The organism is Aeromonas sp. Marseille-Q7275 (assembly GCF_965119515.1).
In genome coordinates this window covers 1-56230 of sequence record NZ_CBCPLW010000015.1, presented here as the reverse complement: position 1 = coordinate 56230, position 56230 = coordinate 1, and the positions used below count along the sequence as shown (strand labels likewise).

At 62.8% G+C, this 56230-nt stretch carries 54 protein-coding genes and 1 pseudogene (1 of these 55 cut by a window edge); 31 read left to right on the top strand and 24 right to left on the bottom strand.

Annotated elements, in window-relative coordinates:
- Positions 1–483, top strand: a pseudogene (pqiB, locus tag ACWPWQ_RS14720) (intermembrane transport protein PqiB) (it extends 1162 nt beyond the left edge of the window).
- Positions 483–1052 carry a PqiC family protein gene (locus tag ACWPWQ_RS14715; protein WP_202047281.1) on the top strand — a complete coding sequence of 190 codons (570 nt, stop codon included), beginning with the start codon at positions 483–485 and terminating at the stop codon, positions 1050–1052. The pseudogene pqiB and the gene ACWPWQ_RS14715 overlap by 1 nt, the downstream one beginning before the upstream one ends.
- 65 nt (positions 1053–1117) lie before the next feature.
- On the opposite strand, the gene ompA is transcribed toward ACWPWQ_RS14715, so the two are convergent.
- Together ompA and ACWPWQ_RS14705 are read right to left on the bottom strand one after the other, a co-directional pair.
- Positions 1118–2149, bottom strand: a complete 1032-nt coding sequence (ompA, locus tag ACWPWQ_RS14710; RefSeq protein WP_202047280.1) for a porin OmpA — start codon at positions 2147–2149, stop codon at positions 1118–1120.
- A 301-nt stretch (positions 2150–2450) separates the two neighbouring features.
- Complete coding sequence (locus tag ACWPWQ_RS14705) at positions 2451–3458, bottom strand: SGNH/GDSL hydrolase family protein (protein WP_202047279.1); 1008 nt, start codon at positions 3456–3458, stop codon at positions 2451–2453.
- A gap of 237 nt (positions 3459–3695) precedes the next feature.
- Between ACWPWQ_RS14705 and ACWPWQ_RS14700 the strand changes: the two genes are divergently transcribed.
- Entirely contained in the window at positions 3696–4076 is a 381-nt protein-coding gene (locus tag ACWPWQ_RS14700; protein ID WP_247625466.1) for a YgiW/YdeI family stress tolerance OB fold protein, read from the top strand.
- A 64-nt stretch (positions 4077–4140) separates the two neighbouring features.
- Here ACWPWQ_RS14700 and mltC read toward each other — a convergent pair whose 3' ends face one another.
- The 5 genes from mltC to ACWPWQ_RS14675 all read right to left on the bottom strand — a co-directional run bounded on the left by mltC (position 4141) and on the right by ACWPWQ_RS14675 (position 9186).
- The gene (gene mltC, locus ACWPWQ_RS14695) at positions 4141–5241 is read right to left on the bottom strand and encodes a membrane-bound lytic murein transglycosylase MltC (protein WP_139433929.1); all 1101 of its coding nucleotides are present in this window, start codon (positions 5239–5241) and stop codon (positions 4141–4143) included.
- A gap of 178 nt (positions 5242–5419) precedes the next feature.
- Complete coding sequence (locus ACWPWQ_RS14690) at positions 5420–5692, bottom strand: oxidative damage protection protein (RefSeq protein WP_139433930.1); 273 nt, start codon at positions 5690–5692, stop codon at positions 5420–5422.
- A complete protein-coding gene (gene mutY, locus ACWPWQ_RS14685; protein WP_139433931.1) occupies positions 5689–6762 on the bottom strand; it encodes an A/G-specific adenine glycosylase in 1074 nt (357 codons plus the stop codon). The genes ACWPWQ_RS14690 and mutY overlap by 4 nt, the downstream gene beginning before the upstream one ends.
- A 94-nt stretch (positions 6763–6856) precedes the next feature.
- Positions 6857–7543, bottom strand: a complete 687-nt coding sequence (gene exeB / locus ACWPWQ_RS14680) for a GspB family T2SS assembly factor variant ExeB (RefSeq protein WP_342059636.1) — start codon at positions 7541–7543, stop codon at positions 6857–6859.
- Positions 7543–9186 (bottom strand): ExeA family protein, encoded by a 1644-nt coding sequence (locus tag ACWPWQ_RS14675; RefSeq protein ID WP_342059635.1) that lies wholly within the window; start codon positions 9184–9186, stop codon positions 7543–7545. The genes exeB and ACWPWQ_RS14675 overlap by 1 nt, the downstream gene beginning before the upstream one ends.
- A gap of 219 nt (positions 9187–9405) precedes the next feature.
- Here ACWPWQ_RS14675 and ACWPWQ_RS14670 point away from each other — a divergent pair, with 219 nt between their 5' ends.
- The gene (locus tag ACWPWQ_RS14670; protein WP_454010119.1) at positions 9406–10644 is read left to right on the top strand and encodes a multifunctional CCA addition/repair protein; all 1239 of its coding nucleotides are present in this window, start codon (positions 9406–9408) and stop codon (positions 10642–10644) included.
- 115 nt (positions 10645–10759) lie between these two features.
- Here ACWPWQ_RS14670 and ACWPWQ_RS14665 read toward each other — a convergent pair whose 3' ends face one another.
- Positions 10760–12025: an inorganic phosphate transporter gene (locus tag ACWPWQ_RS14665; RefSeq protein ID WP_106885734.1), complete on the bottom strand. Its 1266-nt coding sequence runs from the start codon at positions 12023–12025 to the stop codon at positions 10760–10762.
- 25 nt (positions 12026–12050) lie between these two features.
- Positions 12051–12731: a TIGR00153 family protein gene (locus ACWPWQ_RS14660; RefSeq protein ID WP_025328355.1), complete on the bottom strand. Its 681-nt coding sequence runs from the start codon at positions 12729–12731 to the stop codon at positions 12051–12053.
- A gap of 169 nt (positions 12732–12900) precedes the next feature.
- Between ACWPWQ_RS14660 and ACWPWQ_RS14655 the strand changes: the two genes are divergently transcribed.
- Positions 12901–13845 (top strand): CYTH domain-containing protein, encoded by a 945-nt coding sequence (locus ACWPWQ_RS14655; protein WP_454010118.1) that lies wholly within the window; start codon positions 12901–12903, stop codon positions 13843–13845.
- A 79-nt stretch (positions 13846–13924) separates the two neighbouring features.
- Here the strand turns inward: ACWPWQ_RS14655 and ACWPWQ_RS14650 are convergent, their stop codons facing one another.
- From ACWPWQ_RS14650 to hslR, 7 genes are all read right to left on the bottom strand, one after another.
- Positions 13925–14395: an outer membrane lipoprotein gene (locus tag ACWPWQ_RS14650; protein ID WP_139433935.1), complete on the bottom strand. Its 471-nt coding sequence runs from the start codon at positions 14393–14395 to the stop codon at positions 13925–13927.
- Between the two features lie 131 nt (positions 14396–14526).
- Positions 14527–14979 (bottom strand): GNAT family N-acetyltransferase, encoded by a 453-nt coding sequence (locus tag ACWPWQ_RS14645; RefSeq protein ID WP_454010117.1) that lies wholly within the window; start codon positions 14977–14979, stop codon positions 14527–14529.
- 162 nt (positions 14980–15141) lie between these two features.
- Entirely contained in the window at positions 15142–16944 is a 1803-nt protein-coding gene (locus ACWPWQ_RS14640) for an aminopeptidase P family protein (RefSeq protein WP_454010116.1), read from the bottom strand.
- Positions 16945–16977: 33 nt separating this feature from the next.
- Positions 16978–17643, bottom strand: a complete 666-nt coding sequence (locus ACWPWQ_RS14635; protein WP_139433938.1) for a GntR family transcriptional regulator — start codon at positions 17641–17643, stop codon at positions 16978–16980.
- A 173-nt stretch (positions 17644–17816) separates the two neighbouring features.
- On the bottom strand, positions 17817–19442 hold the full coding sequence (gene pckA, locus ACWPWQ_RS14630) for a phosphoenolpyruvate carboxykinase (ATP) (protein ID WP_139433939.1): 1626 nt from the start codon (positions 19440–19442) through the stop codon (positions 17817–17819).
- 149 nt (positions 19443–19591) lie between these two features.
- Positions 19592–20476 carry an Hsp33 family molecular chaperone HslO gene (hslO, locus tag ACWPWQ_RS14625; RefSeq protein WP_202047270.1) on the bottom strand — a complete coding sequence of 295 codons (885 nt, stop codon included), beginning with the start codon at positions 20474–20476 and terminating at the stop codon, positions 19592–19594.
- A 105-nt stretch (positions 20477–20581) separates the two neighbouring features.
- Positions 20582–20980: a ribosome-associated heat shock protein Hsp15 gene (gene hslR, locus ACWPWQ_RS14620; protein WP_454010115.1), complete on the bottom strand. Its 399-nt coding sequence runs from the start codon at positions 20978–20980 to the stop codon at positions 20582–20584.
- A 217-nt stretch (positions 20981–21197) separates the two neighbouring features.
- Between hslR and exeC the strand changes: the two genes are divergently transcribed.
- From exeC to chbG, 19 genes are all read left to right on the top strand, one after another.
- Positions 21198–22049: a GspC family type II secretion system variant ExeC gene (exeC, locus tag ACWPWQ_RS14615; protein ID WP_330847517.1), complete on the top strand. Its 852-nt coding sequence runs from the start codon at positions 21198–21200 to the stop codon at positions 22047–22049.
- 21 nt (positions 22050–22070) lie between these two features.
- On the top strand, positions 22071–24125 hold the full coding sequence (gene exeD, locus ACWPWQ_RS14610) for a GspD family T2SS secretin variant ExeD (protein ID WP_202047267.1): 2055 nt from the start codon (positions 22071–22073) through the stop codon (positions 24123–24125).
- Entirely contained in the window at positions 24125–25630 is a 1506-nt protein-coding gene (exeE, locus tag ACWPWQ_RS14605; protein ID WP_202047266.1) for a GspE family T2SS ATPase variant ExeE, read from the top strand. Before exeD ends, exeE begins: the two co-directional genes overlap by 1 nt.
- A gap of 1 nt (position 25631) precedes the next feature.
- Positions 25632–26852, top strand: a complete 1221-nt coding sequence (gene exeF / locus ACWPWQ_RS14600) for a GspF family T2SS innner membrane protein variant ExeF (RefSeq protein ID WP_025328343.1) — start codon at positions 25632–25634, stop codon at positions 26850–26852.
- Positions 26853–27084: 232 nt separating this feature from the next.
- Positions 27085–27516: a GspG family T2SS major pseudopilin variant ExeG gene (exeG, locus tag ACWPWQ_RS14595; RefSeq protein WP_202047265.1), complete on the top strand. Its 432-nt coding sequence runs from the start codon at positions 27085–27087 to the stop codon at positions 27514–27516.
- A gap of 133 nt (positions 27517–27649) precedes the next feature.
- Complete coding sequence (exeH, locus tag ACWPWQ_RS14590) at positions 27650–28201, top strand: GspH family T2SS minor pseudopilin variant ExeH (RefSeq protein WP_454010114.1); 552 nt, start codon at positions 27650–27652, stop codon at positions 28199–28201.
- A complete protein-coding gene (gene gspI / locus ACWPWQ_RS14585) occupies positions 28198–28611 on the top strand; it encodes a type II secretion system minor pseudopilin GspI (RefSeq protein WP_429108488.1) in 414 nt (137 codons plus the stop codon). Before exeH ends, gspI begins: the two co-directional genes overlap by 4 nt.
- A 227-nt stretch (positions 28612–28838) precedes the next feature.
- A complete protein-coding gene (gene exeJ, locus ACWPWQ_RS14580; protein ID WP_454010113.1) occupies positions 28839–29483 on the top strand; it encodes a GspJ family T2SS minor pseudopilin variant ExeJ in 645 nt (214 codons plus the stop codon).
- A gap of 89 nt (positions 29484–29572) precedes the next feature.
- Positions 29573–30598 (top strand): GspK family T2SS minor pseudopilin variant ExeK, encoded by a 1026-nt coding sequence (gene exeK / locus ACWPWQ_RS14575; protein ID WP_404837198.1) that lies wholly within the window; start codon positions 29573–29575, stop codon positions 30596–30598.
- A 114-nt stretch (positions 30599–30712) separates the two neighbouring features.
- Positions 30713–31897, top strand: a complete 1185-nt coding sequence (gene exeL / locus ACWPWQ_RS14570; protein ID WP_202047261.1) for a GspL family type II secretion system protein ExeL — start codon at positions 30713–30715, stop codon at positions 31895–31897.
- Complete coding sequence (gene exeM / locus ACWPWQ_RS14565) at positions 31894–32385, top strand: GspM family type II secretion system protein ExeM (RefSeq protein WP_454010112.1); 492 nt, start codon at positions 31894–31896, stop codon at positions 32383–32385. Before exeL ends, exeM begins: the two co-directional genes overlap by 4 nt.
- Before the next feature lie 97 nt (positions 32386–32482).
- Positions 32483–33241, top strand: coding sequence for a GspN family type II secretion system protein ExeN (exeN, locus tag ACWPWQ_RS14560; protein WP_404837197.1), 759 nt, complete (start codon positions 32483–32485; stop codon positions 33239–33241).
- Positions 33242–33849: 608 nt separating this feature from the next.
- A complete protein-coding gene (locus ACWPWQ_RS14555; protein WP_202047259.1) occupies positions 33850–34170 on the top strand; it encodes a PTS sugar transporter subunit IIB in 321 nt (106 codons plus the stop codon).
- A gap of 10 nt (positions 34171–34180) precedes the next feature.
- The gene (gene chbC / locus ACWPWQ_RS14550) at positions 34181–35542 is read left to right on the top strand and encodes a PTS N,N'-diacetylchitobiose transporter subunit IIC (RefSeq protein WP_202047258.1); all 1362 of its coding nucleotides are present in this window, start codon (positions 34181–34183) and stop codon (positions 35540–35542) included.
- 54 nt (positions 35543–35596) lie between these two features.
- Entirely contained in the window at positions 35597–36979 is a 1383-nt protein-coding gene (locus tag ACWPWQ_RS14545; protein WP_454010111.1) for a glycoside hydrolase family 1 protein, read from the top strand.
- Positions 36980–37035: 56 nt separating this feature from the next.
- Positions 37036–37389 carry a PTS N,N'-diacetylchitobiose transporter subunit IIA gene (gene chbA, locus ACWPWQ_RS14540; protein ID WP_202047256.1) on the top strand — a complete coding sequence of 118 codons (354 nt, stop codon included), beginning with the start codon at positions 37036–37038 and terminating at the stop codon, positions 37387–37389.
- A gap of 32 nt (positions 37390–37421) precedes the next feature.
- The gene (gene chbR / locus ACWPWQ_RS14535; protein ID WP_247625488.1) at positions 37422–38249 is read left to right on the top strand and encodes a transcriptional regulator ChbR; all 828 of its coding nucleotides are present in this window, start codon (positions 37422–37424) and stop codon (positions 38247–38249) included.
- A 152-nt stretch (positions 38250–38401) separates the two neighbouring features.
- On the top strand, positions 38402–39748 hold the full coding sequence (locus ACWPWQ_RS14530) for a 6-phospho-beta-glucosidase (RefSeq protein WP_454010110.1): 1347 nt from the start codon (positions 38402–38404) through the stop codon (positions 39746–39748).
- A 48-nt stretch (positions 39749–39796) separates the two neighbouring features.
- On the top strand, positions 39797–40567 hold the full coding sequence (gene chbG, locus ACWPWQ_RS14525; protein ID WP_454010109.1) for a chitin disaccharide deacetylase: 771 nt from the start codon (positions 39797–39799) through the stop codon (positions 40565–40567).
- 53 nt (positions 40568–40620) lie between these two features.
- On the opposite strand, the gene ACWPWQ_RS14520 is transcribed toward chbG, so the two are convergent.
- Positions 40621–41502, bottom strand: a complete 882-nt coding sequence (locus tag ACWPWQ_RS14520; protein WP_454010108.1) for a helix-turn-helix transcriptional regulator — start codon at positions 41500–41502, stop codon at positions 40621–40623.
- A 144-nt stretch (positions 41503–41646) separates the two neighbouring features.
- Here ACWPWQ_RS14520 and tyrS point away from each other — a divergent pair, with 144 nt between their 5' ends.
- The gene (tyrS, locus tag ACWPWQ_RS14515) at positions 41647–42915 is read left to right on the top strand and encodes a tyrosine--tRNA ligase (protein ID WP_454010107.1); all 1269 of its coding nucleotides are present in this window, start codon (positions 41647–41649) and stop codon (positions 42913–42915) included.
- Positions 42916–43012: 97 nt separating this feature from the next.
- Here the strand turns inward: tyrS and yrfG are convergent, their stop codons facing one another.
- Positions 43013–43681: a GMP/IMP nucleotidase gene (gene yrfG, locus ACWPWQ_RS14510; protein WP_454010106.1), complete on the bottom strand. Its 669-nt coding sequence runs from the start codon at positions 43679–43681 to the stop codon at positions 43013–43015.
- 146 nt (positions 43682–43827) lie between these two features.
- Here yrfG and nudE point away from each other — a divergent pair, with 146 nt between their 5' ends.
- The 3 genes from nudE (at position 43828) to ACWPWQ_RS14495 (ending at position 46968) form a co-directional block, all read left to right on the top strand.
- Positions 43828–44436 carry an ADP compounds hydrolase NudE gene (gene nudE / locus ACWPWQ_RS14505; RefSeq protein ID WP_005327154.1) on the top strand — a complete coding sequence of 203 codons (609 nt, stop codon included), beginning with the start codon at positions 43828–43830 and terminating at the stop codon, positions 44434–44436.
- A 41-nt stretch (positions 44437–44477) separates the two neighbouring features.
- Positions 44478–45290 (top strand): 3'(2'),5'-bisphosphate nucleotidase CysQ, encoded by an 813-nt coding sequence (gene cysQ / locus ACWPWQ_RS14500; RefSeq protein WP_454010105.1) that lies wholly within the window; start codon positions 44478–44480, stop codon positions 45288–45290.
- Between the two features lie 412 nt (positions 45291–45702).
- Positions 45703–46968, top strand: a complete 1266-nt coding sequence (locus ACWPWQ_RS14495) for an aromatic amino acid transport family protein (protein WP_319917243.1) — start codon at positions 45703–45705, stop codon at positions 46966–46968.
- 72 nt (positions 46969–47040) lie between these two features.
- Here ACWPWQ_RS14495 and ACWPWQ_RS14490 read toward each other — a convergent pair whose 3' ends face one another.
- From ACWPWQ_RS14490 to metJ, 3 genes are all read right to left on the bottom strand, one after another.
- Positions 47041–47379, bottom strand: a complete 339-nt coding sequence (locus ACWPWQ_RS14490) for a tRNA-binding protein (RefSeq protein ID WP_005327160.1) — start codon at positions 47377–47379, stop codon at positions 47041–47043.
- An 84-nt stretch (positions 47380–47463) separates the two neighbouring features.
- Entirely contained in the window at positions 47464–48210 is a 747-nt protein-coding gene (locus ACWPWQ_RS14485) for a helix-turn-helix domain-containing protein (RefSeq protein ID WP_454010152.1), read from the bottom strand.
- Between the two features lie 35 nt (positions 48211–48245).
- The gene (gene metJ, locus ACWPWQ_RS14480) at positions 48246–48569 is read right to left on the bottom strand and encodes a met regulon transcriptional regulator MetJ (protein ID WP_005327165.1); all 324 of its coding nucleotides are present in this window, start codon (positions 48567–48569) and stop codon (positions 48246–48248) included.
- A 223-nt stretch (positions 48570–48792) separates the two neighbouring features.
- Between metJ and metB the strand changes: the two genes are divergently transcribed.
- Both metB and ACWPWQ_RS14470 read left to right on the top strand, forming a co-directional pair.
- The gene (metB, locus tag ACWPWQ_RS14475) at positions 48793–49971 is read left to right on the top strand and encodes a cystathionine gamma-synthase (RefSeq protein ID WP_171273202.1); all 1179 of its coding nucleotides are present in this window, start codon (positions 48793–48795) and stop codon (positions 49969–49971) included.
- The gene (locus ACWPWQ_RS14470; RefSeq protein WP_454010104.1) at positions 49971–52439 is read left to right on the top strand and encodes a bifunctional aspartate kinase/homoserine dehydrogenase II; all 2469 of its coding nucleotides are present in this window, start codon (positions 49971–49973) and stop codon (positions 52437–52439) included. The genes metB and ACWPWQ_RS14470 overlap by 1 nt, the downstream gene beginning before the upstream one ends.
- Positions 52440–52667: 228 nt before the next feature.
- Here the strand turns inward: ACWPWQ_RS14470 and ACWPWQ_RS14465 are convergent, their stop codons facing one another.
- Positions 52668–53357, bottom strand: coding sequence for an LrgB family protein (locus ACWPWQ_RS14465; protein ID WP_289976461.1), 690 nt, complete (start codon positions 53355–53357; stop codon positions 52668–52670).
- Complete coding sequence (locus tag ACWPWQ_RS14460; protein ID WP_106885769.1) at positions 53350–53751, bottom strand: CidA/LrgA family protein; 402 nt, start codon at positions 53749–53751, stop codon at positions 53350–53352. Before ACWPWQ_RS14460 ends, ACWPWQ_RS14465 begins: the two co-directional genes overlap by 8 nt.
- A gap of 125 nt (positions 53752–53876) precedes the next feature.
- On the opposite strand from ACWPWQ_RS14460, the gene ACWPWQ_RS14455 reads away from it, so the two are divergent.
- Entirely contained in the window at positions 53877–54761 is an 885-nt protein-coding gene (locus ACWPWQ_RS14455; protein WP_454010103.1) for a LysR substrate-binding domain-containing protein, read from the top strand.
- Between the two features lie 111 nt (positions 54762–54872).
- Here ACWPWQ_RS14455 and ACWPWQ_RS14450 read toward each other — a convergent pair whose 3' ends face one another.
- Positions 54873–55784: a hypothetical protein gene (locus ACWPWQ_RS14450; RefSeq protein ID WP_454010102.1), complete on the bottom strand. Its 912-nt coding sequence runs from the start codon at positions 55782–55784 to the stop codon at positions 54873–54875.
- Positions 55785–56230 lie beyond the last annotated feature (446 nt).

Sequence of the window (56230 nt, the reverse complement as noted above, 5' to 3'; positions counted from 1 at the left end):
GATCTCAACTTCTATCCGGATGCCCCCGCCTATGAGCCCATCAAGCTGGCAGGCTATCAGGTGTTCCCGACCGTGCAGGCCGGGCTGGATCAGATAGAGCGCAAGGTGAACCTCATCCTCGACAAGTTCGTCGACATGGACATGGCCACCACGCTGACGCAGGTGAATACCACCCTGGCGACCCTGGACAAGACGCTCAAGCACATCAAGGCGGTGAGTGCCAATCTGGAGCAGTTCACCGGTCAGCGTTCGACCCAGCAGTTGCCCGAGTCACTCAACCAGAGTCTCAAGCAGCTGCAGGAGACGTTGCAGACCTATGATGCCGGTTCCCAGACCAACCAGGAGCTGCGTCAGTCGGTGCAGTCTCTCAATCAGCTGATGGGGGAGTTGCAACCCCTGGTCCATTCCCTGAACGAGCAGCCCAGTTCGCTGATCTTCGACCGCTCCCGTCCCCAGGATCCTGAGCCCAAGCGAGGAAAATGATGAAAAAACGGATGATGACCCTGGCCTTGCTGGGCCTGCTGGCGGGATGCAGCGCCGCGCCGACGGCACTGCACTACTACTCGCTGGATGCGGAGATCCCGCAGTCGAACGGTATCACGGCACAGCCCCGGCACCAGCTGGTGCTGCGTCCCGTCGCCCTCTCTGGCCAGCTGGATCGGATGAGTCTGGTCTATCAGCTGGAGGGCAAGGAGCTGCACTTTGCCGAGTACCATCGCTGGGCGGGTTCACTGGATGCCCAGCTGAACCAGCTCACCCTGAATGGCCTCTCCAGCAGGCTGCCGGGCTGGGTGATACGGCAAGATGGGGCCCGCAAGGGACCCGTGCTGACCATCTCGGTCGAACGCTTCCAGGGGCGGCACGATGGTCGCGCCCTGCTGAGCGGCCGCTGGCGCTTGCTGACGGAGGAGGGGGTGGTGCTGCGGGACGTGCCCTTCCAGCAGGAGCGGGTCTTGCCGGCCGATGGTTATGGCGTCCTGGTCGACGAACTGGGACAGGGCTGGCAGCAACTGCTCGATCAGATAGCGGCGGATGTGCGTACCCGCGGCTGAACGGGACAATGAAAAACGGGAGGCCTGGGCCTCCCGTTTTGTTATCCATTGCGGGTGGGGTGAGGTTATTGCTGAACCTCGGAGACCCCCTGCACCTTGACCTCAACCCGGCGATCCGGGGCCAGGCAGACGATCAGCTCATTCTTGGTGCCGCTGCTGCAGCTGTCGCCGGTGACCGGTGAGCTCTCGCCACGACCTTCCACGTTGACCTTGCCGGCGGGCAGTCCCTTGCCAACCAGATAGTCGGCGACCGTCTGTGCGCGCTGCTCGGACAGCTTCTGGTTATAGGACTCCGAGCCGAGGCGGTCGGTGTAGCCGATGACGGTGGCCGAGCCATCCTTGGGTCTGGCTGCTTCGATATCGCTGTAGAGGGTATCCAGCGCCTGACCGGCTTCCGGCTTGAGGGTGGCCTTGTTGAAGTCAAACAGCACATCCGAACTCAGGGTGAACTGCTTGTCGACCATGACGGGTTCGGGGGCCGGCGCCGGGGCGGCGACCGGCATAGCTTCCGCTACCTGACCGAAGCGGTAGACGGCGGCCAGTGAGAGCAGGCCATTGTCCATGCGCAGGCCGGTGTCTTCACGGCTGCCATAAGGAGAGCTGTACTGGTACTCGAGGCGGGCAGCCCAATCCAGGTTGAAGGCGTATTCGGCACCGAGTGCACCGACGAAAGTGAAGTCGTTGTCACTGTCCAAGTTGTCGCTGCTGGTCCAGCCGTAACCGCCACCGAGGCGACCGTAGAGATCCAGGTTCTCTGCCACCGGGAAGCCGAGCTTCAGGGTCAACTGGGCCAGTTGCGCCTCAACGGAGTCGTTGAAGACGGCGGAATTTCTGGTGCCGTTGTACTTGAGCTTGCCGAGGTAGTCGTAACCGAGCTCGATCCCCAGGTTCTGGTTGATCTGGTAACCGGCGAAGACACCGGCCCCCACCTCATCGTCGTCCTTGTCTTCGGTGGTGATGGTGTTGCTCTCGTCGACGCCGTAGAAGTTGGACCAACCCAGTTTGGCACCGCCATACCAGGTGTTGTCTTGTCCGGCTGCCTGAGCGTTGGCCGCAAGCAAGCCTGAAACCAGCAAGGTAATCAGTGTTTTGTTCATATGAAGCCTCTGCAATTTTGTCTGTGGGGGAGATCGAACCTTGTGTCGCCTCACCTCATGGGTTGGGCCTGTATCCAGCCACAACATGTTTAAACCTAGCTCGCTTTTTAAAATCCACAAGCAACTGATATAAAACATATTGTGATAACCATCTGCATCATAGAGGAGTCGGCTGATGACTGTAGGGGCATGACCCGATTCTGTGATGAGTGTCATACGAGTTTCATTTGTTCGTTGTGGGAAACAACTGACTCCAATAAAGAGGCCGACGTGAAGTCGGCCTCTTGCATCAGTCTGCTCATCACCGGGGGATGAACTCGTACTCCCGTTCGATGAAGGTGGCGGCGCGCTCGCTCAGGGCGGCGTGCACGGCCGTGGTCGGATGGACCTGATCCCAGAACATCTTGCCTTCACAGTCGAGCTCGCTGGCGCTGCGGCGAGCCATCGGGCTGGCAACGGCCTGAGCCAGCAAGGGGTTGCCGGCGATGGCGAGGCGCTCCTGCGCATTGAAGGGAGCAAGCTGGCTGTCGGTGGCGGCGCTGCGGGAGGAGAACGGCTTCCACACATAGCCCCCGCCGTAGCAGGCATTCTCGGTGTCGCTCAGGCCGAAGTTCTGCGGATCCCGCAACATCTCGGCGAACTGCTTGTCGATCTCGAACAGCTTCACCATGCCGGTAGGGGCCAGCTGGCGTGTCAGGTTCAGCAACAGCTCGTTGTGATAGCGGGAGACATGGCTGGCCGCCTCCACCACCTTCTGGCTGCGGGCCGAGGGGTTCTGGCCCAGATCCGGCAGGTTGAACAGCAGGATCTGCTTTGCCCCATGGAGCACCATGCGGTTGGCCGAGTCACTGATGACGTCGCGCACCCGCCTGGCATCCAGCTCGGTATTCCAGCCGTAGGCCAGATAGTCGTTGGCGCCGACCCAGAGGATCACCAGATCGTCCTCCTTGAAGCTGTCCTTCTCCAGGAACTGGGTGATCTCGTAGTCCAGGTTATTGATGACCTGGTACTTGGGATTCCAGGAGATCTTGTTGTAGGCCACCGCGGTGGCCCCCCCTTCCGCCTCGTTGACTATTTTCAGCCCCGGGAACGGCTGGGTCAGCCGCTCCAGCCAGACCGGGCCGTTGGAGAAGCGACCCTGATAGTAGGGCGGGCTGGAGGGGAGATAACCGCGCATCTTGCCATACATCTTGCCGGTGTCGGAGAGACTGTCGCCGAACATCACTATGCGGGAGAAGGGGGGACGCGTCTCGGCGGCATGGGCCGTCAGGGCGAAGAGTCCCAATAAACACAGAAGCCATTTGGTCATGTTGCTGTTCTCATGGAGTGGATGCAGGCGCTGCCTGCGGGCTGTTCCTCGAAGGCAAGGGGCTGGGGACCCCTGTTGCCAGGCTGCACGGTATCCACTCGAATACATTCTTGCAGCAAGCCATGGGCATTAAATCGATTGCGGTCACACTGGCCTCCCCTGGATGGGGGAGGCTTCACGTTTGTTTCACGCCGGCCCGGGCAAGATGCCTGCATACCCAATGACAGGAGCGTGAAAATGAACAAAGCAAAGGTAATCGGCCTGGTGGCCCTGATGTCAGTCTCTTCTTTCGCCATGGCGGCCTACACAGGCCCCCAGGAGCAGAACAAGGTCTCGGTCGCGCAGTTGAAAGACGTGGCAGATGATCAGTGGGTGACCCTGGAAGGCAAGCTGGTCAAGCACCTTGGCGGCGAGAACTACAGCTTCCGCGATGAGAGCGGCGAAGTGGAAGTGGAAGTGGACGGGGACGTGTGGCGCGGCGTTGAAGTGGGCCCGAACGACCTGATCCGCATCCGCGGCGAGGTTGACCACAGCTGGAACAAGACAGAGGTCGAGGTCGAGCACCTGGAAAAGGTCGGTGCCGCTCCCCAGAGCAAGGGCGGCTTCATCGCCAAGTAAGTTTGCAGACCATGCTGATGGGAAGGGCGCTAGATAAGCGCCCTTCCTGTTTTTCTGGCTGCCGTCAGCCGGCCCGGACGGCGACGGTGCGCTTGAACCCTTTCTCGGCCTGATTGACCTTGTAGAGGTAGCGACGGGCCTCCGCCTTGGGGTGCTGCTCGGTCAGCACCTGATAGACCGCCTCGGGGGAGAGCCGGTTGATCATGTCAGGGGCCGCCTTGCGGTTGCTGGAGAAGGTATTGAGCACCCCGCCCGCACCACCGTTGTAGGCGGAGATCACCGCATAGCGACGGGATTGGGGATCCTGGATATCCGCCAGATAGACGGTCTGCAGCAGGTGCAGATAGGCCGTTCCCACGTCTATGTTGTAGGCCGGATTGAACAGATCTTCCCGGGTTGGTTGACCGTTCTTGCCCTTGACCCGCACATAGACGTCCCGTCCGGCGGTGGCCGGGATCACCTGCATCAGACCATAGGCATTGGCATGGCTGACCGCATAGGGGTTGAAACTGCTCTCTGTCTTGATCACCGCATAGATCAGGCTCTCGGCGACGCCGTACTTGCGGGAGGCCTCGCGGATGATGCTGGCGTACTTGTAGCCGCGCTTGTCCTCATGGTTGGCCACCATGGGGATGTCGACGAAGAAGATGGTGCGGATGCCGAGGGTGCGCTTCTTCATCGCGCTGGCCAGCAGGTAGTCGGCATAGCGCTCCGCGCGCCAGCTGGAACGGATGGCCTGACCCTGAGTGTCCAGCACCTGGCCATAGAGGAAGGGCTCGCCACCGGGCATGATCTCTCTATCCGAATAGAGATCCACTTCCGCCGGATCGTCCGGGGTCAGCAGCGTCTCTATGATGGCACGGCGCAGGTGGGCGCGGGGATCGATGCCCGAGACAGTCTCCACCATGATGTGGCCGCTGGAGAAGTCGACGTGGGCCCGGCTCTTGTATTGATCCGTGTATTTGACGTAGTCAAACTTGCCTGCAAACAGTGCCTCACGTCCCCATATCTCGTTCACGTTATGGGAGAGCGCACTGATCATGTGTTCGAAGCCGCGGATGTCCTTGCCGTTGACCAGATCCTCGTCTTCTGCCCCGGGTTTGGGAGAAGAGGAGCAGGCAGAGAGAAACAGCAGGGCGCACAGCAGCCAAAAAATTCGACCCATAAGATCCTCAAACTGGGCGGTGAGGCCGCCCGTCACTCATTTGCCTTGAACCAGAAGAGGGCCAGCCGTCGAGGGCCACTCAGCCTGGATCACAGGGACAACTCATTGGCACCGGGCGGGAGCCGCATGGCCGCAGATGCCGGGCTTCGGCACTCTGCGCCCTGCTCGCCGACTCGGTTTACTGGCTGGGAGGGGTGTAACCGTCGATGGCCACTTCACCCGCTTCAAACAGGTAGCTCACCATCTCCTTTTCCAGCAGCTGGCGATGCTCGAGATTCATCATGTTCAGCTTCTTCTCGTTGATCAGCATCACCTGTTTCTTCTGCCATTCGGTCCAGGCTTCCTTGCTGATGTTGTCGAAGATCCGCTTGCCGAGTTCACCGGGATAGAGTTGGAAATCCAGGCCAGGAGCCTCTTTTTTCAGACGCTGGCAAAATACGGTACGGCTCATGTTGACCTCTGTGGTTGTAAGTCCGGGTAGGCGAGCAGGCGGGCCGTGGCGGCCGCCAATCCCACCTCGGCAGGATGGCGTAAGTTATACCAGAGTCGGGAATCCGCTTCCATGAGCAAGGGGGGGGGCGGGGCAGCCATTTCGATCAGCAAGGGCCGAATATCGAGGTGGAAGTGACTGAAAGTGTGGCGAAATCCAGCGAGCTCCCGGTAGTCGGTCTCATCGAGTCCCAGCCCCTGCAGGCGCCCTTCGATCTCGGCCAGGGACTCCACCTGGGGGAAGCAGTAGAGGCCGCCCCAGATCCCCTGGGGGGGGCGCTTCTCCAGCAGCAGCTGGTCGCCGTGGCGGATGATCAGCATGATGCCGTTGCGGGCCGGAATGCTCTTCTTCGGTTTGCTGTTGGGGTAGGCGGTGGGGTTGCCCTGCGACAGCCCCTGGCAATCGGCCTGCACCGGGCAGCGATCGCAGGCGGGCTTGCTGCGGGTACAGACGGTGGCCCCCATGTCCATCATGGCCTGGTTGTAGTGGGCCACGCCTAGCCTTGGGGTGAGGCGGGTCGCCAGCTCCCAGAGATCGTTCTCCACCTGCTTCTGCCCTGGCCAGCCCGGCAGCGCCAGCCAGCGGGTGAGCACCCGCTTGACGTTGCCGTCCAGAATGGCGTGGGGCTGGCCGAGGGAGAGGGAGAGTACGGCACCGGCGGTAGAGCGACCTATCCCGGGCAGGGCCATCACCTCGTCCAGTCGCTCCGGAAACAGGCCGCCGTGCAGATCGCGGATCTGCTGGGCCGCCTTGTGCAGGTTGCGGGCACGGGCGTAGTAGCCAAGCCCGGTCCAGTGGTGCAGCACCTCGTCGATGGGGGCGTCGGCCAGCGCCAGCACATCGGGGAAGCGGGCCATGAAGCGCTGATAGTAGGGGATGACGGTGGCGACCTGGGTCTGCTGCAACATGATTTCGGAGATCCAGACCCGGTAGGGGGTCTTGTCCTCCTGCCAGGGCAGGGTCTTGCGGCCGTGGATCTGGTACCAGTCCAGGATCCGGGTGGCGAAAGTGCTGTTATCTGAATTGCTCACGGGGTTCTCATGTTTTGATTAAAAAGGGGAGCTCTCGGGCTCCCTCTTGAACTGCCGGCCAGGCCCGCAGGCCCGGCTTGCCATTGTGGTTCGTTCAGCCGCGCCAGTCCTGCAGCGCCTTGAGGCTGACATGCTGACCGCCGACCTGCAGGATGATGTAGTCCTGGGCGATGGCGACCAGCTGCACCCCGGGGGCGACCTCACTGCCCTCGTGCAACTCCCGCCCGTTGAGCACCACGGCGCGTTTGGCCGGGTCGGAGGAGAAGTTGTGGGCGCCATAGGTCAGTGGAGGTACCTGCTGTTTGAGCGCGGGATCCAGGGCGCTGATTGGCATGGCGCCGGCCTGGGGCTGGGCCTGGGGCGCCGTCTCTTCCACCAGCGGGGTGTTGTTGAGGGCCATCATGATGCGCTCTGCCAGGCTCTGGGTGCCGTTGCCGGCGGTCGCCGTCGCGGGGGCCGCAGCAGCGGGTTTGGGCTGCACCACGGGCTCAGGCAGGGGCGGAGGCAGCGGGCGGGTGATCATGGGTCTGGGCTCGACCCGCACGAAGGGAGGCGTCACCACCTCCTTCACCTCGATCTGCTGTTCTATGGGCTTGAGATGATAGAGGTGCCAGCCATAGTTGGCGGCCGCCCCCATGATCAGGGCAAGGGGGGCCAGCATCCACCAGATCCAGCGGCGGTTCGGTTCCTCTTCCTGGCCCACGGGCAGGCCCATGAGGGGCATGTGGGGAGTGAACTGGGATTGGTCGGCGCGGCGCAGGGCCTTGAGCAGGGTAGACATCAGGAGGCATCCTCCATCAGGGGATCCATGGCGTCGTCCGCCACGGCATCCAGATCGACAGGGGTGCTGGCACGCAGGGATTCATCCTCCAGCCTCGGCATGGGTTCACCGGCCACGGCATTCAGGCGCAGCAGGGTATTGCTGCCTGCGATGCCGTCCGGGGTCAGCCCCTGCTCGCGCTGGAACTGCTGCAGCTTGCTCTTGAGGGTGGCATCGAAGCGGCTCACCTTGCGATCCGGCTGCTGCATGGCGCGGCTCAGCGCATTGTCCAGCCACTGGGCCTGGGCCGCGCTGGCATTGCTGCCTATCAGGGGTACGCCGCCCTTGGGCATGCGCCACAGCAGGGTATAACTGCCCCCCCAGGCATCGGACAGCCACTGCCTGTCCACCTGCCAGCTCTGATTGCCGATGAGCAGGGAGGCCTTGTCCGGCCCCAGGCTGACCAGGGTGGCGTAATAGAGTCCTCCCGTTTCATCGGTCAGGCTGATGAGGGCGGGATATTGCAGGGCCTGCAGCTCGGCCAGGGTGGCTTCCCCCTCCTGGCAACGCAGACCGGCACGGGGGGCGTCGTCACAGGTCGCTTCCTCCAGCTCGGTCTGGTAGCCCCACACCCTGTAAAGGTTCTGCATGGCCACGTCGGGTGAAATCGCCTGATTGATGGCGCGGGTCAGCTGTTCCAGCTGCTCCGGCGTCTCATCCACCTTGACCGGTACCTCCACCTTGACCAGGGGGCGAGCAGGGAAGACGCCGAAGAACTGCCAGCCCCACCAGCCGGCGGCGACCAGCAGGGCGCCTGCCAGGGTCACGGTGAGGCCGGACTGCCAGCTTCCCTCGTCACGAATGCCGCTCACTTCATAGGCCGCCAGGCTGATGTCGCCGTGGGCTATCTTGTGGCTGCCGCGGGCGAAGGCGGCGATCAGGGCGCGGTCGCAGATGAGGTTGATGAGGCGCGGGATGCCGCCGGAGAGGCGGTGCAGGGTCTGGATCGCCCTGGGGGTGAAGATGGGTTGGACACAGCCCGCCACCTGCAGCCGGAAACGCACATAGGCGTCCACATCCTGACAGGAGAGCGGCAGCAGGTGGTAGCGGGCCGTGATGCGCTGGGCCAGCTGGCGCAGCAGGGGCTGGCGCAACATCTGTTGCAGCTCCGGCTGGCCGATGAGCACCACCTGCAGCAGCTTCTTCTCGTCGGTCTCCAGGTTGGTGAGCAGGCGCAACTGCTCCAGCACGCCGGGCAGCAGATGCTGGGCTTCATCCACCAGCACCACGCTGCGTTTGCCCGCCGCCAGGTTGGCCAGCAGGTGATCGCGAATGAGATCGAACAGCTGCTTGAGGCTGGCCTCCTCGGCATAGGGCAACTGGAACTCGTCACAGATGGCCGCCAGCAGATCCCGCTCGGTCAGGGAAGGATTGAGGATGTAGGCGATCTCGGTCTCGGCGGGCAGCTGCTGGAGCAGGCAGCGGGAGACAGTAGTCTTGCCCGTGCCCACTTCCCCCGTCAGCAGCACGAAGCCGCCGCCGTCCTGCAACCCGTAGTTGAGGTGGGCGAGGGCCTCCCCGTGGCGTTCGCTCATATAGAGATATTTGGGGTTGGGCGAGATGGAGAACGGGGGCTCCGACAGACCGAAGAACTGTGTGTACATAAGGATCCATTCCATTGTTATGGCGGCAGGTTAAAGCCTCCCCAGAGGGATGTCAAAGACCCGGATACCATAAGAGGGGCATCCCGGTCACCGGCTCAAACGGCAATGAGACGCGGGGTCGAATGATCAGAGGGTAGTCGCTCTTCCCGAGCCGGGATCCGTCGTGTCTGTCGGCCAAAAGCGGTATCATCGAGGCAGGTTTATCGAGGGAGAGTGCGTGTGCAGATTTATCTGGTTGGGGGGGCGGTCCGTGATCGCCTGTTGGGCTTGCCCCAGGGGGACAGGGATCATCTGGTGGTCGGCGCCACTGTGGAACAGATGCTGAGCCTGGGGTTCACCCAGGTCGGCCGCGACTTTCCGGTGTTTCTCCACCCCAGCACCCAGCAGGAGTACGCCCTGGCGCGCACCGAGCGCAAGCAGGGCCGGGGCTATACCGGCTTCGTCTGCCACGCCGCCCCCGAGGTGACGCTGGAGCAAGATCTGCTGCGCCGGGATCTCACCATCAACGCCATCGCCGAAGACGAGAGCGGGCAACTGCACGATCCCTACGGCGGCCTCCAGGATCTGGAGGCGCGGCTGCTGCGCCACGTCTCCCCGGCCTTCGCCGAGGATCCCCTGCGCATCCTGCGGGTGGCCCGCTTCGCCGCCCGTTTCCATGAGCAGGGCTTCGCGGTGGCCCCCGAGACGTTGGCGCTGATGCGGGAGATGACCGACGCCGGCGAGCTCGCCCACCTGACCCCGGAGCGGGTCTGGAAGGAGCTGGAGAAGGTGCTGCTGGGGCGGACCCCCAGGGTCTTCTTCGAGGTGTTGCGCGACTGCGATGCCCTCAAGGCGCTCTTCCCCGAGCTGGACGCCCTGTTCGGGGTGCCGGCCCCCGCCAAGTGGCACCCTGAGATAGACACCGGCATTCACACCCTGATGGTGCTGGATCAGGCCTGCCAGCGCTCCCCGGATCTGCCGGTCCGCTTCGCCGCCCTCTGCCACGACTTTGGCAAGGGCCTGACCCCCCCTGCGTTCTGGCCGAGCCACCACGGCCACGGCCAGAAAGGGTTGCCTCTCATCCGGGATTTCTGCGAGCGGTTCAGGGTGCCGAACGACTGCCGCGATCTGGCCCTGCTGGTGAGCGATCTGCACACCCACATCCACATCGCCTTCGATCTCAAGCCGCCGACCCTGCTCAAGGTGTTCGACAAGGCGGATGCCTGGCGCAGGCCGGAGCGCTTCGCCCAACTGCTGGATGCCTGCCGTGCCGACTTCCACGGTCGTACCGGTTTCGAAGAGAAGGTCTACAGTCAGCCGGACTATGTGGCCCAGGCCCTGGCGGCGGCCCAGGCGGTGCCGGTCAAGGAGATAGTGGCGGCGGGTTTCAAGGGGGAGGGGATCCGCGAGCAACTCGCCAAGCGGCGGCTCGATGCCATCAGCCGGGTGCGCGACGAGTGGACCTTTATCGAGGAATAAGCGCCTCTACAGGGTCGATGAGCGAAGCGTCATCGACCGTTTGAGGCAACGCAGAAGCATAAAAAAGCCCGAGTCACCGACCCGGGCTTTTTGCCGTCTGTAGGTTGTAACCGGCTTAGGAGAAGCAGGCCTGCAACACGTAGAAGATGGCGATGGCCAGGATGGCGCCGGCGGGCAGGGTGATGACCCAGGAGACCACGATGTTGCGCAGCACGCCCAGGTTCAGGGCGGCGATGCCACGGGCCAGACCCACCCCCATCACGGCACCGACCAGGGTCTGGGTGGTGGAGATGGGCAGACCTGTACCCGAGGCGATCACCACGGTGGCGGCGGTCGCCAGCTGGGCGGCGAAGCCACGGCTTGGGGTCAGGTGGGTGATGCCGGTGCCGACGGTGGCCATCACCTTCTCACCCATGGTGGCCAGACCGATGACGATACCTATGCCACCAAGGGGCAGTATCCACCAGGCGATGTGGGAATTGCCGGTGATCTGGCCGGCACTCTCGACTGTGGATACCACGGCGGAGAGCGGGCCTATGGCGTTGGCCACGTCGTTTGAGCCGTGGGCGAAGGCCATGGCACAGGCGGTGATCACCATCAGGATGCCGAACACCTTCTCCACGTTGGCGAAGTGCATCTTGTTGTCATCCTGCGGGTTGTACTGCTGACCGCGAATGTAGAACCAGCCGCCGATGGAGAGGGTCACCGAGATGGCGATGGAGAGCAGTATGCCCTCGCCGTCGCTCAGGTGCAGACCGACGTGGGTCAGCCCCTTCTTGATGGTCACCAGGCAGATGACCAGCGCGGTCAGGAACATGTAGAAGGGGACATAGCGCTTGGCGTTGGCCAGCGGGTTGTCGGTGTTGAAGATGAGCTTCTGCACGCTGATGAACATGAAGTAGGCGATGATGCCCGAGATGGCCGGTGTGACCACCCAGGAGCCGACTATGCCGCCAAACTTGCTCCACTGCACCGCTTCCGGGCCGACGCTCACCACGGCGAAGCCGACGATGGCCCCTATGATGGAGTGCGTGGTGGAGACGGGCCAGCCGAAGTAGGAGGCCAGGATCAGCCAGAGGCCGGCGGCCAGCAGGGAGGCTATCATGCCGAGCACCAGCAGGTCCGGGGTATCGGTGAAGGCATTGGTATCTATGATGCCGTTACGGATGGTCGCCGTGACTTCGCCACCGGCCAGATAGGCACCGGCGAACTCGAAGATCATGGCGATGATGATCGCCTGACGTATGGTCAGAGACTTGGTGCCGACCGATGTGCCCATGGCGTTGGCGACGTCGTTCGCACCTATGCCCCAGGCCATCAAAAAGCCGAACAAGGCCGCCACGAGCACCAGGGTGGTGCCGTAATTTGCGATAATGTCCATTAGTAGTGTTTACCCAGTCAGTCGATTACGAACGAGCCAGCATCAGTTCCAGACGGGCGCCAACGCGCTCGGCCTGATCAGCCAGGTCACCTACCCATTCGAGGATCTTGTAGAGGAACATAACGTCGATCGGATTGTACTTGTGCTCAACGGCTTGCAGCTGTTGGCGCAGCCCGATCTGCATGGTGTCAGTATCGTCCTCGATAAGATCCAGCTGGTGGATCATCTCGGCAACCATTTCAACTTCACGTCCTTTAAAGCCGGTTTCGAGCAGCTCATCGAGTTCTCCGATGGCTTTTTCGGCTTGGGCGGTCGCATCGATACAACGTTTGAGATAGGCCATGAAATCGGCTCGCATCTCGGTGGGGAATTCCATCTTGCGGCCAAGCATGCGGCCGGAAATATCCTTGGCACGATTGGCAATCTTGTCCTGCTGAGTCAGCAGTTCCAGCAGATCGGTACGGGCGACCGGCAGAAACAGACCGCGAGGCAGTTTGAGGCGAATTTCGCGTTTGAGAATATCCGCTTCTTTTTCCAGCTGGGCTATCTGTTGCCGGATTTTTTCGGCATCTTCCCAACGGTCTTCGGCAACGGCATCAAAGAAGGGAACCAGCTGCTGGGAGCACTGGTGAACCTTGACGATATGCTTCTGCAGCGGCTTGATGGGGGACTTGGCAAAAAGACCCAAAATAGTATTTACTGGCATGGCCAAACCTGTGTCGGTGAAAAAACACTCGATACGATTTTATGAGGGGCGCAGGATAACCGAACTGTGCCATCAATAAAACCGTGAATTAATCCTTATCTATCGCTGGCATTATATCCTCGCGACCCGGATCATGCCCCCCAAAGTTGCCTGCCTGCCCGGAATGACTATGCAAACTGAGATCGAGATAAAGTTTTTCGTCACCAGCAATATTCAAGAATCTCTCTCCAACTTTCTGAATTCACTTGAAATTATCTCCTCTGAGCAGGTTAGCCTCGGCAATGTCTATTTCGATACGCCCAAGCTGGATTTACGCCGGCTCGACATGGGATTGCGGATCCGCCGCAGCGACCAATTTTCCGAACAGACCATCAAATGTCGTGGCCAGGTGGTCGGCGGGCTGCACGCCAGACCCGAATACAATGCCCCGGTGAGCGGGGATCTGCCGACCCTGTCCGCCTTCCCTGATGCCATCTGGCCGAGTCTGGCCGTGCGCGACGAGATCCAGTCCACTCTGGTGGCCCAATTCAGCACCGACTTCCTGCGCCGTCACTGGCTCATCGCCTTCGAGGGGGCACAGATTGAACTGGCCTGGGATAGAGGGGAGATCGGCGGTGCCCTGGGGCGCAACGACATCGACGAGCTGGAGCTGGAGCTCAAGTCCGGCGAGGCGAGGGCCCTGTTCGGGCTGGCCGCGCGTCTGGCGGAGCTGGGGGGCGTCAGGTTGGGGGCCCAATCCAAGGCGCAGCGGGGCTATCGGCTGGCGGGGCTCGGCAAGCCCCTGGCGGCGCAACCCTTGCCGGATGTCGGCGGGCTCGATGGCAAGGCCTGCATCACGCTCGGCCTGCAGCTCTGGCAGCATCACGAGCAGCTCTGGCTGGAGTGCGGGGATGAGGAGCGGCCGCTGGCGCTGCAAGGGATGCTGCAGGGTTGCGACCTGGTGGTCGAGGCCGCCGAGAACCTGGCGCCGGTCCCTGCCTGGTTGCCCGCTCTTCGGGTGCAGCAGCGTTTGCTGGCGGAGGCGGGGGAAGAGCGGCTGTCGGCCCTGCTGCACGGCGCCGATCTCGTGGGCCTGCAACTGGCCATTGCGGCCTGGCTGCACCTGGATGCTTGAGGGACCAGGTTTGCACTGAATGCAAAAAGGTGAGCCCAGGCTCACCTTTTTGTTTGCTGATGGAAAGCGTCCGTCGGGATCAGTTCACCACGGCCACGTTGATGCTGCCATTGCCCTGGGTCATGCGGACCCGGGCGCCGGGCACGAAGGTGGGGCTGGCCTTTTGCACCACGACGATGGATTCGCCGTTCTCTTTCTTGATCTCGAGCTCGACGCCATCCACCTGGTTGAGCTTGTCACCGGCAGCCTTGCCTGCGGCGGCGCCCGCGATGGCCCCCCCGGCGGCGGCGATGTCGCTGCCGCGACCGCCCCCTATGGTGCTGCCGAGCAGGCCACCGACCACGGCGCCGCCTATGGTGCCGATCAGGGAGTTCTCATCGGCCTGGATCTTGACCGGGCGGGTGGAGATGATGGTGCCGTAGCTGACGGTCTGAACCTGCTTGGCGCGATCCTTGGTGTAGACATCGCCGGAGTAGACGTCGCTGTTGGCGCAGCCGGTGATGGCGGTGGTGGCGGCCAGCAGGGTGACGAGAGCAATACGTTTCAACATGATGGGCCTCCTGGGCGGGCATCGGGTTAATCGGTTTGATGCATTCCACTCTACGCCAACCGGATTGTGCATTAAACCCGCAAAGTGTAACCAATTATGTGGCCTGAACGGCGGTCAGCCCCCGATGCGGGTCAGCTCAGGGCCTTCTCCAGCAGCAGGCGATCCTCCCCGGGGCCGAAATAGCCGGGCTCCTCGGCCAGCAGGACGTAGCCGAGGCGCAAGTAGAGGCGCTGGGCCGGATTGGCCGGATCCACGGTCAGCCTGACTCGTGCCACCTGCAGCTCTGCCAGTGCCTGCTCCACCTGCCGCATCATGCGCTCGGCCAGGCCAAAGCCGCGGGCCTCGGGCCGCACCGCCAGAGAGAGCAGCCAGCCCTGCGACCGATCCTGACCCAGGCCTCCCAGGGCATAACCCAGCAGCCTGCCCTCCAGCTCCGCCACGACCAGCAAGGCGGGCCACAGATCCATGGCCTGACGGAAGAAGAAGGCGGGGTAGACATCCTCCCCGAAGACGTCGGCGTCGATCTGCCAGATGGCGTGCATGTCGGCGTAGGTGGCAAGGCGTAATACGGGGGACGAGTGCATCAGGGCTCCTCTCATCGGGTTTCTGCTGCGGGGCAGCCAAAAAAGGAGGCACAGGGTAGAAGGCCAGAGGAGTCGATGCAAGCGGGTCGGCTGTGGCAGACCACGGATAAAGAAACAGGGCCCGCAGGCCCTGTTTCACCGGACAACCTCGATTGTCTGCGATCAGATGAGGCGGGTCGCCTGCTCCAGCCAGGCGAGATCCTCGCCCTCCAGCAGCGGGCTCAGGCGGCGGTAGACCTCGGCATGGTAGTCGTTGATCCAGCGGAACTCGGCCTGGCTCAACAGGCTGCGATCGATGAGACGGATATCGAACGGCACGTAAGTCAGCCGCTCGAAGCCCAGCATCGCCAGCTCGCCCACCTGCTCCAGCTCGGTCACCACCACCAGGTTCTCGCAGCGGATGCCGAAGCCGTTTTCCCTGTAGTAACCCGGTTCGTTGGAGAGCACCATGCCCGGCTGCAGGGCCACCAGGCTGCCCTTGGGGGCGATGCGCTGCGGGCCTTCGTGCACGCTCAGGAAGTGGCCGACCCCGTGGCCTGTGCCGTGGTCGTAGTTGTAACCGGCCTGCCACAGGGGCATGCGGGCCAGCACGTCGAGCTGGATGCCGGCGGTGCCGCGGGGGAAGCGGGCCTGATCCAGGGCGATATGACCCTGCAGCACCCGGGTGAACATGGCCTTGTGCTCGTCGGTGACCTCACCGACCTTGACGGTGCGGGTGATGTCGGTGGTGCCGTCCAGATACTGGGCACCGGAATCCACCAGGTAGATGCTGTCCTGACCGAAGGGGCGCGGGGTGCCGTTGGTGTGACGGTAGTGGCACATGGCGGCGTTGGGACCCAGCGCCGAGATGGTGTCAAAGCTCGGCTCGACGTAGTGATCCTGCTCGCGGCGGAAGGCTTCTAGACGATCGGCCAGGGTGCCCTCATCCATATCCTGATAGTCGCCGGAGGCGATCAGGCGATCCAGCCAGGCGAGGAAGCGGGTGACGGCGACGCCGTCGCGCAGATGGGCGCGCTGCATGCCGGCCAGCTCCACGGCGTTCTTGCACGCCTTGGGCAACATGGTCGGATCCTGCCCTGCCACCAGGATGGCGCCCGCCTCTTCCATGACGAGCTGGGTCCAGGCGTTGGCGGTGTTGGGGTCGGCCAGCACCTTCTGCTGATCCTCGCCGATGCGCTGCAGCACGTCACCCAGCTTGTCGATGGGGTAGACGGAGACATCCTGCCCCACGTGGCGGGTGAAGGCGATGCAGTCGATCTTGTCGGTGTCGACGAAGAAATCCATGCTGGTGTTGGCGTAGAGCACCGCAAAGCCCAGCACTACCGGCAGCCGCTCCACGTCGCGGCCGCGCAGGTTGAGCAGCCAGTTGATGGGCTCGGCCTGGGTCAGCAGCACCGCATCCAGCCCGCGCTTGCGCAGGTCCGCCGCCAGCAGCTCGCGCTTGGCCTGGCTGGACTGGCCCGCCAGCTCCTCGCTGTAGAGGATGACAGGGGTCTTGGTCGGGGCGGGGCGATCGCTCCAGTGCAGATCGATGGGGTTCTCATCGACCCGAACCAGCGCTATGCCGCGCTCGGCCAGTATTGGCTTGGCGCTCTGGTACCAGGCGAGGCTGTGCAGGCGGGGATCGAAGCCGACCCGGGCGCCGGACGGCAGTTGCTCTGCCAGCCACTGGACGTGGGGATCTTCGTTCAGGTGAAGAAACTCAAACAGCTCGGCCGGTGCCTGCATGCGGGCCTGCACCGTATAACGACCGTCGACGAACAGGGCCGCCCGCTGCGCCATGATGATGGCGAGGCCGGCGGAGCCGTTGAAACCCGTGATCCAGTCCAGCCGTTCGGCATAGGCGGGAATGTACTCCCCCAGGTGCTCGTCGTCGTGGGGAACGATGAAGGCGTCCAGTTCCAACGTGGCCAGAGTGGCCCTGACCTGGGCGACGCGGGTTTCAATAATCTCGAAATGATTCATGTCGTTATTGCCAGATTGTGATGATGTGAGTGTTCACTGATTGTGGCCGCTTGCCAGGATCTGTCGGATCGACTGGCCTGCCGCCTCGATATGTTGCTTGAGCAGGACCACGGCCTCGTGCTTGCGGCGGGCGCGGCACAGCTCCAGCAGGCGGGCGTGTTCGCGCTCGGCCTTGTCCACGCCGCCCTGGGCGAACAGCAGCTCGAAGCGTACGTAGCGATCGCAGCTCAGATTGATCTGGGCGATGAGATCCAGTGCCTGGGGACGATTGGCGGCCTGATAGAGGGTGGCGTGAAAACTGTGGTTCAACTCGGCCCAGTGCTCGATCTGGGTGCCGGACTCCAGCGCCAGATCAAACTGGGCCAGGATGGCTTGCGCCTTGGCGAAGGTCTCCTCCGTCATCAGGTCGACGGCGTGGAACAGGGTATCGGCTTCCAGCAGCGCCCGCAAATAAAAGAGCTCCTCGATGGCCGAGGCGTCCAGCATGGTGACCACGGCGCCGCGATGGGCCTCGAACTTCACCAGCCCCTGGGCCTCCAACTGCATCAGCGCCTCCCGCACCGGAATGCGGCTCACCGCCAGCTCCTTGGCGATGGCGTCCTGACGCAGGGGGGCGCCTGCCGCAAACTCCCCACGCAAAATCCGGCCGCGGAGGTTCTCCATCACCATCTGGGTACGGGTCTTGTAGGGTAGGGTCATGCTTGAGTCACGGGCAGGTTGCAAAATTGTATATTGTATAAAGTTTGGCTGAATCTAACGCGCAACCGCCTGCAAGGCAAGGCTTGGCAGGATCCATATGCCGCGCATCGGCCAAAAAAATACCGGCCAGCTGGGCTGACCGGTATGGGGTTGTCACCTTGGCGGGACGCAGCTTACAGCTGCGGACCCGCAGCAACCAGGCGTTTGCCTTCGTCGTTGTCGGTGAAGCGCTCGAAGTTCTTGATGAAGCGCTGGGCCAGATCCTGGGCCTTGGCGTCCCACTCGGCCTGGTCGGCATAGGTGTCGCGCGGGTCGAGGATGGCCGGGTTCACGCCCGGCAGCTCGGTCGGCACTTCCAGGTTGAAGACAGGCAGCACCTTGGTCGGCGCCTGCTCGATGGAACCATCCAGGATGGCGTCGATGATGGCGCGGGTGTCCTTGATGGAGATGCGCTTGCCGGTGCCGTTCCAGCCGGTGTTCACCAGGTAGGCTTCCGCCCCTGAGGCTTCCATCCGCTTCACCAGCTCCTGACCGTACTTGGTCGGGTGCAGGCTGAGGAAGGCGGCGCCAAAGCAGGAGGAGAAGGTCGGCGTCGGCTCTGTGATGCCGCGCTCGGTACCGGCCAGTTTGGCGGTGAAGCCAGACAGGAAGTGGTACTTGGTCTGCTCCTTGGTCAGCTTGGCGACCGGAGGCAGCACCCCGAAGGCATCGGCGGTCAGGAAGATAACCTTGTTGGCATGACCCGCCTTGGAGACCGGCTTGACGATGTTCTCGATGTGATAGATGGGGTAGGAGACCCGGGTATTCTCGGTCTTGGATCCATCGTCGAAGTCGATGGTGCCGTCGGCTGCGACCGTCACGTTCTCCAGCAGGGCGTCGCGACGGATGGCGTTGTAGATATCCGGTTCGGCCTCTTTGGAGAGCTTGATGGTCTTGGCGTAGCAGCCCCCTTCGAAGTTGAACACGCCGTGGTCGTCCCAGCCGTGCTCGTCATCGCCGATCAGCTGGCGCTTGGGATCGGTGGAGAGGGTGGTCTTGCCGGTACCGGAGAGGCCGAAGAAGATGGCCACGTCCCCATCCTTGCCCACGTTGGCGGAGCAGTGCATGGAGGCGATGCCGCGCAGGGGCAAGAAGTAGTTCATCATGGAGAACATGCCCTTCTTCATCTCGCCACCGTACCAGGTGCCACCGATGAGCTGCATCTTCTCTGTCATGTTGAAGGCGACGAAGTTCTCGGAGTTGAGACCCTGCTCCTTCCAGTTCGGGTTGGTGCACTTGGCACCGTTCATCACCACGAAGTCCGGTTTGAAGGTTTTCAGTTCTTCTTCGCTCGGGCGGATGAACATGTTCTTCACGAAGTGCGCCTGCCAGGCCACCTCTGTGATGATGCGTACCGCCAGACGGGTGTCAGGGTTGGCGCCGCAGTAGCCATCCACCACGAACAGGCGCTTGCCGGAGAGCTGTTTGGTCACCAGAGATTTCAGATGTGACCACACTTCCGGGGTGATTGCCTTGTTATCGTTCTTACCCTGGTCAGACCACCACACAGTATCCTGGGTGGTGCCGTCCTTGACGATATATTTATCTTTTGGGGAACGGCCGGTGAAGATGCCGGTGTTGACGTTGACGGCACCGAGCTCGGTGACGACGCCACGTTCGAATCCTTCCAGGTCTGGGCGGGTCTCTTCTGCGAAAAGCTGCTCATAGGAGGGGTTGCGAACGATTTCCTGGCTGTTTTTGATACCGTATTGGTCCAGCTTCAGTTGTTGGGCCAGGGTGGGTTCTACCACGATAGTCATTATGTTCTCCTGGGTTCAGAGGTGTGTAGGGTTCTATCTGACGTCCATGCTACCACCTAGGTGGTAGTTTTTAGCGATCGCCATCAAACTTTATAAAATAGGGTATTTTTTTGTTATTTAAGTTAAAGGCGGGTTTTGCCCGCCTTTATTTAGTGTAACTTGTTTGCATCATTACCGGGAGCCCCGCTGAACAGGGTTTCGATGTCTATTCCATCAAATTGGTAGTGAGCGCCGCAGTAATCACAGTGCATGTCGATCTTGCCGAGCTCCTGCACCATGGCCACCGCCTCCTCCTTCTCTATCTGCAGCAGAGCCCCTTCGCAGCGAGCGCGGGAGCAGGTGCAGCGGAACTCGATCGCCTGGGGATCGAACACCCGTACCTTGTCCTGATGGTAGAGGCGGTAGAGGATCTCTTCGGCCTCCAGACCGAACAGCTCTTCATCCTTGATGGTGCTGGTGAGCTGGATCAGGTGGTCGAAGTCGGCGCCGTGATCCTCGCTCCGGGCGGGCAGCTCCTGCAGCAGTATGCCTGCGGCGCGGGGCTGGCCCTGGTGGTGGCCGGTGCGGATCCAGAGCTTGGTGGCGAGTTGCTCGGACTGGGCGAAGTACTGCTCGAGGCAGGCCGCCAGGGTGTCGGCCTCCAGGGCTATGATGCCCTGATAGCGCTCGCCCTCTTCAGGGGTGATGGTGATCACCAGCTGGCCGTTGCCAATCAGGCTCTGCAGCTTGTCGTCGGTCGGCAGCTCGCCTTCATAGCGGGCCACGCCGCGCAGTTGCTGGTTGTGATCGCCGTTGATCACCGCCAGACGCACCGGGCCGTCCCCTTGCAGCTGCACGGTGATGGAGCCTTCGAACTTGAGGGTGGCGGTCAGCAGGCTGGTGGCGACCAGCAGTTCACCCAGCAGTTTCTGTACCTGTACCGGGTAGTTCTGGGCATCGACGATGTGACGATAGGTACTATCCAGCTGGACCAGCTCCCCCCGGACTTCGTACTCTTCGAACAGATAGCGATACAGGAGATCTTGGTTACTCATCATGCTTTCCTAGGGTTTTCTGGGGGAAAAGATAAATACATTGTTAAACAGGTGGTTAGGAACTAATTTTCGCACCTGTCGTCATAAAGGGGCCACAAGGGCGAGTCAGTATTGCTTGACCTTGATCAGCTGGCGTCGCTCCTGCTTGTCGGGGCGGCGCTCCGGACTTGGGGCGAACTGGCTGTTAAAGCGGCGTGCCTCGCTGTTCTGGGCCCGTTTCTTCAGGCTCTCCTCGGTCTCTTCATAGAGCAGCTGAGCCAGGGGGGCGGATTTGCGCTGCTCGCTCACCTCGAGCACCCGCACCTCCCGTTCATCCTGGCCCTGCCAGAAACGGACGAGGGCGCCGATTTCAACGGCTTTGCCCGGTTTGCTGCGCTGGCCGTTATAATGCACCTTGCCGCCGTCGATCTGATCCCGCGCCAGGCTGCGGGTCTTGTAGAAGCGTGCCGCCCACAGCCACTTGTCGAGGCGGACCTGAGTGCTGCTTTGTGCTGGATTCGACATGGATCGGCTCCGGGATGGCTGAAAAGGGAGCCTGATTATACCAGAGGCAGGGCCCGGGATAGAAACAGGGGGAAGCGGGGTGTGACGGAATCTGAATTTTCACAGCTTCATCCCATCCGGTCGGTTGTCTCTGGGTCCATTGCCGTACACAATAGCTAAACGATTTGGATGCCAGAATATATTGATAAACATGACGCTACCGTTCAGGGATGACTTGTTGGGCTCCCTTCTGGCTCGCTGCAAGACAGTGCCACTCTCCCGTTTCAGCCAGCCTCTGTTCTGGCTGCTTCTGCTGTTGCTGGCCCAGCAGTGCGCCGTGCTCACCTGGCGTCTGTTCGATCTCACCCAGTCCCCCCGACCTCTGCCCTGGCAGCCTGCGGTCACTCCGGGTCAGGGCGCCGGACCTGCCCGCCTCGATCTCGCCAACCTCAGCCGGCTCTCCCTGTTTGGCAAGGCGCAGCAGCCGCAGGCCGACAAGGTGGCCCAGGCGGCCCTGATCGATGCCCCCAAGACCCAGCTCAATGCCCAGCTCAACGGGGTGTTGGCCAGTACAGAACCAAGCAAGTCCATCGCCATCATCGCCCACAACGGCCTGCAGAACTCCTATGGTATAGGGGATTACATCGACGGCACCCAGGCCAGGATCCGTCAGGTGTTTGCCGACAGGGTCATCATTGCCCGGGACGGCCGTGACGAGACCCTGATGCTGGATGGGGAAGAGTACGGCAAGCCGCTGCCCAAGGTGACGCGGCAGGGGGCTGAGCTCTCTTCCGTTCGCAGCGAGTTGATGAGCAATCCTGGCAAGATCACCGATTATCTCAATATTTCTCCGGTCCGGGTGGATGGTCGCATGGTCGGCTATCGCCTCAATCCGGGCAGCAATCCCGAAGTGTTCAATCAACTCGGACTGGTCGCCAACGATCTGGCGGTCAGCATAAATGGCCTGGATCTGCGGGATAACGCACAGGCCATGCAGGCGATGCAGCAAGTGGCGGGTGCCACGGAAATGACCGTCACCGTCGAGCGGCAAGGACAGCTCTACGATGTCTATGTCGGCTTGTCAGAATAATGAATTGGAGTAACACCAAGAATGATAAATAAAGGGAAGGGCTGGCGTCTGGCCACGGTGGCGGCAGCCTTGATGATGGCTGGCTCTGCCTGGGCCACCGAGTATTCCGCCAGTTTCAAGAATGCCGACATCGAAGAGTTCATCAACACGGTCGGCAAGAACCTGAACAAGACCATCATCATAGAGCCCTCGGTGCGCGGCAAGATCAACGTCCGCAGTTACGATCTGCTCAATGAGGATCAGTACTACCAGTTCTTCCTGAGCGTGCTCGACGTCTACGGTTTCGCCGTGGTGCCCATGAACAACGGCGTGCTCAAGGTGGTGCGCTCCAAGGATGCCAAGACTTCGGCGATCCCCGTGGTGGACGACACTAACCCCGGTGTGGGGGACGAGATGGTGACCCGGGTGGTGCCGGTGCGCAACGTCTCGGTCCGGGAACTCGCCCCCCTGCTGCGCCAGCTCAACGACAACGCCGGCGGCGGCAACGTGGTCCATTACGAGCCCTCCAACGTGCTGCTCATCACAGGCCGCGCCGCCGTGGTGAACCGCCTGGTGGAGGTGGTGCGCCGGGTGGATCGCGCAGGCGATCAGGAGATGGACGTCATCAAGCTCAAATATGCCTCCGCCGGCGAGATGGTGCGGCTGGTGACCAACCTCAACAAGGATGGCAACAACCAGGGGGCCAACGCCTCCCTGCTGCTCTCTCCCAAGGTGGTGGCCGACGAGCGCACCAACTCCGTGGTGATCAGCGGTGAGCCCAAGGCCCGTGCCCGCATCATCCAGATGGTGCGCCAGCTCGACCGGGACCTGCAGAGCCAGGGCAATACTCGGGTCTTCTACCTCAAATATGGCAAGGCCAAGGATCTGGTGGACGTGCTCAAGGGCGTCAGCTCCAGTATCGAGGCAGACAAGAAGGGTGGTGCAGCCACCGGCGGCGGTGCCAGCATAGGCGGCGGCCAGCTCGCCATCTCCGCCGACGAGACCACCAACGCCCTGGTGATCACCGCACAGCCGGACGTCATGGCCGAGCTGGAGCAGGTCATCGCCAAGCTCGACATCCGCCGTGCCCAGGTGCTGGTGGAGGCGATCATCGTCGAGATCCAGGACGGTGACGGCCTCAACCTCGGGGTGCAGTGGGGCAACGCCAATGGCGGCGGCACCCAGTTCACCAATACCGGTCTGCCCATCGGACCCGCCATCATCGCGGGCAAGGATTACAAGGACAACGGCAACACCGACGGGCTCGAAAACCTGCTCGGTGATTTCAGCGGCATGGCGGCCGGCTTCTACAAGGGGGACTGGGCCATGCTGGTGACGGCGCTCTCCACCAACACCAAGAACGACATCCTCTCGACCCCGAGCATAGTCACCATGGACAACAAGGAAGCTTCCTTCAACGTCGGCCAGGAAGTGCCGGTGCAGAGCGGTTCCCAGAGCTCCACCACCAGCGACCAGGTGTTCAACACCATAGAGCGCAAGACGGTGGGCACCAAGCTGGTGGTGACGCCCCAGATCAACGAAGGGGATTCGGTGCTGCTCAACATAGAGCAGGAGGTCTCCAGCGTAGCCCAGACCCAGGCGACGGGTACCGCCAACCTGGGCCCCACCTTCGATACCCGTACCGTCAAGAACGCCGTTCTGGTGAAGAGCGGCGAGACAGTGGTGCTGGGCGGCCTGATGGACGAGCAGACCAAGGAGCAGGTCTCCAAGGTGCCAATATTGGGGGATATCCCGGTGTTGGGCTACCTGTTCCGCTCCACCTCCAACACCACCGCCAAGCGCAACCTGATGGTCTTCATCCGGCCGACCATATTGCGCGATGCCAACGTCTATTCCGGGGTCTCCAGCAACAAGTACACCCTGTTCCGTGCCGAACAGTTGAACCTGGCGGCTGAGGAGGGGTACGCCACCTCGCCACCCCGTCAGGTGCTGCCGGCCTATGGTCAGGACGTGATGCTCTCCCCCGAGGTACAGAAGCAGATTGAACTGATGAAGGCCCAGCAGCAGTCGACCACTGTGGTGAGACCCATAGTGCAACAACCGGTGCAACAGCCGTTCGTGCAGAGCAAGCCCTGATGGCCGCCTACCAGCTCGATGGCAGCGAGCTGCCGGCCCCCTTGCCGGAACTGCCGTTTGCCTTCGCCCGCAACTTCGGGGTGATCCTGACCGAGCGTCAGGGTGCCCCCGTGCTGCTCTGTCGCCAGGATGTGGCGCCGCAGACCCTGCTGGAGGTGCGCCGGGTGGCGGGGTGCGCCTTCGCGGTGGAGCAGCTGGGTCATGACGAGTTCGAGACGCTGCTGATGGCCCACTACCAGCGCGACTCCTCCGAGGCGCGCCAGCTGATGGAGGATCTCGGCAACGAGATGGACTTCTTCGCCCTGGCCGAAGAGCTGCCCCAGAGCGAGGATCTGCTGGACGCCGACGACGACGCCCCCATCATCCGCCTCATCAACGCCATGCTGAGCGAGGCGATCAAGGAAGAGGCGTCCGACATCCACATCGAGACCTTCGAGCGGGCCTTGGTCATTCGTTTTCGCATCGACGGGGTGCTGCGGGAGATACTGCGCCCCCATCGTAAGCTGGCATCACTCTTGGTCTCGCGGATCAAGGTCATGTCGCGGATGGACATCGCCGAGAAGCGGGTGCCCCAGGATGGCCGCATCTCATTGCGCATCGGCGGCCGCGCCGTCGACGTGCGGGTCTCCACCATGCCGTCCAGCTACGGCGAGCGGGTGGTGCTGCGACTGCTCGACAAGAACAACGTGCGCCTCGAGCTCAAGCAGCTCGGCATGACGCTGGCCAATCGCAACATCATCAGCGATCTCATCCGCAAGCCCCACGGCATCATATTGGTGACGGGCCCGACCGGCTCGGGCAAGTCCACCACCCTGTATGCGGCGCTCTCCGAGATCAACTCCCGGGATCGCAACATTCTCACTGTGGAAGATCCCATCGAATATGACCTGGAAGGGGTCGGCCAGACCCAGGTCAACACCAAGGTGGACATGACCTTCGCCCGGGGCCTGCGCGCCATACTGCGTCAGGATCCGGACGTGGTGATGGTGGGGGAAATCCGTGACCTCGAGACCGCCCAGATCGCGGTGCAGGCGTCGCTGACCGGCCACCTGGTGATGTCGACCCTGCACACCAACACCGCCATCGGCGCCATCACCCGGATGCGGGACATGGGGATAGAGCCCTTCCTGCTCTCCTCGTCCCTGCTGGCGGTGCTGGCCCAGCGGCTGGTGCGCACCCTCTGCCTGGATTGCCGTACCGCGCACCCGATCACCGAGCAGGAGCGCCTCGCCATGGGGCTGGATCTTCCGCCGGATCAGCAGATCTGGCGCCCCGTGGGCTGCGAGCAGTGCAACCACACCGGCTATCGCGGTCGGACTGGCATCCACGAGCTGGTGGTGGTGGACGAGGCGGTGCGCGAGGCGATTCACAGCGCCAGCGGCGAGCTCGCCATCGAGCGGCTGATCCGGGGCCATACCCCCAGCATACGCCGCGACGGCATCGACAAGGTGCTCCAGGGGCAGACCAGCCTCGAAGAGGTGCTGCGCGTGACCCGGGAAGACTAGGATGGCTGCGTTCGAATACAAGGCCCTCGACCCCAGAGGCAGACAGAAGTCCGGGGTGATGGAGGGGGACTCCGCCCGTCAGGTGCGCCAGCTGCTGCGTGAGCAGGGGCTGACCCCCCTCGAGGTGAACGAGACCACCGAGAAGGCGAAGCGGGAGGCCAATCGCTTCGTGCTGTTTCGCCGCGGTGCCTCCACCTCGGAGCTGGCCCTCATCACCCGCCAGCTGGCGACCCTGGTGGGGGCCGGGCTGACCATAGAAGAGGCGCTCAAGGCGGTGGCCGAGCAGTGCGAGAAGGCCCACCTGCGCAGCCTGGTGGCCACGGTGCGCAGCAAGGTCGTAGAAGGTTACTCCCTGGCCGATTCGCTCGGCGCCTTCCCCCATGTGTTCGATCAGCTGTTTCGCTCCATGGTGGCGGCCGGCGAGAAGTCCGGTCACCTGGAGAAGGTGCTCAACCGCCTCGCCGACTACACCGAGCAGCGCCAGCACATGCGCACCAAGCTGCTGCAGGCGATGATCTACCCCATAGTCCTCACCCTGGTGGCCGTGGGCGTCATCTCCATACTGCTCACCGCAGTGGTGCCCAAGGTGGTGGCCCAGTTCGAACACATGGGCCAGCAACTGCCCGCCACCACCCGCTTCCTCATCGGCACCAGCGAGCTGATGCAGCACTATGGCCTCTGGTTCCTGTTGCTGCTGCTGGTGGGTGGGTTTGTCTGGCGCTGGTGGCTCACGGATGCCGGACGGCGCCGCCACTGGCATCAGGTGGTGCTGCGCCTGCCGGTCATCGGCCGGGTCAGCCGGGGCCTCAACACCGCCCGTTTCGCCCGCACCCTGAGCATCCTCAACGCCAGCGCGGTGCCGCTGCTGGAGGGGATGAAGATCTCGGGGGAGGTGCTCTCCAACGACTTTGCCCGCCACCGCATCGGTGAGGCCACCGAGCGGGTGCGCGAGGGGACCAGCCTGCGCAAGGCGCTGGATGAGACCAAGATTTTCCCGCCCATGATGCTGCACATGATCGCCTCCGGCGAGCAGAGCGGCGAGCTCGACAGCATGCTGGAGCGGGCGGCGGACAACCAGGACAGGGAGTTCGAAACCCAGGTGAACATCGCCCTCGGGGTATTCGAGCCCATGCTGGTGGTCTCCATGGCCGGGGTGGTGCTGTTTATCGTGATGTCGATCCTGCAGCCGATCCTCGAGCTCAACAATATGGTGAATTTATGATGCTGGCGTGCGGGTGACGTCGGTCGATCCTGCGGTCAACTCGCTCGAACTGAACAGCATGGTCAATTTGTGAGTGAGGTTCGGATGTCCGAATACGCGACCCTATTCGAACCTGCAAAGCCAGTCGATCTCGCAGGTTCGATTAGCCGCACGGCGGCGTAATCGGACGAGCGCGGGTCAACAATCAATCTCTGATGGCTCATGCCATCTCAATTCGTTAGGAGCTGTAGTCATGCAAAAGCGTCGTCAATCGGGTTTCACCCTGCTGGAAGTCATGGTGGTCATCGTGATCCTGGGGATCCTGGCCAGCCTGGTGGTGCCCAACCTGATGGGCAACAAGGAGAAGGCGGATCAGCAGAAAGCGGTCTCCGACATAGTGGCGCTGGAAAATGCCCTCGACATGTACAAGCTGGACAACAACCGCTACCCGACCACAGAGCAGGGTCTGGATGCCCTGGTCAACAAGCCGACCGCGTCACCCGAGCCGCGCAGCTACCGGGACGGGGGCTACATCAAGCGCCTGCCGCAGGATCCCTGGGGCAACCAGTACCAGCTGCTGAGCCCGGGCCAGTTCGGCAAGATCGACATCTTCAGCATGGGGCTGGACGGGGAAGCCGGGACAGATGACGACATCGGCAACTGGAACCTGAAGGACTTCCAGTAGGTGATTTGGCGCCCCGTTTGCTCCGCCTTGCTGGAGCAGCCTGAATGAGGGCTGCGCCATCTGCTCGTCGTCAGGCTGGCTTCACTCTGCTGGAGGTGCCTTTGCTCGCCGCCATCTTGATGGGGCCGGCCTTGTGAAGCCTCGTCGTCAGGCTGGCTTCACTCTGCTGGAGGTCTTGCTGGTCGCCATGTTGATGGGGCTGGTGGCCACCGCCGTCGTCCTCAGCATGGGGGGCGCCCGGGGGGACAGGGAGCTGGACAAGCAGGCGCGTCGCCTCATGGCGACCCTGCAACAGGCGCAGGAGTATTCGGTGATGGATGGCCGGCTGCTGGGATTGAGAGTCGAGGAGAACGGCTGGCAGTTTATGTCCCGCAATCCCAAGGATCGCAAGTGGCAGGCACTGACCGGGGACAAGCTGCTGGGGCCGGTGCAACTGCCGGAGGGGATCACCCTGGCCGTCGAGCTGGAGGGTTTCAGCTGGCGCACCGACTCGGACGAGAAGAGCGAGCAGGGCCGCGACGAGAAGGAGCGCACGCCCCAGATCTTCATCTTTCCGGGGGGGGAGCTCACCCCCTTCGTGCTGACCCTGAGCCAGCAGGACGAGGATCTGAGCTACCTGCGCACCCTGAAGGGGGACGAGTTCGGTCGTCTCTTCCTGCAAGAAGACGAAGAGGAAGAAGAGTGACGGGCAGGAGCGCAGGTGGCGAGCGAGTTCGCCGCGTCACGGGCGGGCCCGCCAGGGCGCGCGGCATGACGCTGCTGGAGGTCATGGTGGCGCTGGCGGTGTTCGCCATCGCCGGCCTTGCCGTGATGAAGACCGCCAGCGAGCACCTCTCCGGCCTCAACTACCTGGAGCAGAAGACCCTGGCGACCTGGGTGGTGGAAAACCGGCTGGTGCAGCAAAAGCTCGAGGGCAAGTGGCCGGGAGACAGCTGGGTGGAAGGGGACGAGGAGATGGCCGGACAGACCTGGTACTGGCGCTATCGTGGCGTCGCCACCAGCGACAACAACTTCAAGGCCCTGGACGTGGAGGTGCGCACCGCGCCCAAGGCAGAGAGCCCGGTGGCCATGATGCGGACCTATATCAGCCGATGATTCAGAGCAACACCCGCCCTTCCCGCCACCGTGGTTTTACCCTGCTTGAGAGGTTGCTGCGGCCATCGCCCATGTCGGTGACCTCAGGCCGGCGCGCTGTCCGCCAGGCTGGCTTTACCCTGCTTGAGAGGTTGCTGCGGCCATCGCCCATGTCGGTGACCTCAGGCCGACGCGCTGTCCGCCAGGCTGGCTTTACTCTGCTTGAGAGGTTGCTGCGGCCATCGCCCATGTCGGTGACCTCAGGCCGGTGCGCTGTCCGCCAGGCCGGCTTTACCCTGCTTGAGATGCTGGTGGCCATCGCCATCTTCGCCAGCCTCAGCATGGGGGCCTATCAGGTGCTGCAGGGGGTTCTCACCAGCGACGAGGTGGCCAAGCACAAGGAGCTTCGCCTCTCCGAACTGCAGCTCGCCTTCAGCCTGCTGGAGCGGGACATCACCCAGATGGTGCCGCGCAGCGGCCGCATCGATGGCGAGAACAACAAGGTGCTGCTGGCGGCCTCCCGCTTCGGCCAGCAGAGCGATGACTGGGGCATGGCCTTCATCCGTGGCGGCTGGCTCAATCCGGACGGCATGCTGCCGCGTTCCGGCTTGCAGCGGGTGGGCTGGCGACTCAAGGAGCAGACCCTGGAGCGGCTGAGCTACCTCTACCCGGATCCCGCGATCGGCACCGAGCCGCGGATTCAGCCCGTGCTGACCGGGGTGACGGCCCTGCGGCTCTATTTCTACGACAAGGGCACGTGGAAGGAGGAGTGGACCCAGCGCGACCTGCTGCCCTATGGGCTGGCGGTGGAGCTGGATCTGGCGGATTACGGCACCATACGCCGCCAGTTCCTGATAGGAGCCGGCGGTCAGAGGGCTGAAAATGGTAATTGATCGTCGTTTTTCCCTGTCCGTCATGGAAGATGACGGCACCCTTGGCCGTCGCCAGTTCCTGATAGGAGCCGGTGGTCAGAGGGCTGAAAATGGCAATTAAGCGCAGCCGGGGCCCATTCCGTACCACACCCGGCCGGCAAGGGGGCATGGCCCTGCTGGTGGTGCTGCTTATTCTGTCGGTGATGGTGATCATCGCCAGCAACATGAGCGGCCGGTTGCAGCTGGAGCTGCGCCGGACCAGCAACCTCACTGCTGGCAAGCAGGCCTGGTGGTATGCCATGTCGGCGGAGGCGCTGGTGATCAAGGTGCTCAACCAGGACTTCAAGGATGACCCCGATGTGGTCAACCTGGGCCAGAACTGGGCACGGCAGGATGCCGTCTTCCCGGTGGACGACGGGACCCTGTCCGGGCGGGTGCGGGATCTGCAATCCTGCTTCAACCTCAACAGCCTGAGCCTGGCCCTGAAAGAGGGGGAGAGCGGCGATGATCTCGATGCGCAGCCCTATCAGTTCAAGGCGTTCCGGGCGCTGCTCGAGGCGCTGGAGGTGGATGAGTACGAGGCGGTGCAGCTCACCGACGCCATCCGCGACTGGACCGACAAGGATACCCAGCTGGTCTCGAGCAACGGGGCCGAGGATGCCTATTACGAGGGGCTCAATCCCCCCTATCTGGTGGCGAACCAGTGGCTGCTGGGAACGGACGAATTGCGGGCCGTGCGCGGGGTGAGCAGCGAGCTCTACGCCCGGCTGGCCCCCTATGTGTGCACCCTGCCAAACGACAAGCTGGTGGTGAACATCAATACTATCAAGCCGGAGCAGGCTGCCCTGCTGGTGGGGCTCTATCAGGGCAAGATAGGGTTGGACGACGCCAAGCGGGTGCTGACCAACCGCCCCAAGAAGGGGTGGAAGGAGAAGAAGGAGATGACGGATGAGCTGTCGGTACAACCGGGCAGCATCACGGGGCTGGACGGCGCGCTGGACATCAAGAGCAGCTTCTTCGAGGCCCGTCTGCTGGCCGAGGTGGGTGATGTGCGAGCCCGGCTGGAGACCGTCTTCCAGCGCGGCAAGGACAACAAGCTGGTGATGTTGCGCCGTCTGAACGACGGTGCAGAATAACAGGGAGATGGCCGGCCTCTGGCCTGTCTGTCCCGCCCCTTATCTGGACTGCAGCCGACGGCTGCGGCCCGCCCATCGACGAGGATGCTGGCGGGCATGGCAGGAGAATCATTTGTGAGCGAGAGTCTGGTCATCCGTCTGGGGACCAATGCGCAGCAGCCGGTGCATTGGCTGGTGTGGTCGACGCAGGAGCAGGAGATCATCGCCTCCGGCACCCTGGCCTCGGCCCATGCCCTGGGTGAGCTGCAGGAGCGTGCCGGTGGCCGCCCCGTGGTGACCCTGGTGCCCGGCAGCGATCTCATCTTCCGGCGGGTCAGACTGCCGGGCAAGTACAGCCGTCAGGCCGCGGCGGCCTTGCCCTATCTGCTCGAGGAGCAGATCGCCTCCGACGTGGACGAGCTGCATCTAGTGGTGCTGGCTCATCAGGGACAGGATGTGGATCTGATGGCGGTGGACAAGGGGAAGATGCAGGCGTGGCTGGCGTGGCTGCAGCAGGCGGGGCTCAAGACCCTGCAACTGCTGCCGGACGTGCTGGCCCTGCCGCCCGCCGCCGAGGGGTGGTCTGCCCTGCAACTCGGCGCCGAGTGGCTGATCCGCCAGGGCCCAGTCCAGGGGATAGTCGCCGACGAGCCGCTGCTGGCCATGCTGCTGGCGGCCCAGCCCGAACCCGTCACCATCCATAGCCATACCCCGGCTCCCGCCATCGCGGCCGCCAACTGGCAGGCGGCGGATCCCGAGCTGCCCATGCTGCTGCTGGCGAAAGGGGCGATCGCTTGCCAGGCGAACCTGTTGCAGGGGCCCTATCGGCCCCAGACCGAGTACGGCCGTTACTGGCTGCAGTGGCGCAAGGTGGCGGTGCTGGCGGGGATACTGCTGCTGGTGGCCCTGGCCCAGCGCGGGGTACAGCTCTATCAACTGACGGAGCAGGACAAGGCCCTCAAGGCGGAGATCCGGCAGGTCTATACCCGGATCTTCCCGGGGGAGACCCGGATCGTCAACGTCCGCAGCCAGATGAGCCAGCACCTCAAGTCCCTGGGGCAGGCCCCGCAGGGTGGGGTTCTGCTGCTGCTGACCGAGCTGGCGCCTGTGTTTGCCGAGGTGCCGGGTCTCAAGCCCGAGGTGATGCGTTTCGACGCGGCCAGGGGCGAGCTCAGGTTGCAGGTCACGGCCCCCGGTTTCACCGAGATAGAGCGTTTTCGCGAGCTGGCGGGCAAGCGCTTCGAGGTGCAGCAGGGGGAGGTGCGAAGCCATGAGGGCAAGGTGGAAGGGGCGCTGGTGCTGAAGGGGAAATCATCATGATGGACAAACTGCAAGGCTGGTGGCGTGGCATCAGCCCCCGCGAACAGCGGCTGGTGGCGGTGGGGGGTTGTGCCCTGCTGATCGGGCTCTGCTACTGGGTCATCTGGCAGCCCGTCGCCAATCGCATCGACGAGCGGCAGCGGCAGGTGGCCAACCAGCAGCAGACGCTCGCCTGGTTGAAAGAGAAGGGGCAGGAGGTGCTGGCGATGCAGGGGGGCCAAGGCCGCCAGCTCGACACCAGCGGCACCCTGGACGGGGTGGTGAACCGAACCGCCTTCAACCAGAAGATCAAGATAGCCAGGCTGCAACCCCAGGGGCAGGAGTTGCAGGTGTGGATAGACACTGTCCCGTTCGAGGATCTGCTGCTCTGGCTCGCGACCCTCTCCGATCAGTACGGCGTCCAGGTGCAGATCATAGAGGTGGCCCGGGAGGGGCTGGCTCCCGGCCTGGTCAAGGTCAGGCGCTTGCAGTTGAGCCGCCCCCAATGACACCAAGCGTAATGGGCGCCGCCCGGTTTTTGGCATGGCGCTCAATGTTGGCTCCTGGCTTGGCCCGGGCCGGATCCTTGCAGTCGAGTCCTGTTCTATGAAACAAAAAGTCCTGATCGCCACCCTGTTTCTGGTGGCCTATCTCGGTTTCCTGCTGGTGAGGTTGCCAGCCACTCTGGTGGTGCGCCATCTGCCGCTGCCCCCCAACCTGGTGCAGCTGGAAGGGGTGAGCGGCACCCTCTGGAGCGGCCAGATTGCCCGGCTGCAATATGCCAGCGAGTCCCTGACCCAGCTGCGCTGGGATCTCGACGGCTGGTCGCTGCTGCGCCTGGCGCCCGAGGTGTCGGTGCGTTTCGGCGATCGCGCCGGCCTCAACGGTCAGGGAGTGATCGGCTGGAATGGCGCTGCCTTCGGTCGTGACATCACCCTCAACGCCCCCGCTCCCTGGGTGCTGGCGCGGGTGCCCACGCGCCTGCCCTTCCCCCTGACGACGGCGGGTCAGCTGCAACTCAAGGTCGATCAGTTCGCCCAGGGCAAGCCCTGGTGTGAGGAGCTTTATGGCAACCTCAACTGGTACGGCGCTGAGGCCGACACCCCGGCGGGCAAGCTGCTGCTGGGGGATCCCGAGCTCAAGCTGACCTGTCTCGACTCCCGTCTGGTGGCCGAGCTCAAGCAGGGCTCCGAGGCGGTGCAGGTGCAGGGCAAGCTGGAGTTGCAGGCCAATCGCCAGTACCTGTTCCAGGGCACCCTCAAGCCTGGGCCCGAGCTGCCGGATCAGATGAAGCAGGGGCTGCCCTTCCTCGGTCAACCCGACGGTCAGGGCCGCTTCCCGCTGCGCTATCAGGGCCGGATCTAACGCCATCCCCGCCGACCCCGGAGCCACTCCGGGGTCGGCTTTCTCATCCTTTGCGCCCTATCTCCTCACTACCCTGACTCCCTCAGCCCTCACTTACCGCCACGTCCCCTCCCGATAGTGACTATGTACACCCTCCCCACCAACCCGCTCAATACGGCAACAGCTTGCCTCACCCAGCAACTTATCTGCAGCCAATAGTCAATGAGTGCGCATCGCGCTGAAAAAATGGCCAAGCCCCCCAGCCAAGCTGAATATCAATCAGGTTGCATCGCTTGTGAAATGTGAGCTGCCACCCGTTATTGATCTTTTCCATCCAGATTTCGACCTACTTCCAAACGCAAAAAATAACTGACTGAAAAATAAAGATTAAACCAAGGTGGATATCCTCTTTGCACCTCATTACCTCTGAGCCTGCCCATCAGAAATGTGAGCAATGGCAAAACCGAGGGTCAACCCGAGACAATTGATATAAGTATCGAAATACCAGGTGGAGCACAGTGGTCGGTACAATGAGGTCAATTGGAGATGATTGATTTGTGTTGATAGCGCGACAGGCAACCATCTCGGCCGATCTATTCATCTGGTTTCAAGTGTTGAGGGAAATGGTTATGGGAAAGAAGCGTATTTACCTGTTTTGCTCTGCCGGGATGTCGACGTCACTGCTGGTCTCGAAGATGAAGGCGCAGGCTGAGAAATATGATGTGCCCGTGGAGATAGATGCCTACCCGGAAACCCTGGCAGCCGAGAAGGGTCAGGATGCGGATCTGGTGCTGTTGGGCCCGCAGATTGCCTACATGCTGCCGGAAATCCAGGCCCTGTTGCCGGGCAAGCCGGTCGAAGTCATCGACTCTCTGCTCTATGGCAAGGTCGATGGGTTAGGGGTCCTCAAGGCCGCCGTCGCATCCATCAAGAAGAGCCTCACTCAGTAAGGAGAACACCGTGAGCACCATAATCGCATCGCTGGAAAAGGCCATATTGCCCATTGCCGTCAAGCTGGGTAAGCAGCCTCATGTCAACGCCATCAAGAATGGCTTCATCAAACTGATGCCCCTGACCCTGGCCGGGGCCATGTTTGTCCTGATCAACAACGTCTTCCTGAGTTTTGGGGAAGGATCCTTCTTCTACTCCATGGGGGTGCGACTCGATCCCGCCACCATAGCCACCCTGGACGGCTTCAAGAGCATAGGTGGCAGCGTCTACAACGGCACCCTGGGGATCATGTCCCTGATGGCTCCCTTCTTCATCGGCCATGCCATGGCAGAGGAGCGCAAGGTTGATCCCCTCTCGGCCGGTCTGCTCTCGGTCGCCGCCTTCATGACGGTCACCCCCTTCAGCGTCGGCGAGGCCTATGCGGTCGGCGCCAACTGGCTGGGTGGTGCCAACATCATCTCCGGCATGATCATTGGTCTCGTCTCGGCCGAGATGTTTGCCTTCGTCATTCGTCGCAACTGGGTGATCCGCCTGCCTGACAGCGTACCGACCTCGGTAGCACGCTCCTTCTCGGCGCTGATCCCCGGCTTCATCATCCTCTCCATCATGGGGATAGTCGCTTACCTGCTCCAGACAGAGGGTACCAACTTCCACCAGATCATCATGGATACCATCTCAACCCCCCTGTCCAACATGGGTGGCCTGGTCGGCTGGGTCTATGTGCTCTTCTCCCCGCTGCTCTGGTTCTTCGGGGTCCATGGTTCTTTGGCGCTGTCGGCACTGGAGAACGGCATTCTGGTGCCCTTTACCCTGGAAAACGTCGCCCTCTATACCCAATACGGCTCCGTTGAAGCCGCCATCGCCGCCGGCAAGACCTTCCACGTCTGGACCAAGCCGATGCTCGACTCCTACATCTTCCTCGGTGGTACGGGTGCAACGTTAGGCCTCATCCTCGCAGTGTTTATGGTGTCCCGTCGCGATGACTACCGTCAGGTGGCCAAACTGGGCATGCCCGCCGGCATCTTCCAGATCAACGAGCCCATCCTGTTTGGCCTGCCGGTCATCATGAACCCTGTGTTGCTCATCCCCTTCGTGATGGTGCAACCGGTGCTGGCGACCATCACCCTGTTTGCCTACAACACAGGTTTTATCCCGCCCATCACCAACATGGCGCCCTGGACCATGCCAGCCGGATTGGGGGCCTTCTTCAACACCAACGGCAGCATAGCCGCGGCCCTGCTGGCGATATTCAACCTGGGGATAGCCACCCTGATGTATGTCCCCTTCGTGCTGATTGCCAACAAGGCCCAGGCCGTTATCGAGGAAGAACAGGAGAGCGAAGAGGATATCGCGCTGGCCCTGAAATTCTGATGACACTCCCGGGAGGAGCCTGGCTCCTCCCTCTTCAAGCCGAAGGAGAAGAAGATGACGTATCGCTTTGCGGACGATTTTTGGTGGGGCAGCGCCAGCTCGGCGCCCCAGACGGAGGGAGCCTCCAGCCGAGATGGCAAGTCCGACAACATCTTTGACTACTGGCACGCCATTGAGCCGACGCGCTTCCATCAGGGCATAGGCCCGGCGCAAGCCTCGACCTTCTATGACCGTTTCGAGAGCGATATCGCATTGCTCAAGCAGCTCAATCACAACAGTTTTCGTACTTCCATCTCCTGGTCCCGACTGATCCCGGACGGGACGGGCGAGGTCAATCAGCAGGCCGTCGCTTTCTACCATGCCGTCTTTGACCGCTTGCTGGCCGAGGGGATCACCCCCTTCATCAATCTCTACCACTTCGACATGCCGCTGTGCATGCAGGAGCTAGGCGGTTGGGAGAGCCGGGACGTGGTAGCGGCCTATGTGCGTTACGCCAGCCTGTGCTTCGAACTGTTCGGCTCACGGATCAAGCACTGGTTTACCTTCAACGAACCCATAGTGCCGGTCGAGTGTGGTTACCTCGGCCACTTCCACTACCCCTGTGTGGTGGATTTTCGTCGCGCCGTCACGGTCGCCTATCACACAGCCCTGGCCCACGCCGGTGCGGTCAAGGCTTTTCGCGATGCCCGTGCCAGCGGCGAGATTGGCATCATCCTGAACCTGAGCCCCACCTACCCCAGATCCGATTCGGCGGCAGATCGCCAGGCGGCGCGCTGGGCCGACTTGTTGCTCAACAAGAGCTTCCTCGATCCGGCCCTGAAAGGGGGCTATGACCCCGAGCTGGTCGCCCTGCTGCGCCAGCATGATCTACTGCCTGCGGTGGAAGCCGGTGACAAGGCGCTTCTCAGTGCCGGACGGGTGGATTGGCTGGGGATCAACTACTACCAGCCACGGCGAGTCAAGGCCAAGGATCAAGCCTGCTCGGGGGCGCCGCGCACTCCCGAAGATCTGTTCGATTTCTATGAGATGCCGGGTCGCAAGATGAACCCGCACCGGGGCTGGGAGATCTATGAGAAAGGGATCTACGACATCCTCACCGAGCTGCGCCTGGGCTATGGCAACCCCCGCTGCTACATCTCGGAAAATGGCATGGGGGTCGAGGGGGAAGATCGCTTCATCGGGTCCGAAGGGCGGGTAGAGGATGACTACCGCATCGACTTCATTCGTGGTCACCTCGAGTGGCTGCATCGTGGCCTGCAAGAGGGGAGCGCCTGCTGCGGTTATCACCTCTGGACCTTCATCGACAACTGGTCCTGGCTCAATGCCTACAAGAACCGCTATGGCCTGATCCGGCTGGATCTTGATAGCCAGACCCGCACCATCAAGAAGAGCGGCTATTGGTTTGCCGAGGTGGCACGCAACCATGGTTTCAATTAAGTGAGATGCCATTAAACCGCTTTCAATTAACTAGCTGTAATCAAGGGGATAAAGAGATGTTCGATATGGACAACATAGAGGCAGAGACCACGACTTGCGATGACATGGAGGAGGTGGTGATGGGACTCATCATCAACTCGGGGCAGGCACGCAGCCTGGCCTACAGCGCCCTGAAGAAGGCCAAGGAGGGCGACATAACCGCCGCCCGCCTGCTGATGACCCAATCCCGCGAGGCCCTCAACGCCGCCCACCTGGTGCAGACCCAGCTGATTGAGAGCGATCAGGGCGAGGGCAAGGTCCCGGTTACTCTGGTACTGGTTCATGCCCAGGATCACCTGATGACCTCCATGCTGGCGCGGGAGCTGATCAACGAGCTCATCGACGTGCACGAAAAACTGCTCGGCAAATAACAGCGGCATCGGCCAGCCATAGGGGGCGAATAATGAGCGTCAAGACCATCCGGGAAAACGAGCTGTTCAACAACAGACCCTTTCACATGTTCATCTACAACAAGCAGGTGAGCGGTACCGGTTTGCATCAGCACGACTATTACGAATTCACCCTGGTGTTGACCGGCCGTTACTATCAGGAGGTCAACGGCAAGCGGGTACTGCTCGAGCGCGGCGATCTGGTGTTCATTCCGCTGGGCTCATCCCATCAGAGCTTCTACGAGTTTGGTACCACCCGGATCTTCAACGTCGGGATCAGCCGCAGCTACTTTGACGAGCACTTCAAGTACCTGCTGCCGGAACACTTCGTGGCGTCCCAGGCCTATCCGCTCAAGCATGAATTCCTGAGTTATATCGAGTCGGTACTGGTTTCTCCCGGCTTCAGGGAAGAGGCGCTGACCGAATTTCTCGAAGTGGTGACCTACTCGGTGATGAACCGGCTGCGTCACTACAAGGACGCCTCGGCCAGCGAGGATCTTCCACTCTGGCTCCATGAGGCGGTAGAGCGCATGCACGATCGTTCGTTGTTTGCCGACGATGCCCTGGCCAATCTGATCCATCTCTCCGGCAAGAGCCAGGAGTACCTGACCCGTGCCACCCGGCGTTACTACAACAAGACGCCGATGCAGATCATCAACGAGATCCGGGTCAACTACGCCAAGATGCAGCTGGAAGTCACCAACGACTCTGTGGCCGACATCGCCTTCGAGACCGGCTACAACGATGTCAGCCTCTTTATCAAAAACTTCAAGAAGTTGACCTCCTTTACCCCGGGCAGTTACCGAAAATATCTCTATCCGAAATTTGAAACCCCGGCCTGAGATTGGCGAGCCGTATTTTTAAAAAACCATGTGCGGCAAAACAGCTGACCCAGATTGACCGGCCCCTGCCACAGGTGGCTGCGGCCCGCTGCACCCCCGATGCAGGGCGGCCCCTTATTCAACCCAATTTGAGAATGATGAAAGAGGTGCTTATGAACAAGACGCTTAAAGTGGTCACCATAGGTGGTGGCAGCAGCTATACCCCGGAGCTGGTCGATGGCTTCATCAAACGCTACGCCGAGCTGCCCATCGACGAGCTGTGGCTGGTCGATGTCCCCGAAGGCCAGGAGAAACTGGACATCATTTTCGACCTTTGCCAGCGCATGATCCAGAAAGCCGGCATCCCCATGACGCTGCACAAGACGTTGGATCGCCGCGCCGCGCTGCAAGGCGCCAGCTTCGTCACCACCCAGCTGCGGGTCGGCCAGCTGCAAGCCCGGGAAAAAGACGAGCGCATTCCCCTCAGCCACGGTCTGCTGGGCCAGGAGACCAATGGTGCGGGCGGCCTGTTCAAGGGGCTGCGCACCATCCCCGTCATTTTCGACATCATCCGCGATGTGGAAGAGATCTGCCCGGATGCCTGGCTCATCAACTTCACCAATCCGGCTGGCATGGTGACCGAAGCCGTGCATCGCCACACCCAGTTCCGCCGCTTCATCGGGGTGTGCAACATTCCGGTCGGCATGCAGATGTTTGTGCGCGACGCCCTCAAGGTCACCACAGAGGACGCCCTCTCCATCGACATTTTCGGCCTCAATCACCTGGTGTTCATCGGCGACGTGCTGGTCAATGGGGTATCGCGTTTCGATGAACTGCTCGAGGGGGTGATAGACGGCAGCCTCACCAGTTCCAGCTCGGTCAAGAACATCTTCGATCTGCCCTTCGATGCGAGCCTGATGCGCGGACTGCGCCTGTTGCCCTGCTCCTACCTGCGTTACTACTTCAAAGAGAAAGAGATGCTGGGGATCGAGATGGGCGAGTTCTACAAGGGCGGCGCCCGGGCCCAGGTGGTGCAACAAGTCGAGAAAACGCTGTTTGAGCTCTACCAGAACCCTGAACTCAACGAGAAGCCCAAGGAGCTGGAGCTGCGCGGTGGCGCCTACTACTCGGATGCGGCCTGCGAGGTGATCAGCGCCATCCATAACGACAAGCGCAGCGAACAGTATGTGATCATCCCCCACCATGGCCATGTCACCAACATTCCGGCCGACTGGACCGTCGAGATGACCTGCCTGGTGGGCCGTGATGGCGCCACTCCTCACCCGCGCCTCACCCGTTTCGATGACAAGGTCAACGGGCTCATTCACCTCATCAAGAGCTTCGAGATTGCCGCCTCCCAGGCTGCCTTGAGCGGCTCCTTCGATGACCTGCTGCTGGCTATGAACCTCAATCCGCTGATCCACTCGGACAACGAGGCAAAAACCGTTGCCCAGGAGCTGCTGCTGGCACACCGCGAGCACCTGCCCAAGTTTGCCGCCGCCATTGCGGATCTCGCCTGACAACACCGGGCCCCGTTGATCATCGGCGGGGTAATACAGGAGATAGAGATGCATAAAAGATTGATTATCAATGCCGACGACTTTGGTCTCTGCCCTGCCCAGAGCTACGGCATAGTGGAAGCCTTCGAGCATGGGGTGGTCAGCTCGACCACCGCCATGGTCAACTCCCCGGCCATAGCGCATGCGGCCTGGCTGGCCAAGCGCTTCCCGGACTTGCCCATCGGGCTGCACTTCGTGCTCACTTGGGGCAAGCCGCTCTCTCCTCTCTCCTGCCTGGTCAATGCCCGGGGGGAGCTGGACAAGAGCATCTGGCAAAAAAGCGAGCAGGGCCTGCTGGTCGCAAGGGAAATCATGGAAGAGCTCAGGCAGCAGTTCGATCGTTTCGTCACCCTGTTTGGCCGCTCGCCCAGCCACATCGACAGCCATCACCATGTGCATATGCTGCCGAGCCTCTATCCGCTGGTGGAAGCCTTCGCCCGCCAGCAGGGCATCCCTATGCGCATCGATCGGGAGGAGGTGCGCCGTCACGGCCTGACCGTCAACCATGAGCTCAGTTGCCAGCGCTTTGACAGCCGCTTCTATGGTGAGTCACTCACCCGGGAGCTGTTGCTGCAACTGCTGGATGACGCCAATGAACAGGGGGTCAACTCCCTGGAGATCATGTGCCACCCCGCCTTTATCGATCTCGAAGTGCAGCGCAGCGCTTATCACCAACCCAGGCTCACCGAGCTGGCCATCCTCACCGATCCGGCCCTGCCTGAGTTGATCGCGGCGAGAGGCTATTGCCTCACCAGCTACCAGGGGTGGCAGCCATCTTGAATCACCAAGGTGGCAGGGCTGTACTGTGATGGGCTCAGGCCTATGGTGGGGCGCTAGCTCGTCGATGTGGTGATGAGGTGGTTGAGAAAGAGGCTGAACAGCTCGGCCCGGGAGCCGAGCCGCAGCTTGCCGTAGAGGTGCTTGCGGTGATTCTTCACGGTGCCGCTGCCGATGCCGAGTTCGGCGGCGATTCCCTCCGTGTCCAGCCCCTGCAGCAGCAGGCTCGCCACCTGCCGCTCCCGGCGGGTGAGCCTGTCTCCGCCCACGCTGCTCATCGCCTGCTCCACTGCGGCCTTGAGGCTGGCGCCGTCCAGGCTGGCCGCTACGCCTTGCACCCTATCCTTTGCCGTACTCTTGGCTGCACTTTTCGCAGCACCATCCGTGGCTCTCGTCGCCGCGCTCTGGGCCAGCATTGGTACCGCCTCCCGCCACTGCTGGCGGCACAGGGAGTGCACCAGGGGGAACAAGGCTTCCAGCCTGGCCCGCTCTTGTGGACTAAGGCTCTGGCGCTTGTCGAGGCGGCCCAGAAACAGCATCAGGGTGAGACCACTGCGCACCGGCAGGATCAGCCCCACCTCCTCCTGCCAGCCGGTGGCCTGATAGAAGTGGTGGCGGTATTCGGGATCGAGCCGCCCCTTGGACACCTGTGCCAGGGTCCAGACCCCGGCGGGGAGGCCGTCCTGAAGCGCCAGCATAAAGGGATCCTGGCTGAAGTGGCTGGTGAGGTAGCGATCAAACAGCAGAGCCCGCTGGTGGCTCAGGTTGTCATAGAGGTAGACGGGACGCTGTCCCACCCCGAGCAGCAGGGCGCAGTCGAACGCCACCTGCTGCTGGATGAGGCGCACCAGGGCCGCCGCAAAGGCCGGGCTGTGCAGGGCATCGACGACGGCGGTCAGGCTCTGGGTCAGCGAGTCTGTGGCGAGGGGCTGGCTCATGGCGATGGGCTCCGGCTGGCGGGGAAAGCACCCCGATATGGGCGGGATGCTAGCACGAGAGTGGCAAAACTGTCCCCTGGGGGACATATCCGCCACCAGTCATAGGGGCGAGTATGGCGACTTTCCCCTGCTGTTGGAGACCCCATGATCGACCCCCATTTGCTTGATGATCTTGCTGAGCGCGGCCTGGTGGCCCAGATGCCCGACCCGGTGGCGCTGGCCTCCCACCTCGCCACGCCGCGCACCCTCTATTGCGGCTTCGATCCCACCGCTGGCAGCCTGCACATAGGCCATCTGGTGCCGCTCTTGATGCTGCGCCGCTTCCAGCTCGCGGGCCACACCCCTGTGGCCCTGGTGGGGGGCGCCACCGGCCTCATCGGCGATCCCAGCTTCAAGGCGACCGAGCGCAGCCTCAACAGCAGCGAAACCGTGCAGGGCTGGGTGGCCAGCCTGTCCGCCCAGATCCGGGCGCTGCTGCCCGCGAGCGAGGGGCTGGCGGCCCCTGTGCTGGTCAACAACGCCGACTGGATGGGGCAGATGTCGGCCCTCGATTTTCTGCGGGACATCGGCAAGCACTTCTCGGTCAACGCCATGCTGGCGCGGGAATCGGTGCGCCAGCGGCTGGCTCGCCCGGATCAGGGCATCTCCTTTACCGAGTTCTCCTACGCCCTGCTGCAATCCCAGGACTTCGCTGTGCTCAACCAGCGTCTCGGCTGCACCCTGCAGATCGGCGGCAACGATCAATGGGGCAACATCACCAGCGGCATGGATCTCACCCGGCGACTGCATCAGGCCCAGGTTCATGGTATGACGCTGCCCCTCATCACCAAGGCGGATGGCACCAAGTTCGGCAAGACGGAAGGGGGGGGCATCTGGCTGGATCCGGCGCTCACCTCGCCCTACGCCTTCCATCAGTTCTGGCTCGGCACGGCGGACGAGGATGTCTACCGTTTCCTGCGCTACTACAGCTTTATGCCGCTGGCGGCCATCAGGGAGCTGGAAGTCGAAGATGCGGGTCGGCAGGGGCGCAAGCAGGCCCAGCAGGTGCTGGCGGACGAGTTGACCGAACTGGTGCACGGCAAGGGGGCACTGGCGGCGGCGCGGCGCATCGGCGAGCTGCTGTTTTGCGGCGACGTGGCCCGCCTTGGGGAAAGCGATCTCGCCCAGCTGGCCCAGGATGGCATGCCGAGCTGCCGTATCGAGAAGGAAGCGGATCTGGTGACCCTGCTGGTGGAGAGCGGTCTGGCGAGTTCGAAGCGCATCGCCCGCGAGCTGCTGGGGGCGGGTGCCATCAGCCTCAACGGCGCGATAAGACAGGATGAACGGCTCAGTGCGGCGGACTGGTTGTTTGGCCGCTACCTGCTGCTGCGCCGGGGCAAGAAGCAGTACCGGCTGGTGGAGTGGGTGGACTAGCCCGCCCTCAAGGAGAAAGGGCTGCCCAGGCAGCCCTTCTGTTTGTCCGCTTGCTCATGGGGTCTGTGACTTCCCCATTGATGCGCAAAATGCCGATTCACACGGCCAGCGGCAATAACTCGGCGTAGTCGCGGATCGCCGGGAAGGCGGTAATCTGCTGCCCCGGCTGGCGACTGTCCGGGTTCTGTATGGCGAGCTGATAACCGATGCCGTAGTCGGCGGCGGCGCGCAGGATCCGCTCGCTGTCATCGACGAACAGGGTGCGGGCCGGATCGAATGCCAGTCGTTCTGCCAGCGCCTGCCAGCAGTGCTGGCTCTCCTTCGACCAGCCGAGCTCATGGGTGCTCACCATGAGATCCAGGTGGCTGGCGAGATCGAGGTGCGCATCCTTGACCGACAGGCTGGCGGGGTGGGCATTGGTGAAGAGTACCAGCTGCTTGCCCGCCGCCCGCAGGGCGGCCAGGAAGGGAATGACGTGGGGCCGCCACTGGATCTTGTCCAGTATCTCCTGCTTGAGGGCGCGGATGTCGAGCCCGAGGGTCCGGCTCCAGTAGTCGACGCAGTACCAGTCGAGGGTGCCGCTGACGGCCTGATAGTGGGCATCGATCTGCGCCTTGGCGTCGGCCAGCGGCAGGCCGAGGCGCGCAGCGTAGCGCTCGGGCACCAGCTGCTGCCAGAGGTGGCTGTCAAAATGAAGGTCGATCAGGGTGCCATCCATGTCGAGCAGAACTGTGTCTATCTGGTGCCAGGGCAGTGGGGTGGGCATGGGGCCTCTTTGTGTCGGACTGGGTGGGGAAAACGGGGGGCATTATAACGGATTTTTCAGGCACCTTTCCGGCCCTTGCCCCGTGGTGTTCCCTCGGGGAGTCGTTTACTCTTGAAGCACTCTTTTTTAACGAGCAGTCAGCCCAGATGAGTGACCCCCACAAGTGCAAACCCGAACACGTCCGCGTCGAGGCCATGGCCCATGACAAGCGCAAGCCGGAGATCATCAAGGCCGAGCTGGTGGCCGAGAGCCGGCTGTTCAAGGTGGAATCCCTGCACCTGAAATTCAGCAACGGGGAGGAGCGGGTCTACGAGCGGATGCGCGGCGGCAACCGGGGTGCCGTCATGGTGGTGCCCCTGTTCGATGCCCACACCCTGCTGCTGGTGCGCGAATACGCGGCGGGCACTCACTCCTACGAGCTGGGCTTCCCCAAGGGGCTGATCGATCCGGGCGAAGATGCCTTCGAGGCGGGCAACCGGGAGCTGATGGAGGAGGCGGGCTTCGGGGCCCGTGACCTGATCCCCCTCAAGCAGGTCTCCCTGGCCCCCGGCTATTTTTCCAGCCGGATGGACATACTGCTGGCGCGGGATCTCTACCCCGAGCAGCGGGTGGGCGACGAGCCCGAGCCCCTCGAGGTGATCCCCTGGCCCCTCAATCGCATCGACGAATTGCTGGCGCGACCCGACTTCACCGAGTCGCGCAGCATCAGTGCCCTGCTGCTGGCCAGCAAATGGCTGGCGGAGCAGGAAAGCTAGCCCAAACGTGGGTAAAGGTAATAAAAACAGAGGATAACAAGATGCAGGAGTTGTTGGCCTGGATACCTGGGGTCAAGGAGATAGCCCGCGAAGCGGGACGTATCCTTCACGAAATCTATCACGGCGGTCAGTTCGAGCGTCAGCTGAAGGAGGATGCGACCCCGGTCACCAGTGCCGATCTTGCTGCCGATGCCTACCTCAAGCAGGCGCTGTCGGCGCTCACCCCCCATGTGCCCGTGCTGACCGAAGAGGCGGCCGATGTGCCCTTCAGCCAGCGAGCCAACTGGCGGCAATACTGGCTGGTGGACCCCCTCGACGGCACCGGCGAGTTCATCGCCGGCAGCGGCGACTTCGCCACCCTGATCGCCCTGGTGCGGGACAATGTCCCGGTGCTCGGGGTCATCTATGCCCCCGAGGCCGACGTGCTCTACTGGGCGGTGCGCGGCCACGGCGCCTTCAAGGAGGTGAATGACGAGGTGTACCCCATCAGCGCCATGCACCACGAGCACGACCAGCCCGACTCCCTGGTGGTGGCCATCAGCCGCCGCCAGAAGCTGGAGAACCTGACCCGCCGCCTCAACCCGGCCATCAACTACGAGCTGATCCCGCTTGGCTCCAGCTCCCTCAAGTCCTGCCTGGTGGCGGAAGGGGCGGCAGACTGCTATGTGCGGCTCGGTCCCACCGGCGAGTGGGACACCGCCGCCGCCCAGTGCATCGTCGAGGCGGCGGGGGGGCGCATCCTCAGCCTGGCGTTGCAACCGCTCAGCTACAACGAAACGGAGTCGCTGGAGAACCCTGACTTCATCGTGATGGGGGACCCGGATCTCGCCTGGGGCAAGATCCTGACTCACTGAGCCGGTTGAAATGTAGCCAGTTCATCCAATCAGGCGGCCCCGTGGCCGCCTGATCGCCTGGTGTGATCCGCTGGCTTGGCGCGGCATATTCAGGTGTATTCGCTACTTAAATGGATTGCTGTAGTGGATCATCACAATCAAACCCAAAGTGCTGGCATCTATTTTCAGGTAATTCTGAAAACTTCGTATTGGTCAAAATAAAAAATCGACCAGTGGTTATATTTTGGTTTTATATTTCGTTAAATTCGCCGTTTAAAGGTTTAACCGAACAGGGCGGGCTGGAAATGCCGCCCAATCTCACTGGCTGAGCCTGGCTTTGCCAGTGAGATCTGCCAATGCCGTTTTTTGAGAATTAAATGCTAAAGGAGCACAATATTTTTAGATTTTAATACTATATATAAGTGGTTTATCAATGAGTTCATCTGCAGAGGTCACCCGGGAGCTATCTGGTTCCCCATCCATCAGCCGCACTGGCTGGCGTCGTCACGATACCCACTGGGTCATCAGCCTGTTTGGCACCGCGGTCGGCGCCGGCATACTGTTCCTGCCCATCAACCTGGGTCTGGGGGGCATCTGGCCCCTGGTCATCGTCGCCGTGCTGGCGGGCCCCATGACCTTCCTGGCCCACCGCGGGCTGGCGCGCTTCGTGCTCTCTTCCTCGCGCCCCCACGCCGACTTCACCGAGGTGGCGGAGGAGCACTTCGGCAAGATGGCCGGTCGCCTCATCTCGGCGCTCTACTTCCTCTCCATCTTCCCCATACTGCTCATCTACGGCGTCGGGCTCACCAACACGGTGGAGAGCTTCATGATCAACCAGCTCGGCATGGATGCCCCGAACCGGGTGATGCTCTCTGGCCTGCTGGTGTTCGCCATGATCGCCGTGATGATGGCGGGGGAGAAGGCGATGCTGCGGGCCTTTGCCTTCATGGTCTACCCGCTGGCGGCCATTCTGGCGGCGCTCTCCTGCTACCTCATTCCCCAGTGGCACTGGCCGGAGGCGACCGCGTTCGAGGGGGCCAGCTTCCTCAACACCGTCTGGCTGGCGCTGCCGGTCACAGTGTTCGCCTTCAGCCACGCCGCCGCCATCTCCGGCTTTGCCAACGTGCAGCGCCGGGAATATGGCGAGCAGGCCGAAGCCAAGAGCGGCCTGATCCTGCGCAACACCACCGTCATGCTGGTGGGCTTCGTGCTCTTCTTCGTCTTCTCCTGCGTGTTGAGCCTCTCCCCGGCCCAGCTGGCAGAGGCCAAGGCCCAGAACGTCTCCGTGCTCTCCTATCTTGCGAACATCACAGACAACCCTGTGATCGTGACCCTGGGGCCGCTCATCGCCTTCATCGCCATCAGCTCCTCCTTCCTCGGCCACTTCCTCGGCGCCCGGGAGAGCCTGAAAAGCCTGATCGCCAAGCCCACAGGGCTGTCGCTGGCCAAGGCGGACCGGCTCGGCATCGCCCTGATGTTCTTCGCCATCTGGGGCGCCGCCGTCATCAACCCGGGCATCCTCGGGCTGATGGAGACCCTCTCCGGCCCCGTCATCGCCATGATCCTCTTCATCATGCCGGTGGTGGCCATCTACAGGGTGGAGGCGCTGGCCCGCTTCCGTCAGGGCTGGGTGAACGGCTTCATCCTGCTGACCGGTTCGCTCTCGGTCTCGGCCCTGCTCTTCAGCCTGCTGAAGTAACTGCGGCGCGGTGGTTAAAAAGAGAAGAGGCGACCCCGGGGTCGCCTCTTCTCTTTCATGGGGCACAGGGCCTCAACCCAGCTTGGCGCCGTTCTCCACCGCCTGCTCCGGGATGGCCATCACCACGGCGCCATCGGCCCGGTAGAAGCCGGTCAGCAGAAACTCCGACTGGATGGGGCCGATCTGCTTGGCCGGGAAGTTCACCACGGCGACGATCTGGCGCCCTACCAGATCCTCCGGCTGATAGAGATCCGTTATCTGGGCGCTGCTCTTGCGCACCCCGAGCTCGGGGCCGAAATCCGCCCACACCTTGTAGGCGGGCTTGCGCGCCTCGGGGAAGGGCTCGACCCGCACCAGGGTGCCCACTCTCAGCTCCACCATCTCGAACTGCTGCCAGCTTATGGTCTGCATCTTGGCTCCTCCTTTCACACACCATGCATTGACCCCAGCATGCCTCGAAACGGCAGCCCCTGTCTTCGGCAAGGAGCCGGACTGTTATGGCTGCGGGCCGTTTTGCTGGCGCCAGCGGGAGGGGGTGAGGCCCGTCTCGGCCAGGAAGCGCTCGGCGAAGGCTCCCTGATCCTGATAGCCGCAGCGGCTGGCCACCTCGCCTATGGGCAGGGCACTGTGAGCCAGCAGGGTGCGTGCCAGCGCCATGCGCCGCCCGCGGATGTAGTGGGAGGCGCTCATGCCGAACTGCTGGCGAAAGGCGTGCTTGAACTGGCTCTGGCCGAGGCAGGCAACAGCGGCGAGCCGCTCGTTGCCAAGGGGCTCGGCGAGGTGGGCCTCGATGTGGCGCTGCACTCTTGTCATGCGGGGGGCCAGGGTGGGGCCCATGCCCTGACCCTGGGCCAGGAGGCCCAGCCAGACCTGCTCCATGCCGGCCACATGACGGCCCTGACGCACCATCTGATGGAGGAAGGCGAGGTAGTGGCGCTGGGGCTCGTCCAGGGGGATGAAGGGGCGCTCGCCAAGGGCCTCGGGCAGCCAGTGGCTCTCCTGCACCAGGAAGGAGAGCGCCGGGTCGGCGGCGTAGTCGTGGCGAAGACCGGGGGCGATGACGCAGGCAAAGCCAGGGGCGAGGCGGCGACCCTGGCCCTGCACCTCGATCTCGAGGGGGCCGTCCAGGGGGATCACCAGCTGGGCGAAGTCGTGGCTGTGGCTGCTGATGTCGCTCTGGTAGCGGCGCAGGCTGAACGGGCTGGGGGCGGATAGGGATGACGCGGCACCGGGCCGCGTCATCGAAGAGGGGGGATTATGTGCCATGGGCCACCGGATTACTCGGCGTCGAAATCTTCGATCTCTTTGCCGAGCGCCTCCATGATGGCGCGGGCCTCGGCGGGGACGCTGTCCGGATGATCCTTGCGCAGATCGTCGTCACAGGGCAGCGGCTGACCGGTGAATGCGTGCAGGAAGGCCTCACAGAGCAGCTCGCTGTTGGTCGCATGACGCAGGTTGTTCACCTGGCGACGGGTGCGCTCATCGGTCAACACCTTCAGCACCTTGAGCGGGATCGAGACGGTAATCTTCTTGACCTGTTCGCTCTTCTTGCCGTGCTCCGCATAGGGGCTGACGTAGTCGCCGTTCCACTCTGTACCCATGTTCCACCTGTTCTCGTTTGGCCGTGAGCGCGGATTTTAACCCTTAAGGAATTCAATGGCAATCCAACAGCAAAGCCATTTAGACGTCTAGAAGTGTTGACGGCTTTTTTAAGGTGGCGTAGTGTGATGCACCATGGGCCGGCACTCCGGCCAGCGCAAATGAGAGCGGGGCAGGACGATCCACGAGGCGGACCGGCTCCGGCAACACATCAAGGAGAGTGACATGACCCACAAGGCCACCCTGGCGGTACGCACCGGGATTGAGACAGACACACAACACGGTGCCGTGGTGCCCCCCATCTACCTCTCCAGCAACTACACCTTTGCCGACTTTGGCGAGCCCCGTCAATACGATTATGCCCGCTCAGGCAACCCGACCCGCACCAATCTGGCGGACGCCCTGGCGGCCCTTGAAGGGGGCGCCGGCGCCGTAGTGACCGGTACCGGCATGGGAGCCGTGCACCTGGTGACCACGGCCCTGCTCAAGGCGGGGGATCTGCTGATCGCCCCCCACGACTGTTACGGCGGTACCTGGCGCCTGTTCGAGTATCTGGCGGCCAAGGGCCACTACCGGGTGCAGTTCGTCGATCAGGGAGACGAGTCGGCGCTCGCCGAGGCCCTGGCGCAGCAACCGGCCCTGGTGTGGGTAGAGACCCCCTCCAACCCGCTGCTGCGGGTGGTGGACGTGGCCGCCATCGCCGCCGCCTCCCATGAGGTGGGTGCCAAAGTGGTGGTGGACAACACCTTCCTCTCCCCGCTGCTGCAACAGCCGCTCTCGCTGGGGGCCGACGTGGTGGTGCATTCGACCACCAAGTACATCAACGGCCACTCCGACGTGGTGGGCGGGGTCGCGATCGCCAAGGAGGCCGAGCTGGCCGAGTCCCTGGTGTGGTGGGCCAACTGTCTGGGGCTCACCTCCGGCGCCTTCGACTCCTACCTCACCCTGCGCGGTCTACGCACCCTGGCGCCGCGCCTGCGTGCCCATCAGGAGAATACGGACAGGATCCTGGCCTTCCTGCAGCAGCAGCCGCTGGTCAAAAAAATCTATCATCCCAGCCTGCCGAGCCACCCGGGCCACGAGATTGCGCGCCGTCAACAGTCCGGCTTCGGCGCCATGCTAAGTTTTGAACTCGATTGCAACGAGACGGGGCTGCGCGCCTTCCTCGCGGCGCTGCGCCTCTTCTCGGTGGCGGAATCCCTCGGCGGGGTGGAGAGTCTGGTGGCCCATCCGGCCAGCATGACCCACAGGGCCATGACTCCGGCGGCGCAGCAGGCGGCGGGCATCAGCGCCCAGTTGCTGCGCCTCTCGGTGGGCATAGAACACGGTGAAGACCTGGTGGCCGATCTGGCTCAAGGCTTTGAACAGGCGCAGTTGGCACAACAGGCAGAGCAGGTGAAGTAATGGAACAGCAACAGCAAGGAGAGAGTGCGGTGGCGGCAGAGAGAGCCTTGAAGCGGCGTCATGTGCACAAGTTTGGCGGCAGTAGCCTGGCGGATCCTGTCTGCTATCGCCGGGTCGCCAGCATTCTCGAACAACAGGCCGAGCAGCAGGGCGGTGGCAGGGAGCTGGTGGTGGTCTCCGCCGCCGGCAAGACCACCAACCGGCTGATCCAGCTGGTGGAACTGGCCGAGGCGGGTGACGAGGCCGCAGGGGAAGCCATCACTGCCCTGCACGCCTACCAGCAGAGCCTGATCGACGGCCTGCTGGAGGGGGAGTTGCTGCTCGACTTGAGCCAGCAGCTGACCGATGACATGCAGCAGATCGCCAAGACCCTGGAAGGGCAGTTTGATCGCTTCGAGCGCAACGGCCTGTTGGCCTTTGGCGAGGTGTGGTCGGCGCGCCTGCTGGCCGCCCTGCTCAGCAGCCGCGGCGACAAGGCCATCTGGCTCGACGCCCGCAGCTTCCTGCGCGCCGAGGATGGCGCCCTGGTCAAGGTCAATACCGCCATCTCCAGCGAGCTGCTCAAGGCCCGCTTGGCGGAGCATCCCGGCCGCATAGTGGTGACCGGCTTCATCGCCGCCGACATGGAGGGGCGCTCCTTACTGCTCGGCCGCAACGGATCCGACTACAGCGCCAGCCTGCTGGCCGCCCTGGCGGACGGGGAGTCCACCACCATCTGGAGCGACGTGGCCGGTGTCTACAGCGCCGATCCGCGCCGGGTGAAGGAGGCGCGCCTGCTGGAGCGCCTGAGCCTGGCGGAGGCCAACGAGCTGGCCCGCCTCGGCTCCTCGGTGCTCCATTCCCGCACCCTGCAGCCGGTGGCCGACAGCCGCCAGCGCCTCACCCTGCGCTGCAGCTACAACCCGGACGAGGGCTGCACCCACATACTGCGCCGGGCGCCGCGCTCCGGCGGGGCGCGCATCGTCTCCTCGGTGGATCAGATAGCCCTCATCGAGCTCAAGGTGCTGCCCCAGACAGGTTATGAGCAGACGGTGGCGGCTATCGAGGCCCATCTGGCCCGCCATCGCCTCCACCCGCTCACCCTGCAGCGCCAGCCGGATCGGCGGGTGCTGCGCCTGGCCTACACCCTGGAGGTGGCGCAAGGGGCCTTCGAGGTGCTGCGGGACTTCCAGCTGCAGGGCAGCTTCACTGGCCTCATCCAGAAGGAGGGGTTCAGCCTGGTGGCCCTGGTGGGGGCAGGGGTGACCGACAACGCCGAGCAGTGTCACCGCTTCTACCAGCTGCTGGCGGATCAGCCCCTGGAGTTCGTCCAGGTGGCCCGAGATGGCCTGAGCCTGGTGGCCGTGCTGCGCCAGGTGGTGCTGGAGCCCCTGCTCATCGCCCTGCACAGCGCCCTGTTCAGCCGCCCGACCCGGGTCGGTCTGGTGGTGTTCGGCAAGGGCAACATAGGGGGTCACTGGCTGGCGCTCTACGCCCGGGAGAAGGCGCGGCTCGAGCACGAGCTCAATCTGGCGCTCACCCTCTACGGGGTGTTCGACTCCAAGGGAGGCCTGCTGGATGAAGAGGGGCTGGATCCCCTCAAGGTGCGCGACAACTTCAACCCCAGGCCGCTTATCTGGCCGGAGCTGCTCTCCCAGCTGGAGCAGCACGGTTTTGACTCCCTGATCGCCCTCGACATGACCGCCAGCGAGACGGTGAGCCGCTACTACCCGGACTTCGCCCAGCTCGGCTGCCACATCATTGCGGCCAACAAGTTTGCCGGCGCCGCCGACAGCGAGTTCTACCAGCGCATCAAGCAGATCTGCCGCGATCATCAGGTGCAGTGGCGCTACAACGCCACCGTGGGGGCCGGGCTGCCCATCCAGTCCAGCATCCAGATGCTGCGCCAGAGCGGGGATCGCATCCAGGGAGTCTCCGGCATCTTCTCAGGTACCCTCTCCTGGCTGTTCCAGCAGTATGACGGCAGCCGCCCCTTCTCCGAGCTGGTGGACGAGGCCTGGCAGCACGGTCTGACCGAGCCGGATCCACGGGAGGATCTCTCCGGTCAGGACGTGCGCCGCAAGCTGCTCATCCTGGCGCGGGAGGCGGGCTTCGAGCTCGACTCCGCCGACATCGAGCTGGAGAACCTGGTGCCCGTCTCCCTGCGCAAGGTGAGCACGGATCAGTTCATGGACAGGCTGAAAGAGCTGGATGATCCCATCCAGACCGCGTTCGAGGGGGCATGCCGGGTCGGCAAGGTGCTGCGCTACGTCGCCCGTTTCGAGCACGACGGCAAGGCGCGGGTCGGGCTGGAGACCCTGGAGCCCCACCATCCGTTCGCCAACCTCCTGCCCTGCGACAACGTGTTCGCCATCGAGAGCGACAGCTATCGCACCAACCCCCTGGTCATTCAGGGGCCGGGGGCGGGGCGCGAGGTGACGGCCGCCGCCATTCAGTACGACTTGTGGCAGATCTGCGCCAGCCTGTAAGAACCTGTTCACGATCTTACTGCGAGGTCGTGATCAAGGCTCATGTGCTGCTCGCTTGTTTGTAACCAAGAGGGCTCACGTATATCTATACGCTCCGGTTCCTGCGCTGCTCTTTACCTTGCTGACGGCCTCTCGCGACAGATCGTAGAAAGGTTCTAAAGCGGTATAAAGAGAGGAAAACAGAAGAGGCGCCCTTGGGCGCCTCTTCTCGTTGGTGGTCGCAATGCCTTACCAGAACAACTTGCCCAACAGGGGGGCGAGCAGCACAGTCGCCATGCCGGCTATCATCATCACCATGCTGGAGACCACCCCCTCCTCGTTGCCCATCTGGTACGCCCTGGCGGTGCCGGCGCCATGGGCGGAGGCGCCAAAACCCGCCCCCTTGCCGAGGCGGCTGCGGATGGCGAGCACCGTCAGCACACTCTCCCCCACCGCCATGCCGATCACCCCGGTCAGCACCACGAACAGGGCGGTGAGATCGGCATTGCCGCCGACCGAGCGGGTCGCCTCCACCGCGAAAGGGGTGGTGATGGATCGCATGGCCATGCTGCGCTGCAGCAGCTCTGAGAGGTTGAGCCAGCGGGCCAGCAGCACTGTGCTGCCCACCGCCATGAGCACTGAGGCGAGCACCCCCACCGACAGGGAGAGCCAGTGGCGGCGCATCAGCGCGCGGTTCTCGTAGACGGGCACCGCGAAGGCGACGGTGGCCGGGCCCAGCAGCCAGAGTAGCCAGTGGGATTCGGCCATGTAGTCCTGATAGGGGATGTGGAACAGCACCACCACGGCCACCAGCAGGGCGGGGGCCAGCAGCAGCGGCATCAGGGGCAGGATGCGCTTCTTGCCATAGAGCCACTTGCTGGCGTAGTAGAACAGCAGGGTGAGGGCGAAGCAGAGCAGGCCGAGCAGGGTGTCAGACATGGCGACGACTCCGGCGGGCCAGCTTCAGCTCCAGGCGATAGACCCTGTCCACCACCAGGGCCGTGGTGCCGAGTACCAGCACAGTGCTTGTCACCAGCACCACCATGATGCGCCATCCCTCCTGCAGCAGTAGATCCTGATAGTTGACCACGGCCACCACGGCGGGCACGAAGAACAGCAGCATCTCCGCCAGCAGCCAGCGGGCTCCGGCGCTGAACCACTGGGCCTTGACCACCCCGAGCAGGATGCAGATCAGCAGCAGCAGCATGCCGGTGAGGTTGGCGGGCAGGGGCAGGTGGAAGGTGCGTACCGCGGTGTCGGCCAGCAGCCAGATGGCCGCCAGCAGGGCGATTTGGAAGGGGGTTTGCAACCAGCGAAGGCAGAAGGCTTTCATGATGGGCGTCTTTCTGTGAACCTGATCACAGTATAAACGGGGGCTAAACCTGCAAAAAATGAATTTAAATTATGAAAAATATGCCAAATTGGCATTATTTGGCGATCACCCCAGACGAGCGTCCCATGGATATCCGAGCCCTGCGTTACTTTGTCGAACTGGTGCGGGAGAAGAGCTTCACCCGCGCCTCCGAGAAGCTGTTCGTCACCCAGCCCACCATCAGCAAGATGATCCGCAGCATGGAGGAGGTGCTGGGCCAGCCCCTGCTCAATCGGGAGGGGCACAGCTTCACCCTGACCGACAGCGGCCAGGTGCTGTTTGCCCGCGGCCAGCTGATCCTGGCCCAGATGCAGCAGCTGGAGGCGGAGCTTGCGGATCTGCAGAGCCTGCAGCACGGGCGCCTGGCGCTGGGCATCCCCCCCATGGTGGGCCACGTCTATGCGGATCTTATCCGCGCCTACCGCAGCCGCTACCCCAAGGTGGAGCTCTCCATCGTCGAGTACGGCGGGCGCCGCATCGAGCAGGCGGTGCTGGAGGGGGAGCTGGATCTCGCCATCACCATGTTGCCGACCAGGGAAGAGGGGGTACTGAGCGCCCTGGAGCTGGACTGCTATCCCATTCAGGTGGTGCTGCCGGACCTGCCCCGCTGGCGCGGGGAGAGCGAGATCCGGCTGGCGGATCTGCAGGAGGAGCCCTTCCTGCTCTACACCCAGGCCTTCACCCTGAGCGAGCGGCTGGAGCAGGCCTGTCAGCAGGCGGGCTTCGTGCCCCAGGTGGCGGCGCGCAGCAGTCAGTGGGATTTTCTCACCGCCATGGTGCGCAGCGGCATGGGGGTCGCCTTCCTGCCCGAGCCCATCTGCCGGCGGCTGACCCCGGACGGCCTGGTGCTGAGGCCCTTGTTGCCGGAGCTGAGCTGGCGGCTCGGGGTGATCTGGCCAGCGAAGCGCTACCTCTCCCGCACTGCCGAGGCCTGGCTCGCCCTGTGTCGCGAGCAGGGGGCGCGGGGCTAGGCGCTACTTGCCGACCTTGTCCCCCTGTGTCGCGAGCAGGGGGCGCGGGGCTAGGCGCTACTTGCCGACCTTGTCCCCCTGTGTCGCGAGCAGGGGGCACGGGGCTAGGCGCTACTTGCCGATCTTGTCCCCCTTGTCGTGGGGAGGCACGCCGAAGGCATCCCGGGCCGGATCATAGAGATAGGATCTGTAGTCGCTCCCCTCGCCGGGCAGCTGGGGGTTGCTCAGCCTGAACAGCTGGCGCGAGGCTAGCTGGGTGAACGCCAGGGAGGGTTGGAAGTGCTGGCGCCAGAGCCGTTTGAGTGAACCGTCCTGCCAGGCCAGCCGCAGGCCGAGCTGGATGCGCTCGCGCTCCTTGTCGTAGGTGGCATGGCTGTAGAAGGCGTGGATCAGCGGGTAGAAGAGGGCCACATGGCGATCGACGGCGAGGGTCGGCAGCCTGGGGTGGTGGGTCTCCCACTCCGCCAGTATCTCGTTGGCGCCGCGACAGAAGAGATCGACCCGGCCGCGGGCCACCATGCGAAACAGCGACTCGTAGTTGTCCACCTCCTGCACCTGGAAGCCGTTGTGGCGCAGGATGTCGGCATCCTGCCACTCCTTGCCTGTCCCCTGACTGAACGCCTGAAGCTGGGCCAGGGTACGGACCCCGGCCAGATCCTTGGCGCGGTCAGCCGCGACGAAGCAGACCCGGTAACCGAGAATGCCGAGATCGATGGGGAAGGGGAGCAGGCTGACCTCGGGGTGAGGCGTCTTCTGGGGCCAGCTGTCGACGATGAAGAGGGCACTCTTGCCCGGTTTTTGCACCTCGAGCCGCATCCGCGCCTTGTTCATCTTGAGGGAGTCACGCAGTTCGTAGTCGCCGTATTGCTGGCGGGTCTTCTCCAGCGCCAGCCGCATCGCCTCCCGGTAGTAGTCCATGCGGGCATCCTGTTCGTTTTCCGGGCTGAGCAGGGTAAATCGGGTGGCCGCCATCGGGGAGGAGGAGAGGGAGAGCGTGAATAGCAGGAGCAGGAGTCGATACATCTTGGCCGGGTTCTACAACGGGATTGTGCCCATTATAGTTCGCTGCCCCACCGGCGACACAGCCCTATTGGCTCCCGGCTCCTCTGACCTCTGGGTCTGGTCCCAGACGGCTTTCATAAGCAAACCCGATTGGCGACACAGTGCGATTGCCCCCAACTCCTCTGACCTCTGGGCCTGGCCCCAGACGGCTTTCATAAGCAAACCCGATTGGCGACACAGTGCGATTGTCCCCGGCTTCTCTGACCTCTGAACCCGGCCCCAGACGGCTTTCATAAGCAAACACGATTGGCGACACAGTGCGATTGTCCCCCCGGCTTCTCTGACCTCTGGGTCTCGTCCCAGACGGCTTTCATAAGCACACCCGATTGGCGACACAGTGGCTTGCCCCAACGCCTCTGACTTGTGTGGCCCGTCCCAGACGGTTTCCAGCAGGGCGCCCCGCTGGC

Excerpts from the sequence above, each read along its gene's own strand:
- ACWPWQ_RS14715 (WP_202047281.1), top strand. The coding sequence starts at position 483 with ATGAAAAAACGGATGATGACCCTGGCCTTGCTGGGCCTGCTGGCGGGA.
- ompA (WP_202047280.1), bottom strand. The coding sequence starts at position 2,149 with ATGAACAAAACACTGATTACCTTGCTGGTTTCAGGCTTGCTTGCGGCC.
- ACWPWQ_RS14705 (WP_202047279.1), bottom strand. The coding sequence starts at position 3,458 with ATGACCAAATGGCTTCTGTGTTTATTGGGACTCTTCGCCCTGACGGCC.
- ACWPWQ_RS14700 (WP_247625466.1), top strand. The coding sequence starts at position 3,696 with ATGAACAAAGCAAAGGTAATCGGCCTGGTGGCCCTGATGTCAGTCTCT.
- mltC (WP_139433929.1), bottom strand. The coding sequence starts at position 5,241 with ATGGGTCGAATTTTTTGGCTGCTGTGCGCCCTGCTGTTTCTCTCTGCC.
- ACWPWQ_RS14690 (WP_139433930.1), bottom strand. The coding sequence starts at position 5,692 with ATGAGCCGTACCGTATTTTGCCAGCGTCTGAAAAAAGAGGCTCCTGGC.
- exeB (WP_342059636.1), bottom strand. The coding sequence starts at position 7,543 with ATGTCTACCCTGCTCAAGGCCCTGCGCCGCGCCGACCAATCCCAGTTC.
- ACWPWQ_RS14675 (WP_342059635.1), bottom strand. The coding sequence starts at position 9,186 with ATGTACACACAGTTCTTCGGTCTGTCGGAGCCCCCGTTCTCCATCTCG.
- ACWPWQ_RS14665 (WP_106885734.1), bottom strand. The coding sequence starts at position 12,025 with ATGGACATTATCGCAAATTACGGCACCACCCTGGTGCTCGTGGCGGCC.
- ACWPWQ_RS14660 (WP_025328355.1), bottom strand. The coding sequence starts at position 12,731 with ATGCCAGTAAATACTATTTTGGGTCTTTTTGCCAAGTCCCCCATCAAG.
- ACWPWQ_RS14655 (WP_454010118.1), top strand. The coding sequence starts at position 12,901 with ATGCAAACTGAGATCGAGATAAAGTTTTTCGTCACCAGCAATATTCAA.
- ACWPWQ_RS14650 (WP_139433935.1), bottom strand. The coding sequence starts at position 14,395 with ATGTTGAAACGTATTGCTCTCGTCACCCTGCTGGCCGCCACCACCGCC.
- ACWPWQ_RS14645 (WP_454010117.1), bottom strand. The coding sequence starts at position 14,979 with ATGCACTCGTCCCCCGTATTACGCCTTGCCACCTACGCCGACATGCAC.
- ACWPWQ_RS14640 (WP_454010116.1), bottom strand. The coding sequence starts at position 16,944 with ATGAATCATTTCGAGATTATTGAAACCCGCGTCGCCCAGGTCAGGGCC.
- ACWPWQ_RS14635 (WP_139433938.1), bottom strand. The coding sequence starts at position 17,643 with ATGACCCTACCCTACAAGACCCGTACCCAGATGGTGATGGAGAACCTC.
- pckA (WP_139433939.1), bottom strand. The coding sequence starts at position 19,442 with ATGACTATCGTGGTAGAACCCACCCTGGCCCAACAACTGAAGCTGGAC.
- hslO (WP_202047270.1), bottom strand. The coding sequence starts at position 20,476 with ATGAGTAACCAAGATCTCCTGTATCGCTATCTGTTCGAAGAGTACGAA.
- hslR (WP_454010115.1), bottom strand. The coding sequence starts at position 20,980 with ATGTCGAATCCAGCACAAAGCAGCACTCAGGTCCGCCTCGACAAGTGG.
- exeD (WP_202047267.1), top strand. The coding sequence starts at position 22,071 with ATGATAAATAAAGGGAAGGGCTGGCGTCTGGCCACGGTGGCGGCAGCC.
- exeE (WP_202047266.1), top strand. The coding sequence starts at position 24,125 with ATGGCCGCCTACCAGCTCGATGGCAGCGAGCTGCCGGCCCCCTTGCCG.
- exeF (WP_025328343.1), top strand. The coding sequence starts at position 25,632 with ATGGCTGCGTTCGAATACAAGGCCCTCGACCCCAGAGGCAGACAGAAG.
- exeG (WP_202047265.1), top strand. The coding sequence starts at position 27,085 with ATGCAAAAGCGTCGTCAATCGGGTTTCACCCTGCTGGAAGTCATGGTG.
- exeJ (WP_454010113.1), top strand. The coding sequence starts at position 28,839 with ATGTCGGTGACCTCAGGCCGGTGCGCTGTCCGCCAGGCCGGCTTTACC.
- exeK (WP_404837198.1), top strand. The coding sequence starts at position 29,573 with ATGGCAATTAAGCGCAGCCGGGGCCCATTCCGTACCACACCCGGCCGG.
- exeM (WP_454010112.1), top strand. The coding sequence starts at position 31,894 with ATGATGGACAAACTGCAAGGCTGGTGGCGTGGCATCAGCCCCCGCGAA.
- exeN (WP_404837197.1), top strand. The coding sequence starts at position 32,483 with ATGAAACAAAAAGTCCTGATCGCCACCCTGTTTCTGGTGGCCTATCTC.
- ACWPWQ_RS14555 (WP_202047259.1), top strand. The coding sequence starts at position 33,850 with ATGGGAAAGAAGCGTATTTACCTGTTTTGCTCTGCCGGGATGTCGACG.
- ACWPWQ_RS14545 (WP_454010111.1), top strand. The coding sequence starts at position 35,597 with ATGACGTATCGCTTTGCGGACGATTTTTGGTGGGGCAGCGCCAGCTCG.
- chbA (WP_202047256.1), top strand. The coding sequence starts at position 37,036 with ATGTTCGATATGGACAACATAGAGGCAGAGACCACGACTTGCGATGAC.
- chbR (WP_247625488.1), top strand. The coding sequence starts at position 37,422 with ATGAGCGTCAAGACCATCCGGGAAAACGAGCTGTTCAACAACAGACCC.
- ACWPWQ_RS14530 (WP_454010110.1), top strand. The coding sequence starts at position 38,402 with ATGAACAAGACGCTTAAAGTGGTCACCATAGGTGGTGGCAGCAGCTAT.
- chbG (WP_454010109.1), top strand. The coding sequence starts at position 39,797 with ATGCATAAAAGATTGATTATCAATGCCGACGACTTTGGTCTCTGCCCT.
- ACWPWQ_RS14520 (WP_454010108.1), bottom strand. The coding sequence starts at position 41,502 with ATGAGCCAGCCCCTCGCCACAGACTCGCTGACCCAGAGCCTGACCGCC.
- tyrS (WP_454010107.1), top strand. The coding sequence starts at position 41,647 with ATGATCGACCCCCATTTGCTTGATGATCTTGCTGAGCGCGGCCTGGTG.
- yrfG (WP_454010106.1), bottom strand. The coding sequence starts at position 43,681 with ATGCCCACCCCACTGCCCTGGCACCAGATAGACACAGTTCTGCTCGAC.
- nudE (WP_005327154.1), top strand. The coding sequence starts at position 43,828 with ATGAGTGACCCCCACAAGTGCAAACCCGAACACGTCCGCGTCGAGGCC.
- cysQ (WP_454010105.1), top strand. The coding sequence starts at position 44,478 with ATGCAGGAGTTGTTGGCCTGGATACCTGGGGTCAAGGAGATAGCCCGC.
- ACWPWQ_RS14495 (WP_319917243.1), top strand. The coding sequence starts at position 45,703 with ATGAGTTCATCTGCAGAGGTCACCCGGGAGCTATCTGGTTCCCCATCC.
- ACWPWQ_RS14490 (WP_005327160.1), bottom strand. The coding sequence starts at position 47,379 with ATGCAGACCATAAGCTGGCAGCAGTTCGAGATGGTGGAGCTGAGAGTG.
- ACWPWQ_RS14485 (WP_454010152.1), bottom strand. The coding sequence starts at position 48,210 with ATGACGCGGCCCGGTGCCGCGTCATCCCTATCCGCCCCCAGCCCGTTC.
- metJ (WP_005327165.1), bottom strand. The coding sequence starts at position 48,569 with ATGGGTACAGAGTGGAACGGCGACTACGTCAGCCCCTATGCGGAGCAC.
- metB (WP_171273202.1), top strand. The coding sequence starts at position 48,793 with ATGACCCACAAGGCCACCCTGGCGGTACGCACCGGGATTGAGACAGAC.
- ACWPWQ_RS14470 (WP_454010104.1), top strand. The coding sequence starts at position 49,971 with ATGGAACAGCAACAGCAAGGAGAGAGTGCGGTGGCGGCAGAGAGAGCC.
- ACWPWQ_RS14465 (WP_289976461.1), bottom strand. The coding sequence starts at position 53,357 with ATGTCTGACACCCTGCTCGGCCTGCTCTGCTTCGCCCTCACCCTGCTG.
- ACWPWQ_RS14460 (WP_106885769.1), bottom strand. The coding sequence starts at position 53,751 with ATGAAAGCCTTCTGCCTTCGCTGGTTGCAAACCCCCTTCCAAATCGCC.
- ACWPWQ_RS14455 (WP_454010103.1), top strand. The coding sequence starts at position 53,877 with ATGGATATCCGAGCCCTGCGTTACTTTGTCGAACTGGTGCGGGAGAAG.
- ACWPWQ_RS14450 (WP_454010102.1), bottom strand. The coding sequence starts at position 55,784 with ATGTATCGACTCCTGCTCCTGCTATTCACGCTCTCCCTCTCCTCCTCC.